Annotated in this window: 44 protein-coding genes (1 of these 44 only partly in view); 25 read left to right on the top strand and 19 right to left on the bottom strand. The window is 67.9% G+C overall.

Annotation, left to right across the window (positions count from 1 at the left end; translation table 11 throughout):
- Nucleotides 1-87 precede the first annotated feature (87 nt).
- The 4 genes from araD1 to DIS04_RS05525 all read right to left on the bottom strand — a co-directional run bounded on the left by araD1 (nt 88) and on the right by DIS04_RS05525 (nt 4,096).
- Nucleotides 88-1,074: an AraD1 family protein gene (gene araD1 / locus DIS04_RS05540; protein ID WP_111412719.1), complete on the bottom strand. Its 987-nt coding sequence runs from the start codon at nt 1,072-1,074 to the stop codon at nt 88-90.
- Between the two features lie 29 nt (nt 1,075-1,103).
- Entirely contained in the window at nt 1,104-2,387 is a 1,284-nt protein-coding gene (locus DIS04_RS05535; protein WP_111412718.1) for a TRAP transporter large permease, read from the bottom strand.
- A gap of 3 nt (nt 2,388-2,390) precedes the next feature.
- A complete protein-coding gene (locus DIS04_RS05530; protein WP_111412717.1) occupies nt 2,391-2,966 on the bottom strand; it encodes a TRAP transporter small permease in 576 nt (191 codons plus the stop codon).
- Nucleotides 2,967-3,031: 65 nt separating this feature from the next.
- Entirely contained in the window at nt 3,032-4,096 is a 1,065-nt protein-coding gene (locus tag DIS04_RS05525) for a TRAP transporter substrate-binding protein (RefSeq protein ID WP_111412716.1), read from the bottom strand.
- Between the two features lie 239 nt (nt 4,097-4,335).
- Here DIS04_RS05525 and DIS04_RS05520 point away from each other — a divergent pair, with 239 nt between their 5' ends.
- A complete protein-coding gene (locus tag DIS04_RS05520) occupies nt 4,336-6,081 on the top strand; it encodes an IlvD/Edd family dehydratase (RefSeq protein ID WP_111412715.1) in 1,746 nt (581 codons plus the stop codon).
- An 89-nt stretch (nt 6,082-6,170) separates the two neighbouring features.
- On the opposite strand, the gene DIS04_RS05515 is transcribed toward DIS04_RS05520, so the two are convergent.
- On the bottom strand, nt 6,171-6,935 hold the full coding sequence (locus tag DIS04_RS05515) for a FadR/GntR family transcriptional regulator (RefSeq protein WP_111412714.1): 765 nt from the start codon (nt 6,933-6,935) through the stop codon (nt 6,171-6,173).
- A 340-nt stretch (nt 6,936-7,275) separates the two neighbouring features.
- Nucleotides 7,276-8,481: an ROK family protein gene (locus tag DIS04_RS05510; RefSeq protein WP_111412713.1), complete on the bottom strand. Its 1,206-nt coding sequence runs from the start codon at nt 8,479-8,481 to the stop codon at nt 7,276-7,278.
- 338 nt (nt 8,482-8,819) lie between these two features.
- Between DIS04_RS05510 and DIS04_RS05505 the strand changes: the two genes are divergently transcribed.
- The 9 genes from DIS04_RS05505 (at nt 8,820) to DIS04_RS05465 (ending at nt 19,192) form a co-directional block, all read left to right on the top strand.
- Nucleotides 8,820-9,590: an SDR family NAD(P)-dependent oxidoreductase gene (locus tag DIS04_RS05505; RefSeq protein WP_111412712.1), complete on the top strand. Its 771-nt coding sequence runs from the start codon at nt 8,820-8,822 to the stop codon at nt 9,588-9,590.
- Complete coding sequence (locus DIS04_RS05500) at nt 9,590-11,119, top strand: sugar ABC transporter ATP-binding protein (RefSeq protein WP_111412711.1); 1,530 nt, start codon at nt 9,590-9,592, stop codon at nt 11,117-11,119. The genes DIS04_RS05505 and DIS04_RS05500 overlap by 1 nt, the downstream gene beginning before the upstream one ends.
- Nucleotides 11,112-12,113: an ABC transporter permease gene (locus tag DIS04_RS05495; protein ID WP_245904488.1), complete on the top strand. Its 1,002-nt coding sequence runs from the start codon at nt 11,112-11,114 to the stop codon at nt 12,111-12,113. Before DIS04_RS05500 ends, DIS04_RS05495 begins: the two co-directional genes overlap by 8 nt.
- A gap of 89 nt (nt 12,114-12,202) precedes the next feature.
- Nucleotides 12,203-13,186 (top strand): ABC transporter substrate-binding protein, encoded by a 984-nt coding sequence (locus tag DIS04_RS05490; RefSeq protein ID WP_245904487.1) that lies wholly within the window; start codon nt 12,203-12,205, stop codon nt 13,184-13,186.
- A 63-nt stretch (nt 13,187-13,249) separates the two neighbouring features.
- Nucleotides 13,250-14,305 carry a sugar phosphate isomerase/epimerase family protein gene (locus tag DIS04_RS05485; RefSeq protein ID WP_111412709.1) on the top strand — a complete coding sequence of 352 codons (1,056 nt, stop codon included), beginning with the start codon at nt 13,250-13,252 and terminating at the stop codon, nt 14,303-14,305.
- 13 nt (nt 14,306-14,318) lie between these two features.
- On the top strand, nt 14,319-15,482 hold the full coding sequence (locus DIS04_RS05480) for a Gfo/Idh/MocA family protein (protein ID WP_111412708.1): 1,164 nt from the start codon (nt 14,319-14,321) through the stop codon (nt 15,480-15,482).
- Nucleotides 15,483-15,492: 10 nt separating this feature from the next.
- The gene (locus DIS04_RS05475; RefSeq protein ID WP_111412707.1) at nt 15,493-16,386 is read left to right on the top strand and encodes an aldose 1-epimerase; all 894 of its coding nucleotides are present in this window, start codon (nt 15,493-15,495) and stop codon (nt 16,384-16,386) included.
- 84 nt (nt 16,387-16,470) lie between these two features.
- Nucleotides 16,471-18,270, top strand: coding sequence for an IlvD/Edd family dehydratase (locus tag DIS04_RS05470; protein ID WP_111412706.1), 1,800 nt, complete (start codon nt 16,471-16,473; stop codon nt 18,268-18,270).
- Between the two features lie 34 nt (nt 18,271-18,304).
- Nucleotides 18,305-19,192 carry an SMP-30/gluconolactonase/LRE family protein gene (locus DIS04_RS05465; RefSeq protein ID WP_111412705.1) on the top strand — a complete coding sequence of 296 codons (888 nt, stop codon included), beginning with the start codon at nt 18,305-18,307 and terminating at the stop codon, nt 19,190-19,192.
- Here the strand turns inward: DIS04_RS05465 and argE are convergent.
- Entirely contained in the window at nt 19,189-20,343 is a 1,155-nt protein-coding gene (gene argE / locus DIS04_RS05460; protein WP_111412704.1) for an acetylornithine deacetylase, read from the bottom strand. The two genes, DIS04_RS05465 and argE, sit on opposite strands and share 4 nt — an antisense overlap.
- Before the next feature lie 233 nt (nt 20,344-20,576).
- Here argE and katG point away from each other — a divergent pair, with 233 nt between their 5' ends.
- The 6 genes from katG to DIS04_RS05430 all read left to right on the top strand — a co-directional run bounded on the left by katG (nt 20,577) and on the right by DIS04_RS05430 (nt 28,087).
- Complete coding sequence (katG, locus tag DIS04_RS05455; protein WP_111412703.1) at nt 20,577-22,802, top strand: catalase/peroxidase HPI; 2,226 nt, start codon at nt 20,577-20,579, stop codon at nt 22,800-22,802.
- 162 nt (nt 22,803-22,964) lie between these two features.
- Entirely contained in the window at nt 22,965-23,714 is a 750-nt protein-coding gene (locus DIS04_RS05450; protein ID WP_111412702.1) for a FadR/GntR family transcriptional regulator, read from the top strand.
- 153 nt (nt 23,715-23,867) lie between these two features.
- Nucleotides 23,868-24,824 carry a Bug family tripartite tricarboxylate transporter substrate binding protein gene (locus DIS04_RS05445; RefSeq protein ID WP_111412701.1) on the top strand — a complete coding sequence of 319 codons (957 nt, stop codon included), beginning with the start codon at nt 23,868-23,870 and terminating at the stop codon, nt 24,822-24,824.
- 93 nt (nt 24,825-24,917) lie between these two features.
- The gene (locus DIS04_RS05440) at nt 24,918-26,450 is read left to right on the top strand and encodes a tripartite tricarboxylate transporter permease (RefSeq protein WP_111412700.1); all 1,533 of its coding nucleotides are present in this window, start codon (nt 24,918-24,920) and stop codon (nt 26,448-26,450) included.
- A complete protein-coding gene (locus DIS04_RS05435; RefSeq protein WP_111412699.1) occupies nt 26,447-26,902 on the top strand; it encodes a tripartite tricarboxylate transporter TctB family protein in 456 nt (151 codons plus the stop codon). The genes DIS04_RS05440 and DIS04_RS05435 overlap by 4 nt, the downstream gene beginning before the upstream one ends.
- A 15-nt stretch (nt 26,903-26,917) precedes the next feature.
- The gene (locus DIS04_RS05430) at nt 26,918-28,087 is read left to right on the top strand and encodes a mandelate racemase/muconate lactonizing enzyme family protein (RefSeq protein WP_111412698.1); all 1,170 of its coding nucleotides are present in this window, start codon (nt 26,918-26,920) and stop codon (nt 28,085-28,087) included.
- A gap of 291 nt (nt 28,088-28,378) precedes the next feature.
- Here DIS04_RS05430 and DIS04_RS05425 read toward each other — a convergent pair whose 3' ends face one another.
- From DIS04_RS05425 to DIS04_RS05415, 3 genes are all read right to left on the bottom strand, one after another.
- A complete protein-coding gene (locus tag DIS04_RS05425) occupies nt 28,379-28,747 on the bottom strand; it encodes a YciI family protein (protein ID WP_111412697.1) in 369 nt (122 codons plus the stop codon).
- A gap of 88 nt (nt 28,748-28,835) precedes the next feature.
- Nucleotides 28,836-32,138: an AAA family ATPase gene (locus tag DIS04_RS05420; protein ID WP_111412696.1), complete on the bottom strand. Its 3,303-nt coding sequence runs from the start codon at nt 32,136-32,138 to the stop codon at nt 28,836-28,838.
- Nucleotides 32,135-33,412: an exonuclease SbcCD subunit D gene (locus tag DIS04_RS05415; RefSeq protein WP_111412695.1), complete on the bottom strand. Its 1,278-nt coding sequence runs from the start codon at nt 33,410-33,412 to the stop codon at nt 32,135-32,137. Before DIS04_RS05415 ends, DIS04_RS05420 begins: the two co-directional genes overlap by 4 nt.
- Before the next feature lie 80 nt (nt 33,413-33,492).
- Here DIS04_RS05415 and nfi point away from each other — a divergent pair, with 80 nt between their 5' ends.
- Complete coding sequence (gene nfi, locus DIS04_RS05410; protein ID WP_111412694.1) at nt 33,493-34,194, top strand: deoxyribonuclease V; 702 nt, start codon at nt 33,493-33,495, stop codon at nt 34,192-34,194.
- Nucleotides 34,195-34,251: 57 nt separating this feature from the next.
- Nucleotides 34,252-34,818 (top strand): DUF1415 domain-containing protein, encoded by a 567-nt coding sequence (locus DIS04_RS05405; protein ID WP_111412693.1) that lies wholly within the window; start codon nt 34,252-34,254, stop codon nt 34,816-34,818.
- Here the strand turns inward: DIS04_RS05405 and DIS04_RS05400 are convergent.
- The gene (locus tag DIS04_RS05400) at nt 34,815-35,702 is read right to left on the bottom strand and encodes an aldo/keto reductase (protein ID WP_111412692.1); all 888 of its coding nucleotides are present in this window, start codon (nt 35,700-35,702) and stop codon (nt 34,815-34,817) included. The genes DIS04_RS05405 and DIS04_RS05400 overlap by 4 nt on opposite strands.
- Nucleotides 35,703-35,854: 152 nt before the next feature.
- On the opposite strand from DIS04_RS05400, the gene DIS04_RS05395 reads away from it, so the two are divergent.
- On the top strand, nt 35,855-36,286 hold the full coding sequence (locus DIS04_RS05395) for an OsmC family protein (RefSeq protein ID WP_111412691.1): 432 nt from the start codon (nt 35,855-35,857) through the stop codon (nt 36,284-36,286).
- A gap of 88 nt (nt 36,287-36,374) precedes the next feature.
- Here DIS04_RS05395 and DIS04_RS05390 read toward each other — a convergent pair whose 3' ends face one another.
- Together DIS04_RS05390 and DIS04_RS05385 are read right to left on the bottom strand one after the other, a co-directional pair.
- Nucleotides 36,375-37,052 carry a gamma-glutamyl-gamma-aminobutyrate hydrolase family protein gene (locus DIS04_RS05390; protein WP_111412690.1) on the bottom strand — a complete coding sequence of 226 codons (678 nt, stop codon included), beginning with the start codon at nt 37,050-37,052 and terminating at the stop codon, nt 36,375-36,377.
- On the bottom strand, nt 37,049-38,068 hold the full coding sequence (locus DIS04_RS05385; protein WP_111412689.1) for an amidoligase family protein: 1,020 nt from the start codon (nt 38,066-38,068) through the stop codon (nt 37,049-37,051). The genes DIS04_RS05390 and DIS04_RS05385 overlap by 4 nt, the downstream gene beginning before the upstream one ends.
- A 128-nt stretch (nt 38,069-38,196) precedes the next feature.
- Between DIS04_RS05385 and DIS04_RS05380 the strand changes: the two genes are divergently transcribed.
- The 3 genes from DIS04_RS05380 to DIS04_RS05370 all read left to right on the top strand — a co-directional run bounded on the left by DIS04_RS05380 (nt 38,197) and on the right by DIS04_RS05370 (nt 43,040).
- Nucleotides 38,197-40,548 (top strand): mechanosensitive ion channel family protein, encoded by a 2,352-nt coding sequence (locus tag DIS04_RS05380; protein WP_111412688.1) that lies wholly within the window; start codon nt 38,197-38,199, stop codon nt 40,546-40,548.
- Between the two features lie 124 nt (nt 40,549-40,672).
- Nucleotides 40,673-42,181: a hypothetical protein gene (locus DIS04_RS05375; protein WP_111412687.1), complete on the top strand. Its 1,509-nt coding sequence runs from the start codon at nt 40,673-40,675 to the stop codon at nt 42,179-42,181.
- A gap of 163 nt (nt 42,182-42,344) precedes the next feature.
- Complete coding sequence (locus tag DIS04_RS05370; RefSeq protein ID WP_111412686.1) at nt 42,345-43,040, top strand: CBS domain-containing protein; 696 nt, start codon at nt 42,345-42,347, stop codon at nt 43,038-43,040.
- Between the two features lie 67 nt (nt 43,041-43,107).
- Here the strand turns inward: DIS04_RS05370 and DIS04_RS05365 are convergent, their stop codons facing one another.
- Nucleotides 43,108-44,232 carry an aminotransferase class V-fold PLP-dependent enzyme gene (locus DIS04_RS05365; protein WP_111412685.1) on the bottom strand — a complete coding sequence of 375 codons (1,125 nt, stop codon included), beginning with the start codon at nt 44,230-44,232 and terminating at the stop codon, nt 43,108-43,110.
- A 188-nt stretch (nt 44,233-44,420) separates the two neighbouring features.
- Nucleotides 44,421-45,023 carry a class I SAM-dependent methyltransferase gene (locus tag DIS04_RS05360; protein WP_111412684.1) on the bottom strand — a complete coding sequence of 201 codons (603 nt, stop codon included), beginning with the start codon at nt 45,021-45,023 and terminating at the stop codon, nt 44,421-44,423.
- A 265-nt stretch (nt 45,024-45,288) separates the two neighbouring features.
- Here DIS04_RS05360 and thiO point away from each other — a divergent pair, with 265 nt between their 5' ends.
- Complete coding sequence (thiO, locus tag DIS04_RS05355) at nt 45,289-46,473, top strand: glycine oxidase ThiO (protein ID WP_111412683.1); 1,185 nt, start codon at nt 45,289-45,291, stop codon at nt 46,471-46,473.
- Here the strand turns inward: thiO and pta are convergent.
- A complete protein-coding gene (pta, locus tag DIS04_RS05350) occupies nt 46,399-48,573 on the bottom strand; it encodes a phosphate acetyltransferase (RefSeq protein WP_111412682.1) in 2,175 nt (724 codons plus the stop codon). The two genes, thiO and pta, sit on opposite strands and share 75 nt — an antisense overlap.
- Nucleotides 48,570-49,748 (bottom strand): acetate/propionate family kinase, encoded by a 1,179-nt coding sequence (locus DIS04_RS05345; RefSeq protein ID WP_111412681.1) that lies wholly within the window; start codon nt 49,746-49,748, stop codon nt 48,570-48,572. Before DIS04_RS05345 ends, pta begins: the two co-directional genes overlap by 4 nt.
- A 163-nt stretch (nt 49,749-49,911) precedes the next feature.
- Between DIS04_RS05345 and DIS04_RS20930 the strand changes: the two genes are divergently transcribed.
- Together DIS04_RS20930 and DIS04_RS05335 are read left to right on the top strand one after the other, a co-directional pair.
- Nucleotides 49,912-50,658 (top strand): EamA family transporter, encoded by a 747-nt coding sequence (locus tag DIS04_RS20930; protein WP_422667554.1) that lies wholly within the window; start codon nt 49,912-49,914, stop codon nt 50,656-50,658.
- A gap of 30 nt (nt 50,659-50,688) precedes the next feature.
- Nucleotides 50,689-51,315, top strand: coding sequence for a porin family protein (locus DIS04_RS05335; RefSeq protein ID WP_245904486.1), 627 nt, complete (start codon nt 50,689-50,691; stop codon nt 51,313-51,315).
- 68 nt (nt 51,316-51,383) lie between these two features.
- Here DIS04_RS05335 and DIS04_RS05330 read toward each other — a convergent pair whose 3' ends face one another.
- A complete protein-coding gene (locus tag DIS04_RS05330) occupies nt 51,384-52,634 on the bottom strand; it encodes a Card1-like endonuclease domain-containing protein (RefSeq protein ID WP_111412679.1) in 1,251 nt (416 codons plus the stop codon).
- Between the two features lie 128 nt (nt 52,635-52,762).
- Nucleotides 52,763-54,382 carry the 3' portion of a phosphomethylpyrimidine synthase ThiC gene (gene thiC / locus DIS04_RS05325; RefSeq protein ID WP_111412677.1) on the bottom strand. It continues 276 nt past the right edge of the window, so the window shows 1,620 of its 1,896 coding nt (coding positions 277-1,896); the start codon falls outside the window, past its right edge — the gene reads right to left on this strand; the stop codon is at nt 52,763-52,765.

Raw genomic sequence — 54,382 nt, 5'->3', positions numbered from 1 at the left:
GGCGTGGATGGGCTTGGAACTGCCGCTTGCGGCCTCGCGGCCGATCAGCATCTTGCCTTGCAGTGGCATAGGAACTCCTTGCTGTTCTCAGAGCGATTTCACTTCGATGGCGGGCGTGTCTGCCTCGAAGCGTAGTGGATTGCGCAGGGGGCGGCCGAATTCGCTCAGCGCGATCTCGAAGCGGTCGCCGTCCTGGGTCCGGACGCCGTCGGCGAAGCTCAGGGTCGCGGTGCCGAAGAAGTGCACGTGCACGTCGCCGGGGCGGCGGAAGCCCGGGTACTTGAAGTGATGATGTTCCAGGTTGGCCAGGCTGTGGGCCATGTTGGCCTCGCCGGTGAGAAAGGGCTTCTGCCACACGGCCTCGCCACCGCGCACGATGCGGCTGGTGCCTTCCAGGTCCTTGGGCAACTCACCGAGCAAAAGTTCCGGACCGTAGCTGCAGGCGCGCAGCTTGGAGTGGGCCAGCCACAGGTAGTTGAAGCGCTCTGTCACGTGGTCGGAGAACTCGTTGCCCACGGCGTAGCCCACCCGCCAGGGCCGGCCGTCGTCGCCGATCACGTAGAGCCCGGCCAGCTCCGGCTCCTCGCCGGCGTCCGCGGCGAAGGGTGGCACGGGGATCTCCGCCTCGGGCGCGACGACACAGCTGCCGTCGCCCTTGTAGAACCACTCCGGCTGGGCGCCGACGCTGCCGGCTTGTGGCTTGCCGCCCTCGACCCCGAGCTTGAACATGCGCATGGAGTCGGTGAGCTCGGCTTCGGCGGCCTGCGCCTTGGCGTGCATGGCCGAGCGTGTGTCGGCGCTGCCCAGGTGAGTCAGGCCGGTGCCGGTGACCAGGCAGTGCGCCGGGTCGGGGTGGGTCAGCGGCGGCAGCAGGCGTTTCTCGTCGACCAGTCGCTGGTAGTCGAGGCGGGTCTCGGTCAACGCCGCCTCGACGGCGTCGGCCAGCGACTGGCCTGCCGCAATGGCGCGGCGGGCCAGTGTGTAGGTGTTGACGTCGAGCAGGCGAACCTCACGGTCGCTTTCGACCCGGGCCGCGCGGACCTGGCCTTGGTGTTCGCATTGAATCAAGCGCATGGCGCGGTTTCCTTATCGTTGGCTGGAAATCAGTTGCCGCGCACCGAGGTGAGGTCGGGCAGCCAGGTGACGAGACCGGGGAAGGCGATCAGGATCACCAGCACCACCAGCAGCGCCGCGTAGTAGGGCAGCATGGCGCGCACCAGCTGCTCCATCGATACGCGGCCTACGCCACAGCCCACATAAAGACAGGTGCCCACCGGCGGCGTCAACAGGCCGATGCCCAGCACGAAGGCCATCAGCACGCCGAAGTAGACGGGATCGATCTGCACCGCCTCGACGATCGGCGTCAGCATCGGCGCCATGATCACCATCGCCGGGGTCAGGTCCATCACGAAGCCCACCAGCAGCAGCAGCCCGGCGACGATCATCAGCAGCCAGAACGGATCCTGGGTGATCGCCTGGACCTGCATGACCAGGGTCTGCGGCACCATGTTGATGGTCAGGAACCAGGCGATGACGGTGGCGAAGGCCAGCAGCAGCAGCACCATGCCGGTCAGTCGCGCGGTGCGGATGATCATCGGCCACAGGTCGCGCGGCGTGAACTCGCGGTAGACCACCAGCGAGATGAACAGCGAATAGAGCAGCGCCACCACGGCCGCCTCGGTAGCGGTGAACAGGCCGCCGATGATGCCACCGATCACGATCACCGGCAGGAACAGCGCCAGGGCCGACGACTTGAAGGCCTTCCACAGCAGGTCGAGGCGGAATCGGCGCGTCTGCCCGGCGTGCTCGAAGCTGGCCATGACGAAGGTGGTCACCATCAGCGCTCCGCCGATCAGCAGGCCCGGCACGATCCCGGCAATGAACAGGCGGCTGATCGAGGTTTCGGTGACGATGCCGTAGAGGATGAGCGGAATCGACGGCGGGATGATGATGCCGATCACCGAGGAGACGGTGTTGATCGCCGTGGCGTGCGGGGCGGAATAGCCCTGCTGCTTCATCGACGGGATCATCATCGCCCCGGTGGCCGCGGTGTCGGCCACCGCCGAGCCGCTGATGCCGCCGAAGAACATCGAGCCGGTGATCGCCACCTGACCCAACCCCCCCTTGATGAAGCCGACCAGCGCCGCGGCCAGGTCCATCAGGCGGCGGGCGATGCCGCCAGCGCTCATCACCTCGCCGACCAGGATGAAGAACGGGATCGCCAGCAGCGGGAAGTTGTTGACCCCGCGAACTGACTGCTCGACCAGCACCGACAGGGAAATATCGGAAATCAGCGCCATGACCACGGCCGCCAAGCCGAGGCCGAAGGCGATCGGCAGGCCGATGGCGATGCTGGCGAAGAGGATTCCCAGGAAAATCCACAGCATGGCTCAGCCTCCCCTCTGCTCGGGGTGCCGGATCAGGCTCACGCAGCGCCACAGGCGCCAGAGCGCCACGGCGGTCACGAAGGCGGCACAGATTGCCAGCGAGGCATTGATCAGGTTCCAGGGCACGCCAAGGATGGCGGTGCTGCCGGTGGAGCGCGACATCACCAGGTAGGCCCCGAAGAGCACCACGCCCATCACGGCGGCGACGATCAGGTGCTGCAGCAGGTAGAGGCAGTAGGCGGCGCGGGGCGGCAGGCGGCGCACCACGAAATCCACAGCGATGTGCTCGTAGCGGGCGAAGGCGGCCGCGGCGCCGATGAAGATCAGCCAGATGAACAGCATGCGGGCGAGCTCGTCGGCCCAGGCCAAGGAGGTATTGAGCAGCGCGCGACCGATGACGTTGGCCGAGACCGAGACGATCAGCACCACCAGGATGGCGGCGATCAGCTGCTCCATGGCCACCGTCAGCCAGCGAAAGGCGGCGGGGCCCTGGCGCTGCTCGGTGTCCAGCTCGAGGGGGCGACGCCGCGGGTCGTCGGTGACGATCTCCTCGGCTACCCGTTGGGCACTTCCTTCCATTGAAGGCACTCCGTAACCAAAGCGAAGGCAAGGGAGCCGGCTCCCTTGCCTTCGCGTTCATGGGTTCATTCGTCGGCCGAGTCGTCGACGATCGCCTGGATTTCCTCGATCAGCTCAGCGCCGATCTCGTCTTCCCACTCGTCGTAGACCGGCTGCACGGCGTCCTGGAAGGCCGCGATCTGGTCCTCGTCGAGTCGAGTCACTTCCATGCCGTGCTCCTCGAGCTGTTCGCGCGACCAGTCATCGTATTCGCTGGCCAGCTGGATCTCGTATTCGGCGGCCTGCTCGGCGGCTTCCTGAACCAGCTCCTGGTAGCTCGGGTCGAGCGTGTCCCAGGTCCGTTCGGACATCATGATGATGAACGGCGTGTAGACGTGGCGGGTCTCGGAGGCGTGATCCTGCACCTCGTGGAAATTGGAGGTGAGGATGGTGCTGAACGGATTCTCCTGGCCGTCGATCACGCCCTGCTCCATGGCCGAAAACACCTCGCCGAAGGCCATCGCGGTGGGGCTGGCGCCGAGCGTCTCCCAGATCGAGAGCTGCACCGGATTCTCCATGGTGCGGATGGTCAGCCCCTCGATGTCGTCGGGGGAGGCGACGGCTTTCTCGCTGTTGGTCAGCTGGCGGAAGCCGTTCTCGTGGTAGGCCAGGGCCTTGATGCCGCTGCCCTCGAATTCGTCGAGCAGATCGAGGGCCACGTCGCTCTGCAGGACCGCCACGGCGGCGTCGCGATCCGGTATCAAAAACGGCAGGTCGAAGACCGCCAGCTCGGGCACGTAGGTGGTGGCCGGCGAGGTCGACGGAATGGTCATGTCCAGCGAGCCGGTCTGCAGCATCTCCATCATCTGGGCGTCGTCCCCCAACTGGCTGTTGGGGAACACTTCGACCTTGATGCGGCCATCGGTGCGCTCGGAGAGGATCTCGCCGAAGTGCTCGGTGGAGATGTACAGCGGAGAGGTCTCCGCCAGCCCCAGGCCCACGCGAATGGTATGGGAGCCGGCGTCTTCCAGTGTCTCGCCCTCGATCGGGGGCGGGTCGGAGAGGTCGGGGGTCTCGGCGGCCAGCGCGGCGCCCATGCCCAGGGCGGTGGCGCTGGCGGTAGCGAGTGCAGGTAACCAGTAACGTGTCATGAGTCTCTCCCTCCAGGGGGGTGTGGCAACCCCGGCGTGCTTGTTGGCTTGTGATACGCGCGGGCGGGTTGCGTTGAGGGTTGTTGTACGCGTGGGGTTCGTCTTCTCCATGTTGGACCTTTTACATATATGTTCAACATATACTTTTGTATGTGTCGACTACTCTGCGGCGTCACAGTACCGTCGGAGGAGTTCCGGGCCTCATGAGCTGGCCCCCCGCGTGAAGGAGACAAACCGTCATGTCCCAGAATCGACGCTCGCTGCGGTCGGCCCAGTGGTTCGGCACCGCCGACAAGAACGGCTTCATGTACCGCAGCTGGATGAAGAATCAGGGCATCCCCGACCATGAGTTCGAGGGCAAGCCGATCATCGGCATCTGCAACACCTGGTCGGAGCTCACGCCCTGCAACGCGCACTTCCGCAAGCTGGCCGAGCACGTCAAGAAGGGCGTGCTGGAGGCGGGCGGCTACCCGGTGGAGTTCCCGGTGTTCTCCAACGGCGAGTCGTTGCTGCGGCCCACGGCGATGTTCACCCGCAACCTGGCCAGCATGGACGTGGAGGAGTCGATCCGCGGCAACCCGCTCGATGCGGTGGTGCTGCTGGTGGGTTGCGACAAGACCACGCCGGCGCTGTTGATGGGCGCGGCGAGCTGCGACCTCCCCACCCTCGTGGTCAGTGGCGGGCCGATGCTCAACGGCAAGCACGAGGGCCGCGACATCGGCTCGGGCACCGTGGTCTGGCAGCTCTCCGAGCAGGTCAAGGCGGGCACGATCTCGCTTCACGAGTTCATGGCCGCCGAGGCCGGCATGTCGCGCTCGGCGGGCACCTGCAACACCATGGGCACGGCCTCGACCATGGCCTGCATGGCGGAATCGCTGGGCACCTCGCTGCCACACAACGCGGCAATCCCCGCGGTCGATTCGCGCCGCTACGTGCTGGCGCACCTCTCCGGCAACCGCATCGTCAAGATGGTCGAGGAGGATCTGCGGTTGTCGAAGATCCTGACCAGGCAGGCCTTCGAGAACGCCATCCGCACCAACGCCGCCATCGGCGGCTCGACCAATGCGGTGATCCACCTCAAGGCCATCGCCGGGCGCATCGGCGTCGAACTCGACCTCGACGACTGGAGCCGAGTCGGCCGCGGCACGCCGACCATTGTCGACCTGCAGCCCTCGGGGCGCTTCCTGATGGAGGAGTTCTACTATGCCGGCGGTTTGCCCGCGGTGCTGCGCCGGCTGGGCGAGGCCGACCGCCTGCCGCACAAGGAGGCACTGACGGTCAACGGCAGCACGCTGTGGGACAACGTCAAGGACGCGCCGCTCTACAACGACGCAGTCATCCGCCCGCTGGACACTCCCCTGCGCGAGGACGGCGGCATGTGCGTGCTGCACGGCAACCTGGCGCCGCGTGGGGCGGTGCTCAAGCCCTCGGCGGCGAGCCCCGAGCTGATGAGCCATCGCGGCCGCGCGGTGGTGTTCGAGGATTTCGATGACTACAAGGCGCGCATCAACGACCCCGAGCTGGAGGTCGACGCCGGCAGCGTACTGGTGATGAAAAACTGCGGGCCGCGCGGCTATCACGGCATGGCCGAGGTGGGCAACATGGGGCTGCCGGCGAAGCTGCTCGAGCAGGGCGTGACCGACATGGTGCGCATCTCCGACGCGCGCATGAGCGGCACCGCCTACGGTACCGTGGTGCTGCACGTGGCCCCCGAATCCGCTGCCGGTGGGCCGCTGGCCGCGGTGCGCAACGGCGACTGGATCGAACTCGACTGCGATGCCGGCAAGTTGCACCTGGACATCGACGACGCCGAGCTCGAGGCGCGCCTGGCCGAGCACGACCCGACCGCCGCGTCGCGACGGATCGCCAGCGACGGCGGTTATCGCCAGCTCTACATCGAGCGGGTGCTACAGGCTGACGAGGGCTGCGACTTCGATTTCCTGGTCGGGTGCCGCGGCGCCGACGTGCCGAGGCACTCGCATTAAGCCCCGCGCTTGTGTCGCCCACTGACGCAAGCGCGGCCCCTGAGGCGAGGCGTGAAGCGCTGGGCATCGATTCACGGCAGTCGACTGCGTCAGGCGGGCTCCAGCCAGTCGCCCAGGGTGGCTTCGCCGGGCTCGATGCCCAGCGCATCCGCCGTTCCCTCCAGCACGGCACGAGCCGCATGGAAGGCGGCGAGCGGCTGGCGGGCGCGGATCGCTTCCATGACCTTTCGATGCCGCTCGAAGCTGGTTACCGGGTCGGACGTGCTGTCATTGGAGGTTTCCACGAGCAGGTGAATCGAGGGGCGCAGGATGTGCGAAAGCTGCGACCAGACGATGTTGTGGCTGGCCTTGAAGATGGCGACGTGAAACGCGACGTCATAGTCGCTGTATTGGGCGACGTCCATGGTCGGCTTCGATGCAAGGCAGCGCTCCATGCCTTCCAGCGCTTCCTCGATGGCCACCAGGTCTCGCGCCTTGGCACGCTTCGCCGCGGTCATGGCCACATAGGGCTCGACGTCCAGGCGGAAGGCCAGGATCTCGCGCTGAATCCGGGGGTTGGGGGAGGCGTAGCGGGTCAGCCATGCGGTGACCGAGGGGTCGAGGATGTTCCATGCCTCGTAGTCTCGAACCTTGGAACCATGTCCCGAGATGCGCTCGATGATACCCACGTCGACCAGCTGACGAAGGTCGCTCCTTACCGCCGAACGATTCAGGTTGAACTGCTCGCAGAGTTCAAGCTCCTTCGGCACGAAATCTCCCGGCTGGTAGCGGCCGGAAAAAATGCCCTTGGCGAGATGTTCCGCCACACTGGGGCGGGGTGGCTTGGCGGAGCGCTTGGGAGGCGTGGCGGTCATGGCAGCTCATGTCGATGATTCGCCACATAAAGTGACATATGTTCAACATACGGGCAATACTGCCTAGGTCGCAACGCCAGGGCGGGAACGCCGCCCTGGCGTTGCGCAGCCTTATCTCGGCGGAGGGCTGGCGGCGCTGGGCATGCCATGGGCGCATGCCCAGGGTCCGGGGGTAGCTTGTCGGAGCGGTCGACGCAATTGACCAGCGCGCCCGGCGTCGGTGTGGCGGGGTTGACGGCGTGGACGGGCGTTGAACTGCCGCTGGAGTCGGCTATCAAGTTCAGTCTCCTGACTGACCCCATGGCGCCGGCCTGGGTCGAGCAGCGAGCCGGGGATGCGTTCAGAGCAGGTCGCTCGGCCCATGGATGATGCTGGCCAGGACCTGGGCCGCGGCGCCGCGGGCGGCGACGAAGGTGGAGTCCTCGATCACCCGCAGCGGGACCTGCTGGGTCGTGCCGAGCAGGCGATTCTGATTGGCCTTGAAGTAGTCGAGAGCGGGAGACAGCAGCGCTTCGCCCAGCCGGGTCAGCGAGCCGCCGAGCACGATCTCGGAGGGGTTCTGGGTGTGGTGCAGGTTGAGCAGCAGGATTCCCAGCGCCTCGCCGGCCCGGCGCAGCGTGACCTGCACGTCGGGGTCGTTCAGGCGAGGCAGCAGGGCTTCGATGAGATCCTCTTCCTCGGCAATGCCCAGCGCGGCCCGGATCGACCAGCCGCTGACCAGGGTCTCGGCACAGCCGCGATTGCCGCAGTGGCAGTAGAGCCCGCCGGGCTGCAGGACGGTATGGCCGATTTCACCGGCCAGCCCCTGGACGCCGCGGGTCACCAGCGGCAGGTGGCTACCCTCTGCCATGCCGCTGCCTATCCCGGTGCCGGCGCTGACGTACATCAGTGATTGGGGAATGTTGCCGGTGCGGAAGTAGAGTTCACCGAAGGCAGCCGACTTGGCTTCGTTGTCCATCAGCCAGGTGCCTTCGAGCCGTGAGAGGTGGGGGCGCAGCAGGTCGAGAAAACGAATGTCGCGCCAGCCCAGGTTGGGCGCCAGGCGCAGCACGGGCTTGTCGGGCGCGATGGGGCCGGGCAGGGCAACCCCCAGCCCCAGGCAGCGGCGACCTTCCTCCAGGTAGGGGTTCATCAGCCCCTGCAGGAGTTCCGCCAGCAGCTCGACGGTGGCCTCCGGCGTGGTCGGCACGAGATGCTCGTGGTGCGATTCGAGCACCTGACCCGAGAGGGTGCAGGCCACCAGGCGCAACCCGTGTACCCCCACCTCGGCGCCGAACAGCACATGACGCTCGTTGTTGAGATGCAGGGCGCGGCCTGGGCGGCCACCGCTGCTCTTCTGCAGTTCGCCCTCGCGCAGCCAGCCTTGCTGCAGCAGCGATTGCACGCCGGAGCCCACGGTGGCCTTGGTCAATTGGGCCTGGGTGGCGATGTCGGCCCGGGTGAGCCCGGGAGTACGACGTACCAGTTCGAGGATGGCACTGCGATTGAGCCGCTTGAGGAAGTGGAGGTCGCCCGCCTTGTGCTGCTGCTGGTAACTGGTTGACATGATTGAACGAGGCCTTGCAGTCCGCACGCCGGGGGCGCAGCGGAGGAAACGGATGACGCCGGACGCTTGGTAGCGCGTTCCGATGATGCCATTCGACGTAAAGGCCCGCGAGGGTTTCGCCGCGGCATTCCTGGCGCATATGTCCTAAGTTGGTTCCAAGCCTAAACGAATTGTCTTGCGTCGACCATGCTCGATAAGAACCCATGGTTCTCGAAAAAGAGAGGGATAGAGATGATTTTGAAGGATAAATCAGATTCATCGACTAACGTCTCATTGTCGCTTCCGAGAGGCTTGATCAATCTTTTGTTAGTAAAGAGAAAAAACTAAGTGGAGAGAGCATGAACAGCGACGCGGCGCGTTACCCCAGCCTCGATGAGCGGGTGGTCTTCATTACCGGTGGCGGCAGCGGCATCGGGGCCGCGCTGACCCGGGCTTTTCATCTGCAAGGGGCTCGAGTCGCCTTCGTCGACATCGACGATGCCGCCAGCCACGCGCTGGTGGAAGCGCTGCAGGCGGAGACGGGGCGGGCGCCGTGCTATCGCCGCTGCGACATTCGCGATGTCGAGGCCCTGCAGGGCGTGATCGCCGAGGTGGGGCGTGAGCTGGGACCGATCCACACCCTGGTCAACAACGCCGCCAATGACGATCGTCATACCTGGCAGGAGGTCGACGTCGCCTACTGGGACGAGCGCATGTCGCTCAACCTGCGGCCGATGTTCTTCGCTGCCCAGGCGGCGGCCCACCAGATGATCGAGGCGGGTGGCGGTTCGATCGTCAATTTCGGCTCGATCAGCGTGCAGATGGCCATTCCCGAACTGTCGACTTACGTGACGGCCAAGGCCGCCGTGCATGGCCTTACCCGCAGCCTGGCACGCGATCTCGGGCGCTACAACATTCGCGTCAACACGCTGGTGCCCGGTTCGATCCTGACCGAGCGCCAACTGCAGAAGTGGATAGGCCCGGAGGAGGAGGCCTCGATCCAGGCCCATCAATGCCTCAAGCAACGTCTTAAGCCTGAGCATGTGGCACCCACGGTACTTTTTTTGGCCGCCGACGACAGTACCCAACTGACCGGTGCTGCCATACCTGTCGACGGAGGGTGGGGCTGATGAGCCAGGACGGCATTCCCGTACTCGAGGCACGCGGCATCGATCGCGCCTTTGGCGGCAACCAGGTCCTGTTCGGTATCGGCCTGAGGCTTTATCCCGGTGAGGTACATGCCCTGCTGGGCGAGAACGGCGCGGGTAAGTCCACCCTGGTGAAGATACTTGCTGGCTACCTGTCGCCCAGTGCGGGCGAGGTGCGAGTCGACGGCCAGTCTCAGCGCTTCAGTGGAAGCGGTGAGGCTGAGGCGAAGGGGATCGTGATGATCCACCAGGAACTGGCGCTGGCCGAGCAGTTGAGCGCGGAAGAGAATATCTTCCTGGGGCGTGAGCTGCTTCGTGGCCCCTTCCTCGACCGCCAGGCCATGCGCGAGCGCAGCCGCGAGGCATTGGCCGAACTCGAGACTCGCGTCGATCCGTGCGCCAGGGTCAAGGATCTCAGCACCTCCGATCAGCAGATGGTCGAGATCGCCAAGGCGATCACCCGCGACGTGCGGGTACTGATCATGGATGAGCCCACGGCGACTCTCACCGAGCATGAAGTCGAGGTGCTGTTTGCGCTGATCGCTCGGCTGCGCCAGCGTGGGGTGGCGATATTGTACATTTCCCACAAGCTGCGCGAGATCGAGCGGATCGCCGATCAAGTCACGGTGCTGCGCGACGGTCGGCTGATCGACAACGGAGCCATGGCCGGGCGCAGCAAGGAAGAGCTGGCACGGCTGATGGTAGGACGCGAAATCAAGGACATGTATCCACAGCGCACGGCGCTGCCCAGCGACGCCCCAGTGGTATTGGAGGCGCGCGGCATCGTGGTGCCCGGCGCTGTCCGACACGCCAGCTTTACCCTGCGCCGTGGCGAGGTGCTGGGCTTCGGTGGGGTGGTCGGCGCCGGCCGCACGGCGTTGATCGAGGCACTGCTTGGCCTGCGTGCCCGCAGCGCAGGCGAGGTGCTGCGCAATGGCCAGCCGGTGGTGCTGCGCCACTTGCGTGATGCGGTGCGCCAGCGCATCGCCTATCTCACGGAAGACCGCAAGGGCAAGGGCCTGGTGCTCAACATGGGGCTGCGCCCCAATCTCACGCTGCTCAATTTGCGCGCCTACTGCCGGCCACTGATCGATCGGCGCCGCGAAGAGCAGGCCTTTCAGGAGGCCACGGAACGCTTCGACATTCGCCTGCGGACCCATGCAACCACCGCAGCCGAGCTATCCGGCGGCAATCAGCAGAAACTGCTGCTGGCCAAGGTCATGTCCATCGACCCCGAGATCGTCATCATCAATGAGCCGACCCGCGGCATCGACGTCGGCACCAAGCACCAGATATACCACTTCGTGCGCGAACTCACCGATGCCGGCTGTTCGGTCATCCTGATCTCCTCGGAGATGGCCGAACTCATCGGCCTCTCGCACCGGGTGGCGGTGATGTGCGCTGGGGTACTGACCGGGGTGCTCGAGGGAGAGCAGATCAATGAAGACGAAATCATCCAGTACGCATCCGGGATCAAGGGGGTAGGAGTTGATGAACAGCGTCGTGCCTGACAACAAGCCAGTCGCTCGGAGTCATGCCTCCATCGACCTCAAGGCGTGGGGACCCTTCTTCGCCCTGTTGGCTCTGGCGGTACTGGGAGTGTTGATCAATCCCGCCTTTCTGGGGCTGGACAACCTCTCCAACATGCTCACCCGCAGCGCCTTTATCGGCATCATTGCCATCGGCGCCACCTTCGTTATCACCGCGGGCGGGCTCGACCTGTCGGTGGGCTCGATGGCGGCCTTCATCGCCGGGGTGATGATCATCCTCATGAACAGCCTGGTCGAGCAGTTCGGCCCGGGGTTGACCACGATACTGCTGGGCATCGGTGCCTCCCTGCTGCTGGGTCTGTGTGCCGGCTTCATCAATGGCATGGTGACCACCAAGGGCAGGATCGAGGCCTTTATCGTCACCCTCGGCACCATGGGCATCTATCGCTCGCTGGTGACCTATCTCGCCGACGGCGGGACCCTGTCGCTGGACTGGGGCGTGCGTGACATCTATCGGCCCGTCTATTACGGCAGCCTGATGGGCATCCCGATACCGGTAATCGTGTTCCTGCTGGTGGCGGTGGCAGGTTATATCCTGCTCAACTATACCCGCTTCGGCCGGTACTGCTTCGCCATCGGCTCCAACGAGAAGGTGGCCGAGTACAGCGCCATTCATGTCGACCGCATCAAGACCATGACCTATATGCTGCAGGGCGTGTGCGTGGCCCTGGCGACCATCATTTACGTGCCGCGGCTGGGTTCGGCTTCAGGCGCCACCGGTGTGCTCTGGGAGCTCGAGGCGATCGCTGCAGTGATCATCGGAGGCACCGTGCTCAAGGGAGGGCACGGGCGCATCTGGGGCACGGTTATAGGGGCGATCATGCTGACCATGATCGGCAACATCCTCAACCTGACCGATGCCATTTCCAACTATCTCAACGGTACGGTGCAGGGGATCATCATCATCGTCGCGGTGTACCTGCAACGTGCGTCGTGGAGGAAATCGGCGCCGTGAGGCGCTCGCGCAGGCAGCAGCAAATCAGGCACGACCAAGACAAGCACAGGCACGACCAAAACAAGCACAAGCAGCACAGGAGCATCACCATGCCCAGCAAGAAGACGACAAGAACCAGCATGACCCACGCGAGAAAGACCATCGCGGCATTCGCCACGGTAACGGCATTGGGTCTACCCACGCTTGCCATGGCCCAGGAGATCACCATCGGCGTGTCGATCCCCGCGGCCACCCATGGTTGGACAGGCGGCGTCAACTTCCACGCCGAACAGGCCAAGGAGCGCCTCGAGTCCTTGCATCCCGATGTGTCGATCACCATCAGCACGGCCAGTGACCCCGGTGAGCAGGCCAATGACCTCGAGGATCTGGTCTCGCAGCGCAATATCGATGCCCTGGTGGTGTTGCCCTTCGAGTCCGGGCCACTGACCGACCCGGTACGTCGGGTCAAGGAGTCGGGGGTGTTCGTCACCGTGGTGGACCGTGGCCTCGAGCAGAAGGGAATCGAAGATCTCTACGTGGCCGGCAACAACCATGAGCTGGGCCGCGTGTCGGGTGAATACATTCGCGAACGGCTCGACGGGCAGGGAGATATCGTGGTGCTGCGCGGCATTCCCACGGTGATCGACGACGAACGCGTGCAGGGTTTCGAGGAAGCCATAGAAGGCTCCGAGATCAATATCCTCGACATGCAGCATGCCAACTGGAATCGCGATGATGGCTTCGAGGTGATGCAGGACTTCCTGGCGCGCTTCGAAAACATCGATGCGGTGTGGGCCCAGGATGACGACATCGCGCTCGGGGTGATCGAGGCGGTACGCCAGGCCGAGCGCGAGGATGAACTGTTCATCGTCGGCGGCGCCGGCATGAAGGACATCATCGCCCGGGTCATGGAGGGGGATGAGCTGGTGCCGGTCGATGTGCTGTACCCGCCGGCGATGATCGCCACCGCCATGGATCTCACCGTGCAGAACTTTGTCTCCAACGGCCCGGTGGTCGGCGAATACATTCTCGGCTCCCCGCTGATCACGCCGGAGAACGCCGAGCAGTACTACTTCCCCGATTCACCGTTCTGATCGCTTCGAGTGGGCGCTCGACGCCCGCTCGATCTTCTTCCGACAAACATCGGAGAGCCGCTTATGCAAACCATCAAAGGGCCGGCGATCTTCCTCGCCCAGTTCGCCGGAGACGACGCCCCCTTCAACAGCCTCGACAGCATCGCAGCCTGGGCGGCGAAACTGGGCTATGAAGGCGTGCAGATACCCAGCTGGGATGCGCGCCTGATCGACCTGAAGCGTGCCGCCGAGAGCCAGACCTACTGCGACGAGATCCAGGGTACCCTGGCAGAGCACGGCCTGGCACTGACCGAACTCTCTACCCACCTGCAGGGCCAACTGGTGGCCGTGCACCCCGCCTATGACGAGATGTTCGACGGCTTCGCGGCCCCCGAGGTGCGTGGCGATCCCAAGGCCCGCCAGGCATGGGCCGTGGAGCAGCTCATGCTGGCCGCCAAAGCCTCGAAGAACCTGGGGCTTACCGACCACGGCACCTTTTCCGGCGCCCTGGCCTGGCCTTATGTCTATCCGTGGCCACAGCGACCCTCAGGCCTGATCGAAACCGCCTTCGATGAGCTGGCCAAGCGCTGGCGGCCGATTCTCGACGCCTTCGACGAGGCCGGGGTCAACCTCTGCTACGAGATCCATCCCGGCGAGGACCTGCACGACGGCATCACCTTCGAGATGTTTCTCGAGCGGGTCGGTCATCACCCGCGCTGCCACATCCTCTACGACCCCAGTCATCTGCTCCTGCAGCAGCTCGACTACCTGGGCTTCCTGGATGTCTACCGCGACCACATCCAGATGTTTCACGTCAAGGATGCCGAGTTCAATCCAAGCCCCAAGCAGGGCGTCTATTCCGGCTACCAGTCATGGACCGAACGGGCAGGGCGCTTTCGCTCGCTGGGCGACGGCCAGATCGACTTCAAGTCGATGTTCTCGTGGATGGCCGCCAACGACTATCACGGCTGGGCGGTGCTGGAGTGGGAGTGCTGTCTCAAGCATCCGGAGGTCGGCGCACGCGAAGGCGCCGCTTTCATTCGCGACCACATCATCCAGGTGACCGAACGGGCCTTCGACGATTTCGCCGACGCGGGCGTCGACGAGGCGACCAACCGCCGCCTGCTGGGCCTCGACTGAAGGAAGACATGCCATGAGCCAACTTGACGAGACAACCCGCCGGCTGCGCCTGGGCATGGTCGGTGGCGGCCCGGGAGCCTTCATTGGTGGCGTGCATCGCATCGCCGCCCGAATCGACGACCACTACGAACTGGTGGCCGGCGCCTTCGCCTCCGATCCCGAGCGCAGCCGGGGGGCGGCCGCCGAGCTGCATGTCGCCGAAGCGCGCGCCTACCCCGACTACCGCGCCATGGCCGAGGCGGAAAGCCAGCGCCCCGACGGCATCGACGTGGTCGCCATCGTCACGCCCAATCACCTGCACTTCGACGTGGCGCGTACCTTTCTCGAGGCCGGCATCCATGTGATCTGCGACAAGCCGATGACCACTACCCTTGAGGATGCCCAGGCGCTGGCCGCGCTGGTCGAACGCAGCGGTCTGTTCTTCGGGCTCACCCATAACTACTCCGGCTACCCGCTGGTGCGTCAGGCCCGTGACATGGTCGCCGCCGGCGAGCTGGGCGAGCTTCGGGTCGTGCAGGTCGAATATCCTCAGGACTGGCTGTCGACGCGCCTCGAGGAGAGTGGGGTCAAGCAGGCCGAGTGGCGCACCGATCCCAAGCGCAGCGGCCCGGCAGGCTGCCTGGGCGATATTGGCACCCACGCCTATCACCTGGCGCGCTTCGTCACCGGGCTCGAGCTGGAGTCGCTGGCGGCGGACCTGCACACCTTCGTCGAGGGCCGCGCCCTGGATGACAACGTGCACATGATGCTGCGCTTCAGGGGCGGGGCGCGGGGCATGCTGTGGTCGAGTCAGGTGGTGCCGGGAAACGAGAACGGCCTGAAGTTGCGGGTCTACGGCAGCCGAGGCGGACTTGAATGGCATCAGGAGACGCCCAACCGGCTGTTCCACTCGCCGCTGGGTGAGCCGTCACGGATCCTGACCCGCAACGGTCCTGGGCTCGGTGACGCGGCGCTTGTCGCATCGCGAATCCCGCCGGGGCACCCCGAGGGCTACCTGGAAGCCTTCGCCCAGCTCTACACTGACTTCGCCGAGCAGATCCGAGCGCGTCAGGCGGGGCGGGAGGCCGCGGTACTGTCCGCCAGCACGCCGGGAGTGGACGATGGGGTCGATGGCCTGCAGTTCATCACCCGGGCGCTGGAGTCATCGCAGTCGGGTGGTGCCTGGGTGACTTTCTGAGGGGCTGGCGATGAGCGTGCGGTTGAGCAGTGACCGGCTCTACCTGGAGGTCCTGCCTGAGCTGGGCGGCTGCGTGGTGCGCTTCGATGCCCTGATGCCGCACGGCCCCGAGCCGCTTTTCCGCCCCGGCCGGGCGTCGTCCCGCGATCCTAACGGCATGGGGCTGTACCCGCTGGTACCCTGGTCGAACCGTATCGCCAAAGGTGGTTTTCGCTGGCGAGGCCGCCATTATGCATTGGCTGCCAATCTTCCGGGTGAGCCGTTGCCGATCCACGGTGACGGCTGGCAGCAGGCCTGGGAGGTCATGCACGCTGCGAAGAGCGAGCTTGTGCTCATGCTGCGTTCAGCATGGCAGCCACCCTTCGACTACCGTGCTGAGCTGCGCTATCGCCTCGAGGGGAATTGCCTGGCGATCGAACTGGAGGTGACTCACTTGGGAGAGCGCCCGGTGCCTTACGGGGTCGGGCTGCATCCGTGGTTTCCGCGTACCTCCGATGTCATCATCGAAGCTCCCGCCCGGGGCGTCTGGGAAGTCGACGATGCCCAGCTCCCGGTCCGCTGGCGACCGCTTGCCGCCTGCGATGATTGGTCATTCGCGACGGCCAGCCGTCTGCCAGCCGGCCCTATCGACAACCTGTTCTCTGGCTGGCGGGGGGTGGCAAGCATCGCCTGGCCGTCGCGCGGGTTGGCCCTCAAGGTGGCGTGCCTTCCAAGCGTCGGACGTTATCTGATTTACTCACCCGGCGAGGGGGCGGATTTCTTCTGCTTCGAGCCGGTTTCCCACGACGTGAACGCTCATCACTTCGCCGATCCTCTGGCTCACGGGCTTGTCGAACTTGCCCGCGGGCAGACGCTGACTCAGGCGTGGCGTTTTTCTTGTCGCACAACATCGGCAAGGGGCTGACGACCCTGCCTGGGAGCATGGCAGGTTTCCCATAGCCGGTTCGGATGCGGAAACTATGAGAGAACCTTTACTCAGGGGAAGACCATGACCGACCGCAAGATCACGCCCGACCAGCTGCGTTCGCGCTGGTGGTTCGACAACCCCGATCATCCGGGCACCACGGCGCTGTGCATCGAACGCTACATGAACTACGGCATCACCCTGGAGGAGCTCGCCAGCGGCAAGCCGATCATCGGTATCTGCCAGTCGGGCTCCGACCTGACACCATGCAACCGCCATCACATCGAACTGGTGAAACGGGTCAAGGACGGCATTCGCGCCACCGGCGGGGTACCGTTCGAATTCCCGCTGCACCCGATCCACGAGAACGCGCGGCGGCCCACCGCCGCGCTTGATCGCAACCTGGCCTACCTGGGCCTGGTCGAGGTGCTGCACGGTTACCCGCTCGACGGCGTGGTGCTCACCACCGGCTGCGACAAGACCACCCCGGCGAGCCTGATGGCCGCGGCCACGGTCAACATTCCCGCCATCGTGCTCTCCGGCGGGCCGATGCTCAACGGCTGGCGTGGGCCGGACCGGGTCGGCTCCGGTACCATCATCTGGGAGCTGCGCAAGCGGCTCGCGGCCGGCGACATCGACTACGCCGAGTTCCTCGCCCGGGCGACCGATTCGGCCCCCTCGGTGGGGCATTGCAACACCATGGGCACCGCCTCGACCATGAACTCGATGGCCGAGGCGCTGGGCATGAGCCTGCCCGGCTCGGCGATGATCCCGGCGCCCTACAAGGAGCGCTCGATCGTGGCCTACGACACCGGCACGCGCATCGTCGACATGGTGTGGCAGGACCTGCGGCCCAGCGATATTCTGGTCCGCGAGGCGTTCGAGAACGCCATCGTGGTGTGCTCGGCGCTGGGCGGCTCCTCCAACGCGCCGATCCATGTCAACGCCATCGCCCGTCACGCCGGCGTCGAGATCAGCAACGACGACTGGCAGACGCTGGGGCATGCCATTCCGCTGCTGGCCAACGTGATGCCCGCCGGGGCCTATCTCTCCGAGGAGTTCCACCGTGCCGGCGGCGTGCCGGCAGTGGTCCACGAGCTGATCGGTGCCGGCAAGCTCCACGGCGAGGCGCTCACCGTCAATGGGAGAACGCTTGCCGACAATTGCAGCGGCTGCGAGACCCAGGACCCCGAGGTGATCCGCCGCTATGCCAACCCGCTGGTCGAGAAGGCCGGCTTCCTCAACCTCAAGGGCAACCTGTTCGATTCGGCGCTGATGAAGACCAGCGTGATCTCCGCCGACTTTCGCGCGCGCTTCCTCTCCAACCCCGACGACCCCGAGGCCTTCGAGGGCAAGGTGGTGGTGTTCGACGGCTCGGAGGATTACCACGCGCGCATCGACGACCCGGCGCTCGGCATCGACGAGACCACCATCCTGGTGATGCGCGGGGCCGGCCCGGTGGGCCACCCCGGCGGTGCCGAGGTGGTCAACATGCAGCCGCCCGAGGCGCTGATCAAGCGCGGCATCGAGTCGCTGCCGTGCCTGGGGGACGGGCGCCAGTCGGGTACCTCGGGCTCGCCGTCGATCCTCAACGCCGCCCCCGAGGCGGCCACCGGCGGCGGGTTGGCGCTGCTCGTGGATGGCGATCGGCTGCGCGTCGACCTGAGTCGCGGCGAAGTGAACCTGTTGGTGGACGACGCCGAGATACAGGCGCGACACGAGCGGCTGGAGAAGCAGGGCGGCTACCGCTACCCCGACCACCAGACGCCGTGGCAGGAGATCCAGCGCACCCTGGTCGAGCCGCTCGATCGCGGCATGACGCTGCAGGGAGCCACCCGGTACCGCGACGTGGCACGCCAGAGCCCGCCGCGCGACAATCATTGAGGCGATGGATGACGTGACAGGCAAGGGAGGTCATATGCCAGAGGGCAGTATCGAAGTGGCGGTAAAGCTAGACATGAGCCTGGGCGAGAGCCCGGTTTGGTCGGTGGAGCGCCAGACGCTCTACTGGGCCGATATCAATAACGGCCATGTCTACGCCTGGCAACCGCAGGTGGGCGGAACACCGACGCGCACCGAGCTGGGCGAGAAGGTGGGCTGCTTGGCGCTCGCCGATTCCGGGCTGGTGGCCGCCGCCGCGTCGGGCATCCTGCGCCTGCCCGAGAACGGCGAGCCCGAGCGGCTGGCCGACAACCCCGAGTGGCAACAGGCGGGGCAGGGCAACCGCTTCAACGACGGCCGCTGCGACGCCGCCGGCCGGCTGTGGGTGGGCACCATCGCCAGCGACGAGGCGAGCCCCACGGCGGCGCTCTACTGTCTCGACCGCGGCGAACTCACCCGGCGCTTGCCGAATGTCCGCATCTCCAACGGCCTGGCCTTCAGCCCCGACCGGCGCTGGCTCTACCACACCGACTCGCTGAGCCGGCGCATCCTGCGCTACCCCTTCGACGTCGACAGCGGCACCCTGGGGGAGGGCGAAACCTGGGTCGACCTGGAAAGGCTGGAGCTTCCCGGCGTGCCCGACGGCGCGGCGGTGGACCGCGAGGGTTGCTACTGGAGCGCGCTCTACGACGGCGGTCGCATCGTGCGCTTCTCGCCGGCGGGCGAACTGGTGGCGGAGCACCCGGTGCCGTGCCCGCACCCGACCATGGTGGCCTTCGGCGGGCCCGACCTGCGCACGCTCTACATCACCACCGCGACCCAGCACCTGGCCGCCGAAGGCAAGGCGCGCTGGCCGCTGGCCGGCAGCCTGCTGCAGATGAGAACCGGCGTGACGGGGCTTGCCGAGCCCGGCTTCGGTGGCTAGCCCCCCGCCAGCCGCCGCCCCAGGGCCTGCATGAAGCGGCTGCCCGCCGCGAGCTGCTCGAGCTCGATGTATTCGTCGGGCTGGTGGGCCTGGCGAATGCTGCCGGGGCCGCAGATCACGGTGGGCAGCCCCACGCGCTGGAACTGGCCGGCCTCGGTGGCGTAGGCCACCGCGCCGCTGGGCTGCTCGCCGAGCAGCTCGCGGCACAGGTCGAGCACCGCGGCGTTGTTGTCGTCGGCCAGCGCCGGCACCGTGACGTTCAGCGCCTCGGTGACGATGCTCGTCTCGGGCGCACGCTGCTGCATCTCGGCCTCGAGCTCGGTGGCGTAGTCGTTGACACGCCCGATCAGCTCCTCGAAGCGGTCGCTGGGCAGGTGGCGGATCTCCCACTCGAAGGTGCACTCCCGCGCCATGATGTTGATCGCGGTGCCGCCGGCGATCTTGCCCACGTGCAGGCTGGAGTGGGCGACGTTGAAGGCCTCGTCGACGCGCCCCTCGGCGCGCAGCTCGCTCATCACGTCCTCGATCTTCGTCACCAGCCGTGCCGCGACGTGGATCGCCGACACGCCCTGGTCGACCTGGCTGGAGTGGGAGGCGCGGCCGGTCACCGTGGTACGCAGGTTGGTGGCGCCCTTGTGCGCCACCACCGGCTGCATCAGGGTCGGCTCGCCGACGATCACCGCCGCCGGGCGCGGATGGTCGGCCATCAGTCGCTCGATCATGCGTGGTGCGCCGATGCAGCCCACCTCCTCGTCGTAGGAGAGCGCCAGGTAGATCGGCTTGTCCAAGCCGCGCGCCACCCATTCGGGCAGCTCGGCCAGGGCGCAGGCGATGAAGCCTTTCATGTCGCAGGTGCCGCGTCCGTAGAGCTTGCCGTCGCCCTTGTCGACCAGCGTGAACGGGTCGGTGGACCAGGGCTGGCCGTCGACCGGCACCACGTCGGTGTGGCCCGACAGCACCACACCGCCTACCACCTCCGGCCCGATGCGCGCCAGCAGGTTGGCCTTCTTGCCGTCGTCGCTTTCCACCCGCCAGTGCTTCACGCCGTGCTCGTCGAGGTAGCCTTCGACGAAGGCGATCAGGTCGAGGTTGGAATCGCGCGACACGGTGGCAAAGCCTACCAGGCGTTCGAGCATCTCGGCGGCAGTCATGAGTCTCTCCTTCGGGGCATTGCCTGAAGCCTAACACGCCTGCAGCTCGCAACGGATGATCGTCTCCGGCCTGGCATGACGAAAGGCTGGCTCAATCGAATGTGATGGTGTTATTGAAATTGGCTATTGCTGCGGTGTGGAAAATCAAGTCTCTCTCTTTCGATTGCGCTGATATACCTGTTCTCACGCTACAGCCACATTTTCACGACAACACGTCACAAAGGGAAAGCGTCATGGATCAGAAAGTCGACAGCAGCGCAGGCAAGTGCCCCGTCATGCACGGGTCACGCACAAGACATGGGGACAAGGGCAACGCCACACACGACTGGTGGCCCAACCAGCTCAACCTGAACATTCTTCACCAGCATGCCCCCAAGTCCAACCCGCTGGGGGCGGATTTCGATTACGCCGAGGCGTTCAAGTCGCTCGACCTTCCCGCTGTAAAGCAAGACCTCGAGGCGCTGATGACCGACTCCCAGGAGTGGTGGCCGGCCGACTACGGCCATTACGGTCCGCTGTTCATTCGCATGGCCTGGCACAGCGCCGGCAGCTACCGCGTTGGCGATGGCCGCGGCGGGGCGGGTACCGGCACCCAGCGCTTCGCGCCGCTCAACAGCTGGCCCGACAACGGCAACCTCGACAAGGCGCGCCGCCTGCTGTGGCCGATCAAGCAGAAGTACGGCAACAAGCTCTCCTGGGCCGACTTGTACATCCTGGCGGGCAACGTCGCGCTGGAGTCCATGGGCTTCAAGACCTTCGGTTTCGCCGGTGGCCGCGAGGACGTCTACCAGCCGGAAGAGGACATCTACTGGGGCGCCGAGGACGAGTGGCTGGCCGACAGCGGCCACGCCAAGAGCCGCTATTCCGGCGAACGCGAGCTGGAGAACCCGCTGGCCGCGGTGCAGATGGGCCTCATCTACGTCAACCCGGAAGGGCCGGACGGCAACCCGGATCCGCTGGCCTCGGCCAGGGACATCCGCGAAACCTTCGCTCGCATGGCGATGAACGACTACGAGACGGTGGCCCTGACCGCTGGCGGCCACACCTTCGGCAAGACACACGGCGCCGGCGATCCGGTCAACGTGGGGCCTGAGCCGGAGGCGGCGCCCATGGAGGAGATGGGCTTCGGCTGGCAGAGCCGTTACAAGAGCGGCAAGGGCCGCGACACCATCACCAGCGGCCTCGAGGGCGCCTGGACCCCGACGCCGACGACGTGGGACATGAGCTACTTCGACGTGCTGTTCGGCTACGAGTGGGAGCTCACCACCAGCCCGGCGGGCGCCAAGCAGTGGGTGCCCAAGAACCTGGCCGAGAAGGACATGGCGCCGGATGCCGAGGATGCCTCGAAGCGTGTGGGCATCATGATGTCCACCGCCGACATGGCCATGCGCGAGGACCCGGCGTATCGCAGGATCGCCGAGCACTTCCACAAGCATCCGGGCGAGTTTGCCGACGCCTTCGCCCGCGCCTGGTTCAAGCTGACCCACCGCGACATGGGCCCGAAGGCACGCTACCTCGGCCCGGAAGTGCCGGCCGAAGAGCTGATCTGGCAGGACCCGGTGCCCGCCGTGGACCATGAGCTGATCGATGCCCGGGACATCGCCAGCCTCAAGAGCAAGATCCTCGGCTCGGGCCTGAGCGTTGCCGAGCTTGTCTACACCGCCTGGTCGTCGGCATCCACCTTCCGTGGCTCCGACATGCGCGGCGGGGCCAACGGCGCACGCATTCGCCTGGCGCCGCAGAAGGATTGGGAAGCCAACCAGCCCGAGCAGCTGGCCAAGGTACTCAGGACGCTGGAGAGCATCCAGGGCGACTTCAATGCGCTCCAGTCCGGCGGCAAGCGGGTGTCGCTGGCCGACCTGATCGTGCTCGGCGGTGCCGCTGCCATCGAGAAGGCGGCCAGCGACGCCGGCCACGCCATCGAAGTACCGTTCACGCCGGGCCGCACCGACGCCAGCGCCGAGCAGACCGACGTCGAGTCGTTCGAGTGGCTGCGCCCCGAGGCCGACGGCTTCCGCAACTACCGCCGCGCCCGCTTCACCGTCTCCGACGAGGAGATGCTGATCGACAAGGCCCAGCTGCTGGGGCTCAGCGCACCGGAGATGAGCGTGCTGGTGGGCGGCCTGCGCGTGCTCGAGGCCAACTACGGCGACTCGCGGCACGGTGTGTTTACCGACCGCCCCGGGACGCTGACCAACGACTTCTTCGTCAACCTGGTCGACATGGGCACCCGGTGGCAGCCGGCCTCGGCGGAGGCCGACGTGTTCGAGGGCCGCGACCGCAGGAGTGGCGAAGTGAAGTGGACCGGCACCCGCGTCGACCTGGTGTTCGGCTCCAACTCGCAGCTGCGCGCCATCGCCGAGGTCTACGCCCAGGACGACGCCCAGGAGAAGTTCGTCAACGACTTCGTCGCCGCCTGGAACAAGGTGATGAACGCGGACCGCTTCGACCTGGCGTGAGGCCGACCTGAAACTGAAGGAGGAGTGGCAGAAGCGCCCCGCCAGCGGGGCGCTTCTGCTGTTCAGGGCAGGCCGGCGCGGCGAGTCGTGGCTCGAAACCATGCCAGCGCCCCGCAAGAACGGTAAGGTATAGGCAAGAGGGAAAGGCCAAGGAAGCGTGACATGACATCCTCCACCCCCCATCGCCGCGACGACCGCGGAGCCGAGGGCGGCTCTCCCGAGGCGGACAGGCAGCGCGCCTTCAAGCTCAGCGACCGCGTCTACGGCGACATCATCGATCGCATCATCCGGCGGGAGTTCGACGAGGGCGAGCGCCTGCCCTCCGAAGACGCCCTGGCGAAGCGTTATGGCGTCTCGCGTCCGATCGTGCGCGAGGCCCTGGCCAAGCTGCGCGAGGATGGCCTGGTGCGCTCGCACCGCGGCGCGGGCAGCTTCGTGTGCCTGCGCCCCGACCGCGCCATGCTAGAGTTCGCGCCGCTGGAGACCCTGGCGGACATCCAGCGCTGCTTCGAGTTTCGTATCGCGGTCGAGGCCGAGTCGGCGCGCTTGGCGGCGGTCAATGCCGGTAACGAGGACCGCCGGGCGATCACCGCCGCGCTGAGGCTGCTCGAGCAGCGCATCCGCGACAACGCGCTCGGCGTGGATGCCGACTTCGGCTTCCACCTGGCCATCGCCGAGGCCACCCACAACCGCTTCTTCTCCCAGACGCTGCTGTCGCTCAAGGAGCCGATCACCTATGGCCAGAACCTGGCGCGCGGTCTGGGCCTGCGTCGCCCCGCCCACCACCTGCCCGAGGTGCAGGAGGAGCATCGCCGCATCCACGACAGCGTGATCGCCGGAGATGGCGAGGCGGCCAGCCGCTGCATGCGCGAGCACCTCGGCAATTCCCGCCGGCGGGTCTTCGAAGGCTGACGGCAATTTGACAAGTTTTACAACTTGGCTAGCTTCAAGTGTGACCCTGCAGCGCTTGCACGGGCCGGTTCGGCAGCCAGGGGCAAGGACAACCGACAACGGCGCTGGCTGGCCGGACGTTGACGAGATCACAACAACGTCAGGAGCATTGCCATGTTCGTTTCACGCCACACGCTGGCCGTCGCCGTTTCGGCGCTGACGGCACTCACCTTCGCCGCCTCGGCGCAGGCCGAATATCCCGAAGAGGACATCACCTACGTCATTCCCTTCGATCCGGGCGGGGAATCCGATGTCACGGCCAGGTTCCAGGAGCCGATCCTGGAGGAGGAACTGGGCGTCAACGTCAACGTGACCCACCGGCCGGGCGGCGGCGGGGCCGTGGCCTGGAGCGAGTTCCAGAACAGCGCCGAAGCGGACGGCTACGAGATCATCGGCGTCAACCTGCCGCACATCATCGGCCAGCCGATCGAGCGCAGCGACGCCGGCTACGAGACCGACGACTGGAAGATCGTGACCTTCTTCCACTCCACGCCCAACGCCCTGATCGTGTCCAAGGACAGCCCCTACGAGACCCTCGAGGACCTAGTCGAGGATGCCAAGGAGAATCCCGAGGCGATCACCCTGGGCGGCAGCGGGACCTACAGTGCCAACCACCTGGACATGCTGCGCTTCGAGAAGGAAGCCGACATCGACCTGACCTACATTCCGTTCTCCGGCACCGGCCCGCTCAAGGGGGCGCTGGAGGGCAATCACGTCAGCGGCCTGTTCAACTACACCATGCTGGGCACCGAGATGGATAACGTGCGGGTGCTGGCGGTGGCCTCCGAGGAGCGGGTCAAGGCGCTGCCCGATGCGCCGACCTTCAAGGAGCAGGGCTACGACATCGTCGGCGGCGCCTACCGCGGCGTGGCGGTGCCCGCCGATACGTCCGACGAGGTGGTCGAGCGGCTGCGCGAGGCGTTCGCCACGGCCAACGAGCAGATCGCCGAGAAGCAGGAACCGCTCGGCTTCGTGATGGAGGACATCCACGGCGAGGAACTCGACGAGCTCATCGCCACGCTGCGCGAAGCCTACGAGCCGATCCTCGAGGAGGCCAAGGAGGACGACTGACGCCCCTCCCGCGATGGTTCCGGCCGGCACCGCAGCCGCGGGGCCGGCCGCCACCGGGTTGCGCCGTCAACGATTCGTGCGGGGAGGGATAACATGGACATGCTGCTCCAGGCGCTGGCCACGCTGCTGACCTTCGAGAGCCTGATCACGGTGCTGCTCGGCGTCACGGCCGGGCTGTTCATCGGCGCGCTGCCGGGGCTCACGGCATCGATGGCGCTGGCCGTCCTGCTGCCCTTCACCTTCTCGATGGAGGCGTTGCAGGGCCTGATAGCGCTGGGTGCGGTCTACATGGGGTCGATCTACGGCGGGGCCTTCACCGCCATCCTGATCAACACTCCTGGCACGCCCTCGTCGATCGCCACCACCTTCGACGGCTACCCCATGGCGCGCCAGGGGCGTGCCTACGAGGCCCTGGCCGCGGCCACCATGGCCTCGGTGGTGGGCGGCCTGGTCGGGGTCGCGTTCCTGCTGGTGCTGGCGCCGCCGCTGGCGCGCTGGGCGGTCGCCTTCGGGCCCGCCGAGATGTTCTGGGTCGCCATGCTGGGTCTCACGCTGGTGGCGAGCCTGTCGAGCGGTTCATTGCTCAAGGGCCTGCTGGGGGGCTGCATCGGCATGCTGCTGAGCACCATCGGCGTCTCGCCGGTGGGCGGCGAGACGCGCTTCACCTTCGGCTTTCCGCCGTTGCAGGGGGGCATCGAACTCGTGGTGGCCCTGATCGGGCTGTTCGTGATACCCGAGCTGCTGAACATGGCGGCGGAAGGGCGTGGCGCCCTGCCCGGCGTGGGCGAGCTGCGCAGGCGCGACACCTCGATCCGGCAGGTGGCGCGCCAGGTGTTCGGCAAGCCCGTCAACCTGATCCGCTCGTGCCTGATCGGCCAGATCATCGCCATCATTCCCGGCGCCGGGGGCAACGTCACCAGCCTGGTCGCCTACAACGAGGCGCGACGCTTCTCCAAGGATCCCAAGAGCTTCGGCAAGGGCAACGTCGAGGGCGTGGTCGCCTCGGAATCGAGCAACAACGTGATGGTGGCGGGCAGCATGGTGCCGCTGCTCACCCTGGGCATCCCGGGGGCGCCGCCGGATGCCATCATTCTCGGGGTGCTGCTGCTGCACGGCCTGCGTCCGGGGCTCGACCTGTTCACCCAGTCCGGTGTGCTCACCAACGGCTTCATCCTGTCGATGGGGCTTGCCGCGCTGATGCTGCTGCCGGTGGGGCTGCTCGGCGGGCGGCTCATCCACCGCGTGGTGATCCGCACCCCGTACTATTTCCTGCTGCCCGGCATCGCCATGGTCACCATTCTCGGCACCTTCGCGCTGCGCAACAGCTACCTCGACGTGGGCATCATGCTGATGCTGGGGACCGCCGGCTATTTCCTGCGCCTGATCGGCATCCAGGCGGCGCCGATCGTGCTCGGGCTGATTCTCGGCGGTATCGCCGAGCAGGGCTACGTGCAGACGCTCATGGCTGCGGTGGCCGATCCCGTGCCCTGGCTGCGCCTGCTCAACAACACGCTGTCCAAGGTGCTGGCCCTGCTCGTGCTGGTGGGGGCGGCGACGGCGCTGGTGCCGATCTGGCTCGAGCGCAGCGGCCGGCTGGACAAGGTCTCGCAGGAGGACACGCCATGATGGTGCGCCTCAACACCGACATCGCCGCCGGCCTGTTCGGCCTGGCCTTCGCCGCGGTGCTGTGGCTGCCGCGAGGCGACATGGGCCGCCTGACCATCATGTTCCCCCGCGCCATCCTGGTGATCCTGGCACTGCTCTCCGTGGCGCTGGTGGTGAAGGGCTTCGTGCGGCCCGGCGAGCGCCGCGTCGAGATCCCCGGCAGTCCCACGCGGCTGCTGGTGGTCATGATCGGTTTCTTCGCCTGGTGGGCGGCGATCGCGCAGCTCGGCTTCCTGGTCGCCACGCTGGTTGCCTTCTACGCGCTGACGTGGTACCTCGCGCGGGTCGACGGCCCGGTGGAGGGCACTCGCCTGCTCAAGTGGACGCCTTCGCTCCTCGCCCTCGTACTCGTCTTCTATTTCACGTTCAAGGAGGTGCTGAACGTGCGTCTGCCCACCGGGCTGTTGTTCTAGCCGCCAGGAGCCAGCATGAGAATCACCGACATACGCGAGGCCAGGGTTTCGATTGCCTCCGACATTGCCAATGCCTACATCTCCTTCGCCAGGATGGATGTTTCCGTCCTGGCGCTGTATACCGACGCCAGGATCGACGGCCGCCAGGTGGTCGGCTACGGCTTCAACTCCAACGGCCGCTACGCCCAGAGCGGGCTGCTGCGCGAGCGCTTCCTGCCGCGGCTGCGCGAGGCCGCCCCGGCCTCGCTGCTCGATGACAGCGGTGACAATCTCGACCCCTTTCGCCTGTGGGACGTGCTGATGGCCAACGAGAAGCCGGGCGGCCACGGCGAGCGCTCCGTGGCGGTGGGCATCATCGACATGGCGGTGTGGGACATCGTGGCCAAGGTCGAGAACCGCCCGCTGGCCGAGCTGCTGGCCGAACGCTACGGCGACGGTGTCGCGGATCCGCGGGTCGCGGTCTACGCCGCGGGGGGCTACTACTACCCGGACAAGCAGACGAGCGCGCTGCAGGAGGAGATGCGCGACTATCTGGGCATGGGCTACACCTGCACCAAGATGAAGATCGGCGGCGTGCCGCTGGCCGAGGACCTGGCCCGGGTCGAGGCGGCCATCGAGGTGGTGGGGGAGGCCGGGCGCCTGGCGGTCGACGCCAACGGCCGCTTCGACCTGCGAACCGCGCTGGCCTTCGGCGAAGGGCTGGCCCCCTATGGCGTGCGCTGGTACGAGGAGGCGGGCGATCCACTCGACTACGCGCTGCAGCAGCAGCTCGGGGAACACTACTCGGCCCCCATGGCCACCGGCGAGAACCTGTTCTCGCATCATGACGTGCGCAATCTGCTGCGCTATGGCGGCATGCGGCCCGACCGCGACATCCTGCAGATGGACCCGGTGCTCGGCTATGGCCTGGTCGAGTACCTGCGCATGCTCGATGAGCTTCGTCGGCATGGCTGGTCGCCGAGGCGATGCATTCCCCACGGCGGCCACCAGTTCGCCCTGCAGATCGCCGCCGGGCTCAAGCTGGGCGGCAACGAATCCTACCCGCGCGTATTCGCCCCCTTCGGCGGCTTCGCCGATTCCACCCCGGTCGAGAACGGGCAGGTGGCGCTGCCCGCCATGCCGGGAATCGGCTTCGAGGACAAGCGCGAGCTGATGGCCGTGTTCGACAGGCACCTGTCGCTCTGAGGCGGGGAAAGAGGCGCTGTATACCGGCCGCTTCGACCTGGCGTAAGCCTGGGAAGAGCTGTGATGTGACAGAGACGCCCCAGCAACGGGCGTCTCTTTTGAGGCCATGCAGCCGTGACGGCATTTCTTCATGGCGCTGACAGCCTCCTCAGGCGGCAGAGGCCGAAACCCATCGAGGTGCGAGCCTGGGAAACCGTCCCACAAAGCCCACTGACCGCCAGGTTGGCTGAACGGTGCGAAGCGTGGAGCCGATGCCGGTTGTCGTCGAGTTAGGGGAGGAGGATAACCCGCTCAGTAGCGGCTTTCAGGTCTCAATGCCTCCTCGACGGGCCTCACCTCGATGGTGCCAAGTCGCGCTGACGGCCAGCCGGCAGCAATCTCCAAGGCTTCCTCTTCTGATGCGACCTCGATCAGGAAGAAGCCGCCTAGCTGTTCCTTGGTCTCGGCAAAGGGCCCATCGGTCATGGTGAGTTTGTCATCACGAACGCTCAGGGTGTGAGCCTTGGTGGCGCTCTGCAGGGCGTTGGTCTGGACCAGCTTGCCTCGTCTCTGCAGGTCGGCCACATAATCCAGGGTTTCCTGTAGTAGCTCATGCCACTGGGCCTCCGTCATTTCGCTGAATATTCGCTCTTCCTCATAGGCGAGGCAAAGGTACTTCATGGGAGACCCTCACGTTTGGAATGCTGTCTTGTAGACGATGACGCAAGGGATAGGCCGGGCGCAATGGGCCGTGAAGGGCGACGAGACGTCAAAGGCTGACCAGCCTCGCGCGGCTGGTGCCGTTGCCCAGCGGTTCCACCTGGATCTGCACCGGAATGCGCTCGTGCATCTCCTGCACGTGGGAGATCACGCCGACGCGTCGGCCCAGCGCCTGCAGGCCGTCGAGCGCTTCCATGGCCAGCGCCAGCGACTGCGGGTCGAGGCTGCCGAAGCCTTCGTCGATGAACAGCGATTCGATGGCGAGCTCGCCCGAGGCCATGGAGGCGAGCCCCAGGGCCAGCGCCAGCGAGACGAGGAAGGTCTCGCCGCCGGAGAGCGAGTGTACCGAGCGGCGCTCGTCGCCCATGTCGCGGTCCACCACCAGCAGGCCGAGTCCGCTGCCGCCCCGGGCCAGCCGATAGCGTCGGCTGAGCCCGCCCAGGTGGACGTTGGCGTGCTCCAGCAGCTGATCCAGGTTGTAGGCCTGGGCGATGCGGCGGAAGGCCTTGCCGTCGGCGGAGCCGATCAGCTCGCTGATGCGTCCCCAGCGCACCTGTTCGCGGCGGGCCGCTTCCAGTTCGGCCTGGCCCGCCTGCTGGCGCGCGCGGCGACGGTCGTCGTCGCGCAGGGCGTGGATCGCCTCGTCGCGCCGTTGCTGGGCTGCCGCCAACCTGGGCTCGAGGGCCTGCCGCTCGGCGACGAGCGCTTCCCCACGACCGACGATCTCCGTTTCGACGTCTTCACTCAGTAACGCATCGTCGCTGTCGTCATTGGCCAGCGCCTGTCCGCGGCGATGCTCGAGCAGGGCATGGCGACGCTCGGCCAGGCTTGCCTCGGTGCGCTGGCGCGCTTCGTCGGCCTCATTCAGTTCGCGCTCCTGGCGTTCGGCTTCAGCCTCGGGCTGCGCCAGCAGCCGGGCCAGGGTGGCGTCGTCCAGCGGCGGGTGGGCCCGGCGCCACTCGGCCAGCTCCCGCTCCAGCGTGGCGCCCTCCTGAATGAGCAGCTCGATGCGCTCGGCCTCGTGGTTGGCCTGCTGGATGAGCCGCGCCTGTTCCCGTTCGGCCAGGTGGCAGCGTTCGATGGCCTGGTCGCGTTGCTGGCGGGCGGCGTCCTGACGGGCGTCGAGCGCCTGCTGCCAGGCGTCGGCCGAGGCGTGCTCGCCGAGCAGGGTCTTGAGCGTGTCGACCATGGCGTCACGCTGCCGGCGCAGCGGCGGCAGCCGTTCCGCCTGTCGGTTCAGCTCCTCGTCGAGCGCGACCCGCCTGGCCTCGAGCTGGGCGAGCCCGAGTTCGCCCTGGCGCAGCGCTTCCGCGAGCGGGGCCAGCTCGGTCTCGGCGCGGGCGAGGGCCTGCAGGGTCTGCTCCTGCTGCCTTCGTTCGGTGTCGCTGCGCTCGCGCTGGTGGGCGAGCCAGGCGTCGCGTTCGGCGGCAGCGATGGCGGCCAGCTCGCCGCCAAGCGGGTGCTCGGCGAATGCCAGGCGGGCCTGGGCCAGGCGCGCTTCAACCTCCAGCAGTTCCTGGCGACAGCGGGTCATCGTCGCCGTGACGGCACGGTACTCGCCCTCGAGCGCGTCGCGCTCCCGCTGGGCCTGTTCCCACCCCTGACGGGCCTCGCTCAGCTGCTGCTGCTCCTGAGCCTGCTGGGCGGCGAGCTGTGCCGCCTCGGGCGTGGCGGGCGGCCGGTGGCGGTAGGGGTGCTCCAGCCCGCCGCAGACCGGGCAGGGGGCACTCGCGCGCAGCCCTTCGCGCAGGCGCACCACGCTCTCGCTGCGGGCGGCTCGGCTGCGCTCGATGAAGTCGTGCAGGGTGCGGTAGTGACCTTCGCGCTCGTCGAGCCGGTCACGGGCGGCCTTGCCCAGGGCGGCCAGCTCGGTTCGGCGCTTGTCGTCGGCGGCCAGGCGCTCGCTCAGCTGGCGCTGGGCCAGCTCGGCACGCAGGGATTCGTGCCAGCGGCTTTCCAGCTCGGTCAGGGAGAGGTGGCGGCGAGCGGCCTGGTCGTGGGCCAACTGGGCGGCCTGGCGCGCGGCGTCGAGCCGCTCGTGGTGGCCCATCAGCTGGCGCAGGGTAGCCTGCCACTGCTCATGCTGGCGCCGATTCTCGCGCTGCCTGGTGTCGGCTTCGTGGCGCTGCTCGGCCAGCCGTCGCGCCTGCTGGGCCAGGTCGCGCTGCTGCGTCTCGCATTCGGCCAGCTGTCGTTCGAGGGTGGCCAGTGCCTGGGCCTGCTCGCGCGCCTGGCGTAGCAGGGGCTCGGCCTGCTGGCGGGCCTCGCTGGCCTCGGTCAGCCCGCGCACGGCCCGGTCGCGTTCGCGCTGGGCAGCCTGCTGGGTGGTCCGAGCCTGGTCCAGGGCCTGCAGGGTCCGGCGATGCGCCCCTTCCAGCGTGGCGATCTCGCCCGGCAAGGCGGCCTGGCGCAGCAGGCGGTGGCGCTGGGGGGCGAGCAGGCGGCGGCACTCGCGGTCGGCGCGGGACTCGGCCAGCGCGTGCCAGTGCGCCTCGGCAGCGCGGCGCTGGCCAAGCCCCTCGGTGTAGGCCTGGTGCAGCCGCTCATCGGCGATGTGCCACTGCCGGGAAGCCTCCAGGCGCTTGGCCTGCTGTTGCAGAGCGGCCAGTGCGCCCTCGGCCACTTCGGCTTGACGCTCCAGCTCGGTGCGGGCCTCTGGCTCGGCGGGCAGGTCGTCGGCGAGCCGGGTTTCGAGCGCATCGACGCGCTTCCGGGCCTCGCTGGCGCGGCGGTAGGCGGCGATCGAGATCCGCGAGTACTCGGCGGTGCCGGTCAGGCGTTCCAGCAGGTCGCTGCGCTCGTTGTCGTCGGCCTTGAGGAAGGCGGCGAACTCGCTCTGGGCCAGCAGCACGGCGCGGGTGAACTGGTCGAAGGTGAGCCCCAGGCGCTCCGGCAGCAGGCGGTCGAACTCGCGCTTCTGGGCGGTGAGCAGGCGCTCGTCGTCGAGGTCGATGAGTGACTGCTCGACGGCCTGCAGGCGGCCGCCGGCTTTCTCGCGGGCGCGGCGCACGGCCCAGCGGGCGCGGTAGCGGCGGCCGTCGCGGCCGAGGAAGTCGACCTCGGCATGGCCGCTGGCGGTACCCCGGCGCAGCAGGGTACGCGGGTCGGCGGTGCTCACCGTTTCGCCCTCCACGTCGGGCAGCGGGGCGTCGCGACCGGGGGCCTGGCGCAGCCGCGGGGTGCTGCCGTAGAGCGCCAGGCACAGGGCGTCGAGCAGGGTACTCTTGCCGGCGCCGGTGGGGCCGGTGATGGCGAACAGGCCGGCATCGCCGAGCGGCGGCGCGGTGAAGTCGAGCTCCAGCGGGCCGGGCAGGGAGGCCAGGTTGGCCAGGCGCAGGGCGAGGATCTTCATGGACGTCCCTCCCCGGCGGCGTCCTCGTCGTCGCCGTCGAGCAGGTCCTGCAGCAGCCGGTCGAAGTCGGCCAGCACGTCGGCGGCCGGCGGCTCGCCCCAGCGGCCTTCCCAGGTGCGCTCGAACAGCCGACGCGGCCCCAGCTGTTCCAGGTCGACCCGCTCCACCGAGCCTTCACCCTCGCGCTGGGGCAGGCGCCGCTCCAGGCGCAGCAGGCGCACGGCCTTGCCCCCCAGCGCCGCTTCCACCCGGGCGCGCAGGTCGGGCACCGGGGCAGTGAGTTCGACGCGCACCTCCAGCCAGGGCCACTGCTCCCTAGGCTGGCTCGGGTCGTCGGGCAGCGCCATGAGCTCGGCCAAGACCTTCTCGAGCTCCCCGGGGCCGATGCGATGCATGGCCACCGGTCGCGGCACGGCTATCGCCTCCGTCGCGGCGAGGGTCTCGCCCTCCAGTACCGCTTCGACGACCTGGTGGGGGTAGTTCACTTCGCTGAAGTCGAGCGGCAGGGGGCTGCCGCTGTAGCGAATGCGTGCCTCGCCCACTTGCTGGGCGCGGTGCAGGTGACCCAGCGCCACGTAGGCGATGTCGGAGGGAAAGAGCCCGGCGGAGATCGCCTCCTCGCCGCCGATCACGATGGGCCGCTCGCTGGCCTCGGAAACGGCGGCGCCGTGCAGGTGGGCGTGGCTCATGGCGACCAGCGCCTGGCCGGGTTGGCGGCGCGCGCGGGCGGCGGCGATCAGCTGCTCGTGGACGCGGGAAATGCCGGCCACGTAGTCGTTGCGGTTGTCGGCTCCTTCGCCGTCGGGCCGGGCACGGTCGATACCGGTGACCTCGGCGGGGCGCAGGAAGGGCAGCGCCAGGCACCAGGCGCGGGTCTCGCCGCTGGCGTCGGCAAGCGGCAGCAGCAGGCGCTCGACGTCGAGCGTGCCGTCGTCCAGCCAGCGCACCCGGCCCAGGGCGTGGGCGCGCAGGCGGCGCATCAGCGGCGCCGGCAGCTCGATGCGGTTGCCGCTGTCGTGGTTGCCGGCGATCAGCACGATGTCGAGCGCCGGCAGGCGCTCGTGGGCGCTGACGATGAAGTCGTAGAGCAGGGCCTGCGCCTGCAGCGACGGGTTGACCACGTCGAAGACATCGCCGGCCACCAGCAGGGCGTCGGCCTCGCGGGCGACGAGGGTATCGAGCAGCCAGGCGAGGAAGGCACGATGTTCGGCGTGGCGCTCCTGGCCGTGGAAGGTCTGGCCCAGGTGCCAGTCGGCGGTGTGGAGGAGTTTCATCGAGTCCCCTGCGGCGGTGGCTTGCGGCTAAGCTGGGCGATAGTCTACGCCAGACTCAGGGACGAAACAGGAGGCCAGGGATGTCCGACGCCAACTTGCACGACTGGAACCTGACGCCGGAGCAGGCCATTGCGCTGCAGAAGCGCTTGGCCGGTCGTATCGAGCGCGAGGACCGCCTGGCGCCGGTGCGTCATGTCGCCGGGGTCGACATCGGCTTCGAACAGGGGGGCGAGATCACCCGGGCGGCCGTGGTGGTGCTGGCCTGGCCCGGCGACCCGCTCGCCGGGCTGGAGATCGTGGAGCAGATCGTGCATCGCGAACCGACGCGGATGCCCTATATCCCGGGACTGCTCTCCTTCCGCGAGATTCCGGCGGCGCTGGCGGCCTTCGGCAAGCTTGCGACGCGCCCCGAGCTGGTGATGGTCGACGGCCAGGGCATCGCCCACCCGCGGCGCCTCGGCGTGGCTTCGCACCTGGGGCTATGGCTCGACCTGCCGACCGTCGGGGTGGCCAAGTCGCGGCTGTGCGGGGTGCACGACGCGGTGCCCGAGACGCGCGGCGAATGGACCCCGCTGCGCCACCGCGGCGAGACGATCGGTGCGGTGCTGCGCACGCGAGCGGGCGTCAAGCCGCTGTTCGTCTCGCTGGGGCACCGCATCAGCCTCGCGACCTCGCTCGACTGGGTGGTGCGGTGCCTGGGCCGCACCAAGCTGCCGGAGCCGACCCGGCTGGCCGACCGGCTGGCCTCGCGCCGCGGGCCGATGCCGCGACCGGCGGATTGACGCCGGTCCGCGGCTGGCTCGGGTATACTGGCGTCTCACCCTCTTCCGAGCCTGCCAATGCCTGACTCCCTGACGCCCGCCTGCGCCGCCACCCGTGCCTGGGTCGAGCGCTTCGTCGTCGCCCGCGACGTCTGCCCCTTTGCCGGCCGCGAACTGGCGCGCGACGCCATCCGCTTCGTCGAGGTGGCGGCAACGTCATGGGAGCCCGCCCTCGAGGCGCTCATCGACGAATGTCGCCGGCTCGACGCCACGCCCGCCATCGAGACCACGCTGCTGGTATGGCGCCCGGGCCTGGAGGACTTCGACGACTATCTCGATTTCCTCGCCGTGGCCGAGGCGCTGTTGGTCGAGCAGGGCTACGAGGGAACCTACCAGCTGGCCAGCTTCCATCCCGACTACTGCTTCGACGGCAGCGAAGCGGACGACCCGGGCAACTTCACCAACCGCTCGCCCTGGCCGATGCTGCATCTGCTGCGCGAGGCGGGTCTGGAGCGGGCCCTGGCGCACTATCCCGACCCCGAGGCGATTCCCGAGCGCAATATCGAGGCGATGCGTCGGCTCGGCGCCGAGCCGCTGGCCGCCGAGCTGGCGGCGCTGCGCGCGCAGGCGGCGGACAGCGACTAGACGATATCCAGCGGCACCTTGCGGCCGGGAGACGGAAAGGCCTCGTCGAGCCGGGCCAGGGCGTCGTCGTCGAGTTCCACCGCCAGCGCCGCGGCGTTCTGTTCGACGTGCTCCGGACGGACCGCCTTGGGAATGGCGATGACCTCGCGCCGGCCCTCGACGGGGCGAATCGCCCAGGCCAGCAGCAGCTGCCCCGGGGAGATGCCGAGCCCGTCGGCCACGTCGCGCACCACCGGATGCGCGAACAGGTCCTGGCGCAGCCGGCCGGCCTGGGCCAGCGGCGAGTAGGCCATCAGCGGCATGTCGAGGCGGCGCATCAGCGGGCGCAGGGCATGCTCGATGCCGCGCGAGCCCAGGTGGTAGAGCACCTGGTTCACCGCGCAGGCGTCGCCGCCCGGCAGCGCCGCCAGCGACTCGAGCTCCTCCACGTCGAAGTTGGAGACGCCGAAGCGGCGGATCTTGCCCTGCTCGCGCAGCCGCTGGAAGGCCTCCAGCGTCTCCTCGAGCGGAATGCTGCCGGGCCAGTGCAGCAGGTAGAGGTCGAGATGGTCGGTGCCGAGCCGCTTCAGGCTGCGCTCGCAGGCGGCGACGGCACTGTCGCGCCCGGCGTTCCAGGGGTAGACCTTGGAGACCAGGAAGGCCTGGTCGCGGCGGCCTGCCAGCGCCTCGCCGACCACCTCCTCGGCGCCGCCGTCGGCGTACATCTCGGCGGTGTCGATCAGTCGCAAGCCCAGCTCCAGGCCCTGCTGCAGGGCACGCACCTCGTCGCGGCGGGGGGCGTTTCCCTCGCCCATGTACCAGGTGCCCTGGCCGATGGCCGGCAGGTCGGTGGCGGGTAAGCTGTCGGTCGGGCCCAGGGTGACATGGGGGGCGAGTCGAGACATGATGTCGGCCTCTTTTTGGAAAATTTTTCCATATTGTTGCGAGAAGGGGATGGCGAAGACAAGCCCATGCGCTATGGTGAGGGAGGGCAGCGCGCGTCGGCGTTGTCCTGCAATCCTATGGCCAGTTCTCTTATCGCAAGGAGTCGACCCACATGAGCATCAAGAAAACCGGTAGCGCTGTCTGGGAGGGTAGCCTGAAAGAGGGCAAGGGTCAGGTCTCGACCCAGAGCGGCGCCCTCAAGGACCAGCCCTACAGCTTCGGCAAGCGCTTCGAGGGCGAGCCTGGCTCCAACCCGGAGGAACTGATCGGGGCGGCCCACGCCAGCTGCTACTCCATGGCGCTGTCGATGATCATGGGCGAGGCCGGGCTGACCCCCGAGCGCATCGCCACCGAGGCCAGCGTGACCCTCGAACAGGATGCCGACGGCTTCAGCATCACCAGGGTGCATCTCACCACCCGGGTACGCAGCCCCGGCGCCGATCCTGCCGCCTTCCAGGGAGCGGCCGACAAGGCCAAGGAAGGGTGCCCGGTCTCCAAGCTGTTCAACGCCGAGATCACCCTGGACGCCGCGCTCGAGAACTGAGCGAGCGCGGCGGCTCGCCGGCGGTCGCCCTCCGGGTGGCCGCGCCGGCGCCGTTCTCGCAGCGCCCGCCTGAGCCATTCGTGCGCGCCTAGGTGACGGCCATTCTGCGGCGCGCCGCCTCGACCAGGGCGCGGACCAGCCGCTGCTGGGGGCGATTGAAGACCAGCCACTCCGGGTGCCACTGCACGCCGATCAGGAAGTCGTGGTCGCGCGACTCGATACCCTGCACCAGGCCGTCGCGGTCGCGGGCGACGATGTCGATGCCGTGCCCCGCCTCCTGCACGGCCTGGTGATGCAGGCTGTTGATGCGGCACCAGCTCACCTTGAGGATGCGGTGCAACTGGGTGTCCGCCACGATGTCCACCGTCTTGCGCGGCAGCACCGTGCGTCGCCGCTTGAGCCCCTCGTGGGTGGTGTAGATGTCGGCATCCAGCGTGCCACCGAGATGCACGTTGAGCATCTGTGCGCCGCGGCAGATCCCCAGCACCGGCTTGCCCTGCGGAATGAACCGCTCCATCAGCTCGAGTTCCAGCTCGTCGCGCTGGGGGTCGAGGCGCACGTCGAGCTGCACCTCGCCGCCGTAGAGGTGGGCCTGGATGTCGTCGCCGCCGCCGATGATCAGCCCGTCGAGCGCCTCGGGCAGAGGCCGGGAAGGGGAGAGGCGCAGCGGCCGTCCGCCGTGCCGCCACACGGCGAACCAGTCGAACCACCAGGCGATACGGCTCTTGTAGTCCGACGTGGTGATACCGATGAGGGGGCGCGTCATGAGGGGGAGCGGACCTCCCTGATCCAGGTCCTCAGCCTGCCGGCCATGCGGGTCAGGAGCGATTGCGTGTGCAGGGTGACGTAGCGGCTGGCGCGGCCGTTGAGCTCCTTGCGGTCGGCGGCGAGGCGTTCCACCGCCACCCAGCGATTCCACTCCACCACGGCGCCCCAGCCGCGCTGGGAGAGCTGGGCGTTGGGCAAGCGGTAGTGGAAGGTCGGGCGAGGCTTGACCAGGTGGTTGCGGAACAGCTCGTCGGGGTAGTCCGGGCGCAGGTGGGCGAACAGCGGGTAGAGGTCCAGCTCACGATTGCGCGTCGGGTTGAAGCTGATGTAGTCGGCGATCAGCGTGTCGAGGTCGGGGGCATAGTCCGCGTCGAGCACCTTGAGGGCATAGTGCTTGGGAAACGGATTGGCGTGCGGCAGCACCTCTCGCGTGATGTCGATGTCGATCTCCTTGCGCAGCCAGCCCGCCAGCAGCAGGAAGGCGCGGAAGTGCCGGAGGATGGAGTCGGGTTCGAGGTTGGCCACCTCGGGGTTGAGGTGCAGGCCGAAGCCGTACAGCAGGCTGGCATCGGTGCCCTTGGCGCCGTGATCGTGAAGGGCCGCGAACAGCGCGTCGAGCTCGGCGAGCTCGTTCCAGGGCACCGGCGGACAGACGATCTCGGTCGGTACCAGGCCCGTGACCACATCGCCGATCAGCTCACGGGTCTTGTTGTGGAAGTCCAGGCGCATCTGGTGGCGCTGGCGCTCCCACTCGGTGTCGTGCCGCGGCAACGCCTCCAGCAGCCTGGCATCGGGGTGGGCGTACTGGGTATCGAGTTCGATGACGAAGTCTCCCCAGCGGGTGGCCTCGACTCGCAGCCGATGGGGGCTGACCAGCTTCAGTTCGCCGCCGAACAGGTTGCGGACCAGTTCGCCGGTCTGTTGGGGAGGAAGGCCGGCAAACTCGATCTCGGCGCCTACCCGCCGGGTCCTGCCATGGACATTCAGAGGCTCGGGTGGTGATTGCGGCAGCATGAAGGCATCCTGTGCGACTCGAGAGTCTGAACGCCAGCCTAGCACAGTGCGGTGGCAAGCCGTCAGGGAGCGTCCCTGTTCTACTGTTGTCCCTAGGCCATGCAGAATGGACAAGGGAGTGCAATGCCATGCCAGGAGGACTGAGCCGCGTCGGAGACGGTGCCTGGATCGGGGCCGCGATCCGCTTCGCGCTGCTGTCGTTGATGCTGCTGCTGGCCGGCGCCGGGAGCTCGCTGCAGGCGCAGTCGCTGTCGCTTGGCGGGCTGGGTCAGGACGAGACGGCCGAGGCAGAAGCGCACGACGCCGAGTCGTTCCAGGAGTCGCTGGACGACGTGATCGCCACCCTGGAGGACGACGAGCGTCGTGATGCCCTGCTCGACGAGCTGCGCGGGATTCGCCAGGCCCAGGGGGAGAGCGGCGCCGATGACGCCATCCAGCGCCAGGGGCTGCTCGGCGCCCTGGCCGAGACGTTCAGCGAGCTGGGCGACCAGGCCGAGGCCGGCGAGTCGCCGATCGACGACTGGCAGCGTCAGCTCGAGCAGGGCTGGTCGGAGCTCAGCGCCCTGGTGGTGGAGTCCGGGACCGGCGAGATGGCGCGCCTGGCCGTCAACAGCGCCGTGCTGCTCGGCATCTGGGCCGGGGCGCTGGTGATCCTGATCGCCCTGGGCAGGCTGCTGTTCGTGCGCCAGGGGCTGCCACTCGACCTGCCACGGGAGCCGCGCGGCTGGTTGCTGGCGCTGCACTTCCTGCGCCGCATGCTGCCGTGGGCGCTCGCTTTCGTCCTGAGCATGGGGCTGGCTCAGGTACTGCCGCCCAGTCCGGGGCGCACGCTGGCGCTGATCATCGCCTACCTGGCGCTGTGTGGCCGCACCCTGTCGGTGGTGGTCGAGTGCGTGGTCTCGGTGTTCACCCGCGGGCATCGTTTTCCCGCCGTCCTGATCCTGCAGCAGCGCGGGCTGCGCCTGCTGTTCGTGATCGGTGCGCTGATTGCGCTGGGCGATGCGCTCAACGCCGCGCGGCTCTCCCTGATCGTGGGGGAGGAACTGGCGGCGCTGGGCTCGGTGCTCGCCAACATGCTGGCGGCCCTGCTCAGCATTCGCTTCATTCTCAGGTTCAAGCGCCCGATCAAGCATCTGATCCGCAACCGCGCCTGGCGCGTGCGCCGCGAGGGCGGCACCGGCATCGAGCTGGCGCGCATCGTCGGCGAGCTCTGGCACGTGCCGGCGCTGCTGATCGTGGTGGTCTCGCTGCTGGCGATCTTCGTCACCGTGGGCGATGTGGGGGGCGCGCTGGCGCGCTCGATCATCTCCGCGGCGCTGCTGGTGCTGACGCTGGTGATCACCGGCCTGATCCAGCGCCACAGCGAGCGCCGCAGCCGGCGCCGCCGCATCAGCGAGTACCGCCGGCGCCTCGAGCGCTTCGGCTATGCGCTCTCGCACATGGTGGCCTGGATCGTCTTTGCCGAACTCACGCTGCAGGTGTGGGGCGGCTCGCTGTTCGGCCTGGGCCGCGAGGGGGTGGCCGGCGTGCGTATCGGCCAGGCCCTGCTGGCACTGGGCTTCACGGTGCTGCTGGCCTGGCTGGCCTGGATCTTCGCCGACACCGCCATCCAGCGCGCGCTGGTCTCGTCCGCCCGCTCGCGGGGGAGGCGGGTCAACCAGGCGCGGGCCCAGACCATCACGCCGATGATCCGCAACGTGATGTTCGCCACCATCGTGCTGATCGCCGCCATCGTCGGGCTGGCCAACCTGGGGGTCAACGTCACGCCGCTGCTGGCCGGTGCCGGCGTCATCGGCCTGGCCGTGGGCTTCGGGGCCCAGACCCTGGTGCAGGACCTGATCACCGGCATCTTCATCATCGTCGAGGACTCGCTGGCGGTGGACGACTTCGTCCAGATCAACGGCCACATGGGCACCGTCGAGGGGCTGACCCTGCGCACGGTGCGCCTGCGCGACCTCGACGGCATCCTGCACATCATCACCTTCAGCGCCATCCAGTCGATCCACAACATGTCGCGGCACTTCGGCATCGCGCTGATGCGCATCCGCATACCGCACACCATGAAGATCGACGATGCCATCTCCCTGATGCACGAGACCGCGCAGGAGCTGCGCCAGGACCCGATGATGCGCCACTACATCTGGTCGCCGCTGGAGATGCAGGGCATCGACCGCTTCGACGAGGGCGCCGCCGTGCTGCGCATGCGCTTTCGCACCGCGCCGGTCATGCAGTGGGACGTGGCGCGTGCCTTCAACCTGCTGCTCAAGCAGCGCATGGAGGCCGAGGGGCTCGACCTCGGCATGCCGCGCCTGAGCGTGAGCATGGAGGGCAACCCCGGCGATGCCCTGCCGAGCGAGGAGCCGCGGGCCGGTGACACGGCGCCCCCGCGCGATGCCAAGGGGCGGGCCCCGGGCGAGGCCGGCATCGCCGACCCCGAAGGCGCGAGCAACCCCCATCGCGCCTCGCCGGACGCCTCCTGACGCGCTCGCGGACGAGGGCGCTCCAGCCTCGCGCCGGCCCGGGATGGAAAGCGGGCCGGCATTCCCCGTACTATGAAAAACATTCGGCCTGTCAATGGCCTCCGGTACAAGGAGCTGCGCCGACGTGATCACCGTCGAACGCAAGGATAGCTTCCACCTCAAGATCTCCCGTGTCCTGCAGGAGGAGACCTCGCATCGCCTGGATCTCTTCCTGTTCGTGCCCGGCGAGCTCGGTCTCAACGAGCACGTCATCTCCGAGGACGCCTTCTACTACAGCGCGATCCACGTCAAGCGCACCTACTACAGCGACAAGCACCACCTGCCGCTGGTGCTCAGCCGCCTGGCCAGCCGCGGCCGACTCAGCACCGACCAGTACCGCCTGAGCTTGAGCCTCTACGCCTACCAGTACGTGGTGGCGCTCGAACGAGCGACCCAGTCGCTGCTGGATACCGCGCGGCGCGTGCAGCTGGCCGAGCGTCACGCCGAGACGAGCGAGCGCGGCGAAGCGGCGGGAGGCGAGACGAGCGGGGCTGGCGCCGGCGAGGCACAGGAGCGCATCGTGGCCGCCGGCCTGGAGGAGCGCCTCGAGGAGCTGTGCGAACTGGCCCAGGGGATCCTGCGTCGCCTGCGTCGCAACCAGCCCAACGACGACGGGCTGCTCAAGTACTATTCCAACATCGACAACTACCTCTCCTGGTTCACCGAGCAGCGGCTGCTGGCGCTGGTGGCCCACCTGCCGCGTGGCCGGGACTACCGCACCATCCGCGAGCGGCTGCTGGAGATCAGCCTGGCCGAGAGCGAGCACCGCGAGAAGGCGGAGTACAACGCCAGCCGCGTCGTTCGCGACCCCACGCGGATGTCCAACAAGATGCGCCTGTTGCGCCGGCTCATCGAGTACCCGGTGACCCTCAAGCAGAAGACCCAGGAGCTGGGCAGCGCGGAGCAGAAGGCGGTCAAGGGGCTGGCCACCGGCGTGGTGATGATCTTCGTTTCGCTGGGGCTGCTGCAGGCTCGCGATACCGTGGGCAACATCACCGCCCTGTTCGTGCTGGCCATGGCGGTACTGTACGCGATGCGCGAGGTGTTCAAGGACGACCTGCGCAACACCCTGTGGCGCTGGCTGCGCAAGGGGCGCCCCAAGTGGCGGCGCCAATACTTCGATGCCACCAGCAACGAGCTGGTGGGTCGCCAGCTCGAGTGGTTCGACTACAAGCGCTTCGGCAAGCTCGACGAGCAGATCCAGCGGGTGCGCATGCGCAACGTGGCTCAGCGCGAGGAGATGGTGCTGCACTACCGTTCCAGCTCGCGCATGTCGCCGACGCGCTTTCTCAGCGGCTACGAGAAGACCCGCGAGACCGTCTCGCTCGATCTGTCGCAGCTGACCCGGCTGATGGACAAGGGCAGCCACCGGGTCTACCGCCTCAAGGATGGCCAGGTGACGCGGGAATCGGTGGAGAAGCGGCACCTGCTCAACCTGGTGATTCGCGAGGAGGTCGCCAATGGCGAACCGCTGCTGCAGCGCTGGAAGATCGTCATGAGCCGCTCGCGGGTCGTCGACGTGGTCAAGGTGCACCAGGAGGGAGGCAGACCCGAGGAGCGTGAGCAGGCTCGCGAGGAGCCCCCCGGGGCGTAACGCGAGGTGGCCGCGATGTTGTTCCAGGTCAAGCCGATGGCGGTGGCGGTTTGCTAGTGTCAAGCCAGGCGACGAATTGTGACCCTCGCCGAGTCGAACTAGATTTCAAGTTAGACCGGCCCACAACCCGAACGTCCCGCTTCCCCTTCATGGAGATGCTGCCATGCAAGCCGTCGATGTCATGACTCCCAGAGTGATCACCGTCGAGCCCGATGCCGACGTACGAGAAATCGCCCGCCTGCTGCTCGAGAACAACATCAGCGCCGTGCCCGTGGTGGATGCCGCGGGGCAGGTCCTGGGCATCGTCAGCGAGGGCGACCTGATGCGCCGGGTCGACCGGGCCAGCGAGCCGCGCAAGTCCTGGTGGCTGAAGTCGTTCTTCTCCGGGGGCAACAGTGCCAGCGAATACGTCAAGAGCCACGCCCGCAAGGCGCACGAGATCATGACCCGTGACCCCATCACCGTGAGCGAGAGCGAGCCGCTGCATCGCGTGGCCAAGCTGCTGGAGAAGCATCACATCAAGCGGGTGCCGGTCGTGCGTGACGGCAAGCTGGTGGGGCTCGTCAGCCGCGCCAACCTGCTGCGGGGCTTCTCGGCCACGGCGCCCGATGCACAGACCTCGGTGACCACCGATGACCGTCAGATCCGTGACGCGATTCTCAAGGAGGTGGACGAGAACACCGGGGTCTGGGTCGATCGCATCAACGTGATCGTCACCGAGGGCGTGGTGCAAGTCTGGGGGCTGGTGGAGAGCCAGGAGGAGAAGATGGCCGTCCAGGTCGCCGCCGAGAACACCCCGGGGGTGAAGTCGGTGGAGAACAACCTCGGCATGGTGCCGCGCGGCATCGGCCACTTCTGACACGGGGGCATGGGAGCAGCGGGGCGGCCACGGGCCGCCCCGCTTGCGTGCGGGTCGCCGCGCCGGCTCAGCCGATCCGCTCGAGCGCCGCTTCCAGGTTGGCCAGGCTGCGCTCGGGGGCGTGCAGCTTGTCGAGCCCGAACAGGCCGATGCGGAAGGCCCGGTAGTCGTCGCCCTCGTCGCACATCAGCGGCACGCCGCCGGCCACCTGGAGGCCGGCGGCGGCGAACCTGGCCACGATGTCGGCGTCCTCGGTATAGCAGACCACCACCCCGGGGGCCTCGAAGCCGGGCGCCGCCACGCTGCGGTAGCCGAAGCGCGCGAGCAGCTCGCGCGCGCCGCGGCCCAGCGCCCACTGCTCCTCGCGCACCCGATCGAAGCCGTATTCGGCGGTCTCGTGCATGATGTCGCGCAGCCGGGCCAGGCCGTCGGTGGGCATGGTGGCGTGGTAGGCGTGTCCGCCGTTCTCGTAGGTCTCCATGATCGAGAGCCACTTGCGCAGGTCGCAGGCGAAACTGGTGCTGACGGTCTGCTCGATGCGTTCGCGGGCTCGCCCGGAGAGCATCACCATGCCGCAGCAGGGCAGGCCGCTCCAGCCCTTCTGCGGCGCACTGACCAGCACGTCGACACCGATCTCCTCCATGTCCAGCCACAGCGTGCCCGAGGCGATGCAGTCGAGCACGAACAGCCCGTCGACCTCATGCACCGCCGCCGCGACCCGGCGCAGGTAATCCTCGGGCAGCAGCAGGCCGGCCGAGGTCTCGACGTGGGGCGCGAAGACCACGCCGGGCCGCTCCTCGCGAATGCTGCGCTCGACCTCCTCGATGGGCGCCGGGGCGAAGGGTGACTGGCGGTCCTGCGGTGCCAGGCGACGCGCCTTGAGCACGGTGGTCGAGGCGGCAATGGCGCCCATTTCGAGGATCTGCGACCAGCGGTAGCTGAACTGGCCGTTGCGAATGATCAGGCAGTGCCGGTTGGTGGCGAACTGACGGGCCACGGCCTCCATGCCGAAGGTGCCGCTGCCGGGCACGATCACGGCGCTGCGGGCCCGATAGACCCGCTTCAGCGTCGCCGACACGTCGCGCATCACACCCTGGAAGCGCTGGGACATGTGGTTGAGCGAGCGGTCGGTGTAGACCACCGAGTACTCGAGCAGGCCATCGGGGTCGACGTCGGGCAACAGGCCGGGCATGGGTTTCTCCCTTGCAGTGCTTGGCGGATGGATTCGGACACAAGAGGATAGGCGGTTTGCGGGCGTGGAACCAGCGCCGGGGCCGGTTCGACGGCTGCGGAATGCCGCGGCGCTCGTCGTCGGGGGGCTACTGTCGGGGAGGGGGAAGGTACCGCAGGCCAGGCGGCCTGCGGGCCCGCCTGGCGGGCTTACTTGTGGCAGAAGTAGACCCTGGCTGGCGGGATGTTGATGGGTTCGAAGGCGCTCTCCACGCGAGAGAAGGTCTGGTGCAGGTCGGAGGAGACCTTGGGCGAGAACTGGTAGATCAGCATGGAACCCTGGGGCGCCAGGGCGGCCCGGCTGCCCGCCAGGATACGCTCCCGGCAGTCGGCCGGCATGGTGCTGAAGGGCAGGCCCGCCACGACGTAATCGGCGGCGGGCAGTCCGAGTCGCTCCAGCTCGGCTTCGATCGCCTCGGCCGAGCCGGCGATCACCTTCAGCCGTGGATCGACCAGGGTGCGGTTGAGGTAGTCGACGAAGTCCCCGTTGGTCTCGATGACCACCAGGGTGGCGTCGGGATGAAGGCGGTTGAGGATCTCCTGGGTGATGGTGCCCACGCCGGGCCCGTATTCGACAATGACTCGCGCTCGCTCCCAGTCGACTGGCTCCAGCAGGCGGCGTATGAGAAAGGAGGAACTGGGAATGATCGAGCCCAACATGCGGGGATGCTTGAAGAAGTTGCGGGCGAACAGCGACAGTTGAGCCCGTCGCTCGGGGCCTGCCACGACCGAGGGTCGCTCTTGAACCGCCATGGGCATTCCTCCTTCAGTTTTAGCTGAACATGCCTCCACTCTAGGCCAGCCTGGCTCGGCGTGAAAGGGGAGCCCTGCCGATCCTGCCTCTCGAGGCAGCTTTTGGTTACCATGGAGCGCCTGCTTCGGCGCGGCGACGAGAGGAGGTGCCGCCCCCGATGCGCCTCACTCAGCCGCACTGCCAGGCCTGCGCCTCGGCGGGGCACAGACGTATCATGGGCCTGAACGTCCGCCCCAGCGGCGGCCACGAGTCATGGAGCACTGCGTGAACGACTTCCTGATCATCGGTGGCGGTGTCATCGGCATGTTGAGCGCCTGTCAGCTGGCCGAAGCCGGCCATGGCGTGACCCTGGTGGAACGCGGCCGCTGTGGCCGGGAGGCCTCCTGGGCCGGTGGCGGCATCGTCTCGCCGCTCTATCCCTGGCGCTACAGCGAACCCGTGTCGCAGCTCGCCCACGCTGCCGCGCGCCACTATGCCGAGCTGGCCGAGAGCCTGCTCGAGTCCACCGGCATCGATATCGAGTACCGTCAGAAGGGGTTGCTCTACCTGCGAGTGGACGACGCAGAGCGGGCTTCCGCCTGGGCGCAGCGCCAGGGGTGGCCGCTGGAGCGGGTCGACGCGAGCTTCCTCTACGCCCGCGAACCCTGGCTGTGCGAGGGTCTCGATGGCGGCCTGTGGATGCCCAGCCTGGGCAGCGTGCGCAACCCGCGCCTGTGTCGGGCGCTGCGGGCGCGGCTGGAAGCACTGGCCAACGTCGAGGTGGTGGAGGAGACCGCAGTGCAGCGGCTCGTCATCGAGGGCGGCCGGGCGTGCGGCGTGGAGACCGCCAGGGGGCGCATCGATGCCGGCCGGGTGGTGCTGTGCGGCGGGGCCTGGAGCGGGGCGCTGCTCGCCGAACATGACGTGGCGCTGCCGGTGCGGCCGGTCAAGGGGCAGATGATGCTCTTCACCACGCCGCCGATGCCGGGCGGTCGCCAACTGCTCGAGCGGGTGGTGCTGGCCGACGGGCGCTACCTGATTCCCCGCGGCGACGGCCGGGTGCTGGTCGGCTCGACGCTGGAGCAGGTCGACTTCGACAAGCGCACCACCGAGGAGGCGCGCGAGTCGCTGCGGCAGAGCGCCGTGGCCATGCTGCCGGCCCTGGCTGATTGCGAGATCGAGCATCACTGGGCCGGGCTGCGCCCGGGGGCGCCGGACGGCATTCCCTTCATCGGCGCCGTGCCCGGCCTCGAGGGCCTCTACGTCAACGCCGGGCACTACCGCAACGGCCTGGTGCTGGCGCCGGCGGCGACCCGGCTGCTGGTCGACCTGCTGCTCGAGCGCGAGCCGGCCATCGACCCCGCGCCCTACCGGCCGGGCCGGCGCCGGGCGCGCTCAGCTGCGCTGGGCGGCCTGGATGGCGGTCAGCGCGATGGTGTAGACGATGTCGTCGACCAGGGCTCCGCGTGAGAGGTCGTTGACCGGCTTGTTGAGGCCCTGCAGCATCGGCCCCACGCTGACCACCCGGGCGCTGCGCTGCACCGCCTTGTAGGTGGTGTTGCCGGTGTTGAGGTCGGGAAAGACGAACACCGTGGCGCGTCCCGCCACCGCTGAGTCGGGTGCCTTCTGCCGGCCGACGCTCTCGATGGCGGCGGCGTCGTACTGCAGCGGGCCGTCGATCAGCAGGTCCGGCGCCAGCTCGCGGGCCAGGCGCGTGGCCTGGCGCACCTTGTCGACGTCGGCGCCGCTGCCCGACTCGCCGGTGGAGTAGCTGATCATCGCCACCCGCGGCTCGATGCCGAAGGCCTGGGCGGAGCGCGCACTCTGGATGGCGATTTCGGCCAGCGCCTCGGCGTCGGGGTCGGGGTTGACCGCGCAGTCGCCGTAGACCACCACCTGTTCCGGCAGCAGCATGAAGAAGATCGACGACACCTGGCGGTAGCCGGGGGCGGTCTTGATCAACTGGAAGGCGGGCCGCACGGTGTTGGCGGTGGTATGGATGGCCCCGGACACCAGCCCGTCAACCTCGTCGAGCTGCAGCATCATGGTGCCGAGCACCACGTTGTCCTGCAGCTGGTCCTCCGCGGTCAGCTCGTTCACCTTGCCGCGGCGGCGCTCGACCATGGGCGCCACGTAGCGGTGGCGGATCCGCTCGGGGTCGAGGATCTCGAGTCCTTCCGGCAACTCGATGCCGCGGTTGCGGGCCACCTCCTCGACCTCCTCGCGACGCGCCAGCAGCACGCAGTCGGCGATGCCGCGGCGCTGGCAGATGGCGGCGGCCTCCACGGTTCGCGGCTCGCTGCCCTCGGGCAGGATGATGCGCCGGTTGGCGCGCTGGGCCAGCTTGACCAGCTGATGGCGAAACGCCGAGGGCGACAGGCGGCGGGTGAAGCCGCGGCTCAGGTGATCCTTGAGCCACTGCAGATCCAGGTGGCCGGCGACGAAGCGCGTCACCTGTTCGGCGCGCTCCAGGTCGTCCATGGGGATGTCGTTGCCCATGCGGCCCAGGTTCTTGGCCGTGGTGAAGCTGTCGGTATCCACCGCCAGCACCGGCATGCCGGTCTTCAGCGCCGGCCGGCACATCTCGATCATGTTGTCGTTGGGCATGAAGCCGTTGGTCAGCAGCACGCCGGCCATGGGCACCCCGTTCATGGTGGCCAGCGCCGAGGCCAGCACGATGTCGTCGCGGTCGCCGGAGGTCACGATCAGGCTGCCGGGGCGGAACACGTGCAGGGCGTTGGCGGCACTGCGGGCGCACAGGCTGGTGGAGAGCACCCGCCGGTTGGCGGCGTCGCCCTCGCTGAGGAAGCGCGCGTCGAGCGCCCGCGCCACGTCGACCACCCGCGGCGCGATCAGCGCCGGGTTGTAGGGCACCACGCCGATCAGGTGGAAGCGGTCGGTGGCCAGCGCCGGCGAGTGGCGGCGTAGCTCGGCGAGAAAGGCATCGTCGAGGGCGACGCCGCTGGTGCCCGCGGCCAGCGCCGGCTCCTCGGCGCCGGGCAGGTTGTGCATGCGCATCAGGATGCAGCCCAAGGTGCGCGCCGAGCCCACGCCGCCGAAGGCACGGGCGTGCATATCGAGCTGTTCCGCCAGCGCCTCGGGAGCGGCGGCGTCACCGCTGCCGACCAGGATGATGCGCGCGTTGAGCGCATGGGCCAGCTGGGCATTGAGCTGGGTGGCGTAGGTGCCGTGGGCGGTGGGCACCACGCCTTCGACCACGATCAGGTCCGGCGTGATGCCGTCATGGCTGCCGGCCACTTCGTCGAACCGCTCGATGACCTCTTCCATCAGCACGTCGAGGCGATCCTGGCGCAGCAGGCGCTCCATGTCGGCCTGGGCGATGGGCGCCGGCGGGCGCAGCCCGAGGGTGCTGCTGACCAGCGCCGTGGAGCGGTCGGGACCGGGACCGTTGAGCTCGTCCTGGCGGAACGGCTTGAAGAAGCCGGTCTTCAGGCCGATGGTGTCGAGGGCCTGCATCAGGCCCAGGCTGGCCGAGGTCAGGCCGACCCCGACGCCGGTGGGGACCATCAGCAGGACCTGGGTCTGCGGGCGGGTGTCGTGCGGTGTCATGCGTTGGCCTCATCCAGTCGCTGGCGGGTTTCGGTGGCGATCTGTCCCTCCTCGTCGGTGGGGATGACCCACAGATGGCGTCCCCCGGCATCGATGCGGCCCTCGCGTCCGCGGATCGTCTCGCCGTTCACGGTGCGGTTGAGCTGCAGGCCGAAATGCGGCAGCAGCAGCACAACCTTCTCGCGCACCCGGGCGGAGTTCTCGCCGATGCCGCCGGTGAAGACCAGCCCGTCGAGGCGGGGCAGGGCGCAGGAGAGGGCGGCCAGCGACTTGGCGATGCGGTAGCAGAACACCTCGATGGCAAGCGTGGCGCCGGCATGGCCGGTCGCCTCGGCGGCTTCCAGCTCGCGCATGTCGTTGGTCAGCCCCGAGAGGCCCAGCAGGCCGCTGTCGCGGTTGAGCACCTCGTCGATGCGTTCGAGCGACCAGCCCAGTTGGCGTGCCAGGTGCGCGTGCAAGCCGGGGTCGACGTCGCCGCTGCGCGTGCCCATCGCGACCCCTTCCAGCGGGGTGAGCCCCATGCTGGTATCGAGGCTGCGGCCCCGCCAGACGGCACAGGTCGAGCAGCCGTTGCCCAGGTGGGCGGTGAGCCAGGCCCCACCTTCCAATCCGCTGAGCGCCTCGGCGCGGCGGCTGACGTAGGCGTGGCTGGTGCCGTGGAAGCCGTAGCGACGGATGCCATGGTCGCGGTAGAGCGGCTCCGGCAGGGCGTAGCGGTAGGCCCGCTCCGGCAGGCTCTGGTGGAAGGCGGTGTCGAACACGGCGACCTGGGGCAGGTCGGGAAACAGGCGGCGCGTGGCGGCCAGCCCCGCCAGGTTGGCCGGGTTGTGCAGCGGGGCCAGTGCCGAAGTGCGCTCGATCGCCGCGACCACGTCGTCGTCGATCAGGGCGGCGCGGGTGAAGCGTTCTCCGCCGTGCACGATGCGGTGGCCCACCGCGCTGGGCCGGTTCCCCTCCAGGCGATCGAGAATGGCGGCCAGCGCATGCGTGTGATCGGCCTCGCCGAGGGCCTGCGTGAAGGCGTCGCCACGGCTGTCGATGCCCTTGAGTCGGGCGTCACCGCTGCCCAGCCGTTCCGCCAGCCCGGCCAGGCGCGGCTGATCCGGCTCGGACGGTACCAGGGCGTATTTGATCGACGACGAACCGCAGTTGATGACCAGTACCGAGGCGTTCATCGGGGCTCCGCATGAGGAAAATGTAGTGGCAGGATAGACGTAAGACTTTAGTCTATCATTCCGTCCGCGCGCTCGGTCCTGCTCCAGGTCAAGCGTGCACTTTATTAGCCGTCTATTGAAAATGCTGGCATGCTGACGCTACCCCAGGCCGCTGGAAACCGCCATGTCGACTGACACCGCGGCGCTTGGCAGCGTATCGCTGCTGCCGCGCCATCTCGCCGTCCTGCTGCTGGCCTGCGTCGCCACCCTCTTCGCCGGCAACCATGTCGCGGCCCGGCTGGCGTTCGACGAGGGCACCGGCCTGCTGCTCGCCGTGCTGGTGCGCTCGGCCGTGGCGCTCGTCGTGCTGTCGGCGCTCTTCCTGTGGCAGGGCAAGCGCGTGTCGCTACCGGCCGGCAGCGGTTACTGGCAACTGCTGGCGGGGCTGATGGTCGCGATTCAGAGCCTGTGCCTCTATTCGGCGGTGGCGCGGATTCCGGTGGTGGTGGCGCTGTTGCTGATGAACACCTTTCCCATCCAGCTGGCGCTGATCACCTGGGCGCTGGGTGGGCCGCGCCCGACGCTGCGCGCGGCGCTGATCATGGCCGCGATCCTGGTGGGCCTGGTGATCGTGCTCGACGTCCCGGCCTGGCTGGCGAGCCCCGAGACGCTCGGCCCGGAGTGGCTGCCCGGCGTGGCGTTCGGGCTGGGGCGTGCCGCGCCTGGAAATGGCGCGCAACGCGCCGGTGATGAACGTGGAGCCGGTCGCTTCGCTGCTGCTGGGCTATCTGGTACTGGGGCAGATGCTCTCGGCCGCGCAGCTGGTCGGCGGGGCCATCGTGCTGGGAGGAATCGTGGTGCTCAGCCTCTCATCTCGCTGAGCTGCGCTTGCATCGTCGGCACCGCTGTACCAGACTGGTTCGTGGTGTAAGGAAACACTGTTTCTTAAAGGAGGTGCGACATGAAACCGCTAGCCATTACCGCAGCCATTGCCGTCGCCAGTGGCATGGCCGTTTCTGCCCAGGCCCAGCAGACCCAGCCGACGCAGACTCAGCCGACGCAGGGCCAGCCGACCCAGACCCAGCCGACCCAGACCCAGCCACGAAGCCAACAGACCCAGGGCCAACCGCCGCGTCAGGCTCGCGGCCAGGCGCAGGGCCAGGGCCCCATGTATCCGCGCCCCTACGTCGGGGCCGATGCCATGTTCTGGGAGGTCGACCCTGACCAGGGCTCCTCGGCCGATTCCGTGGGCCTGCGTCTCAACGGCGGCGCGCAGTTCAATGACTACTTCGGCGCCGAGGCCCATCTGGGTACCGGCGGGTCCGAAGGCCCGACAGAGCTGGATTACCTGGTGGGCGCCTATGCCAAGGGCACCCTGCCGGTCTCCCAGCAGTTTCGCCTCTACGGCCTGGCGGGCTTCACCGAAGTGGACTTCGACACCGACCGCGAGAGCGGTTTCTCCTATGGCGGCGGCGCCGAGTTCGACGTGGCGCCCAACCTGGCCGTGGGCGCCGACTACATGCGCTACCTGGACAAGTCCGACCAAACCTTCGATGCCGCCAGCGTCGGGATTCGCTACCGCTTCTAAGGCGACCTTCCTGCGCGACCCAGGCCCCCGTGACGAGCGTCACGGGGGCCTTTTCGTCGGCTACCGAATCACCGTGCCGGCCACGCGCCGTGCTCCTTCCAGCCCGCCAGCAAGCCGGGGAGGTGCTTGAGATCGGCGTTCTCCACGACCGCGACCTGCAGGCCCTGCAGGCGCTGCAGCTCGGTGAGCCGCTGTCGGGACTTGTCGAACTCGCCGCAGGCCAGCAGCACTCGGGTGGCGGCGAGCCCTGCGGAATGGTTGAGCATGCCGTGCAGTCGCTTCAGGCCCTGCTCGATGCAGGTGCTGGCGCCGGGACGGGCAATGAGGGATTCGATGAACAGCAGCTGGTTGCGTTCCACCGCCAGGCAGTCCGATACCACCGGTTCGCCGTTGTGCTCGCCACTGAGATCGAGGATGTGGGCCTCGCTACAGACACGCGCCAGCCCGGCCTCCTGGCCGCTGAGCCAGGCGTACTCGGTCAGCCAGCCGCCGCCCAGGTAGCGCGCGGCTTCCTCCGACTCGATATCGACTGCCCGAGGGGCCTCGCCCGACCAGCGCAGCAGGCCGGCCTCATGCAGGGCCTTCAGCGCATCGGTGGCGGGAAAGCCCGGCGCCTCGTGCAGCCACTGTCGCTCTGCCCCGGGGCGAAGCCGTGCTCCCGGGTAGGGGCCGGCGCGCTCCAGCGTCCCGTCCTCGCCGTGCACCATGTCGTGCAGCTCACCGAGCAGGACGGCAAGGTGGTCGGCGTGATGAGCGAGGTAGCGGGTCAGGGGCTTGCGCTGGCGACACGCCTGGCGCCACTCGTCGCTGTCGGAGAGTGCCCGCACGCGCTTGCGTCCGTTGGCCTGCAGGTAGCGGTCGACGTCCAGTACCGGCTCGATGGCCATGACCTCGGGGGCGGAGTCGGGGCCGGCGTAGGCAAAGCGGTAGAGCGCCCCGGCCTGGATGTCGACATGCAGCCAGTCGGCGGCGCAGCGCCGCATGGCCTGCTGGAACAGCAGGGCGACCAGGGTGCTGCAGCCGCCTGCGTCCACGGTCACCGAGAGGGAGGGCGTATCGAACTGGCGGCGATACAGGGTCTCGGCCAGCTCATCGGCATACCTGGCGCAGCGCTCGGGTTCGTTGGCGGGAAGGCGGGTGTAGGTCTCGATCTCGGTTCCGGGGGCCAGCTCGTGGCGCAGCAGGATCGCCAGTCGCTCGGCCGCCTGGGGCGATGAATGGCAGGGTATCAGCACGATCCGCTGTGGGCGAAGCTGCAGAATCGGAATCAGGCTTACCTCGGGGCGCTCGGTCACCAGCGCGACGTGCAGGTGTGGCATGGGCTTGCTCCCTCCGCACTTGGTCCTTGCAGGTTCCTACAGGCTACATCCGAGCGTTCCATGCTGTCGCCTGTGGGAGGAAAAAACACGCCGGCCACCTGGGCCGGCGTGTGTCAGACGAAGAACAATCACACCTCCTTGTAGAGCTCCGCTCCCGTCTGGCGGAACTTCTCCGCCTGCTCCTCCATGCCCTTCATGACGGCTTCCTGGTCACCGTCGAGGCCGTGTTCGGCGGCGTAGTCGCGCACCTCCTGGCTGATCTTCATGGAGCAGAACTTGGGCCCGCACATGGAGCAGAAGTGGGCCACCTTGGCCGAGTCCTTGGGCAGCGTCTCGTCGTGGTATTCGCGGGCGGTGTCCGGGTCGAGGCCGAGATTGAACTGGTCCTCCCAGCGGAACTCGAAGCGCGCCTTGGAGAGCGCGTTGTCACGCCTTTGCGCCGCAGGATGCCCCTTGGCCAGGTCGGCGGCGTGGGCAGCGATCTTGTAGGTGATGATGCCGGTCTTGACGTCGTCCTTGTTGGGCAGGCCCAGGTGCTCCTTGGGCGTCACGTAGCAGAGCATGGCGCAGCCGTACCAGCCGATCATCGCCGCGCCGATGCCGCTGGTGATGTGGTCATACCCCGGGGCGATGTCGGTGACCAGCGGGCCCAGGGTATAGAACGGCGCCTCGTCGCAGTACTCCAGCTGCTTGTCCATGTTCTCCTTGACCAGGTGCATGGGCACGTGGCCGGGACCTTCGATCATCACCTGGACGTCGTGCTTCCAGGCGATGCGGGTCAGCTCGCCGAGGGTCTTGAGCTCGGCCATCTGCGCCTCGTCGTTGGCGTCGGCCACCGAGCCGGGACGCAGGCCGTCACCCAGCGAGAAGGCCACGTCGTACTGCTTGCAGATCTCGCAGATCTCCTCGAAGTGGGTGTAGAGGAAGCTCTCCTGGTGGTGATAGAGGCACCACTTGGCCATGATCGAGCCGCCGCGGGAGACGATGCCGGTGACGCGCTTGGCGGTGAGCGGCACGTAGCGCAGCAGCACGCCGGCGTGGATGGTGAAGTAGTCCACGCCCTGCTCGGCCTGCTCGATCAGGGTGTCGCGGAACACCTCCCAGGTGAGGTTCTCGGCCACGCCGTTGACCTTCTCCAGGGCCTGGTAGATCGGCACCGTGCCGATCGGCACCGGCGAGTTGCGCAGGATCCACTCGCGGGTCTCGTGGATGTTCTGGCCGGTGGAGAGGTCCATGATGGTGTCCGCACCCCAGCGGATGCCCCAGGTCATCTTGTCGACCTCCTCCTCGATGGAGGAAGTCACCGCCGAGTTGCCCAGGTTGCCGTTGATCTTCACCAGGAAATTGCGGCCGATGATCATCGGCTCGGACTCGGGGTGGTTGATGTTGCAGGGAATGATCGCCCGCCCCGCGGCGACCTCGGCACGCACGAACTCGGGGGTGATCTCCTCGGGCAGGCGGGCGCCGAAGCCCTGGCCGGCATGCTGATGGCCGAGGATGCGCTCCACCTCGGCGGTGCCCAAGGCCTGGCGGCGCTGGTTCTCGCGGATGGCGATGAATTCCATCTCCGGCGTGACGATGCCCTGACGGGCGTAGTGCAGCTGGGTGACGTTCCTGCCGGGCTTGGCGCGGCGCGGCGTGCGGGTCAGGTCGAAGCGCAGCTGGGCCAGGGTCGGATCGTTGGCGCGGCGCTTGCCGTACTCGCTGGTGGGGCCGTCGAGGCACTCGGTGTCGCCGCGCTCCTCGAT

The organism is Billgrantia lactosivorans (assembly GCF_003254665.1).
Classification (GTDB): Bacteria; Pseudomonadota; Gammaproteobacteria; order Pseudomonadales; family Halomonadaceae; genus Halomonas; species Halomonas lactosivorans.
This window is presented reverse-complemented; position numbering and strand designations above follow the sequence as displayed.

Coding starts and splice junctions, on each gene's coding strand:
- DIS04_RS05530 (WP_111412717.1), bottom strand. CDS start 2,966: ATGGAAGGAAGTGCCCAACGGGTAGCCGAGGAGATCGTCACCGACGAC.
- DIS04_RS05535 (WP_111412718.1), bottom strand. CDS start 2,387: ATGCTGTGGATTTTCCTGGGAATCCTCTTCGCCAGCATCGCCATCGGC.
- DIS04_RS05440 (WP_111412700.1), top strand. CDS start 24,918: ATGGACATGCTGCTCCAGGCGCTGGCCACGCTGCTGACCTTCGAGAGC.
- DIS04_RS05365 (WP_111412685.1), bottom strand. CDS start 44,232: ATGCCCGGCCTGTTGCCCGACGTCGACCCCGATGGCCTGCTCGAGTAC.
- DIS04_RS05345 (WP_111412681.1), bottom strand. CDS start 49,748: ATGAACGCCTCGGTACTGGTCATCAACTGCGGTTCGTCGTCGATCAAA.
- DIS04_RS05380 (WP_111412688.1), top strand. CDS start 38,197: ATGCCAGGAGGACTGAGCCGCGTCGGAGACGGTGCCTGGATCGGGGCC.
- araD1 (WP_111412719.1), bottom strand. CDS start 1,074: ATGCGCTTGATTCAATGCGAACACCAAGGCCAGGTCCGCGCGGCCCGG.
- DIS04_RS05360 (WP_111412684.1), bottom strand. CDS start 45,023: ATGGCGGTTCAAGAGCGACCCTCGGTCGTGGCAGGCCCCGAGCGACGG.
- nfi (WP_111412694.1), top strand. CDS start 33,493: ATGTCCGACGCCAACTTGCACGACTGGAACCTGACGCCGGAGCAGGCC.
- DIS04_RS05425 (WP_111412697.1), bottom strand. CDS start 28,747: ATGAAGTACCTTTGCCTCGCCTATGAGGAAGAGCGAATATTCAGCGAA.
- DIS04_RS05330 (WP_111412679.1), bottom strand. CDS start 52,634: ATGCCACACCTGCACGTCGCGCTGGTGACCGAGCGCCCCGAGGTAAGC.
- DIS04_RS05450 (WP_111412702.1), top strand. CDS start 22,965: ATGACATCCTCCACCCCCCATCGCCGCGACGACCGCGGAGCCGAGGGC.
- argE (WP_111412704.1), bottom strand. CDS start 20,343: ATGACTGCCGCCGAGATGCTCGAACGCCTGGTAGGCTTTGCCACCGTG.
- DIS04_RS05515 (WP_111412714.1), bottom strand. CDS start 6,935: ATGACCGCCACGCCTCCCAAGCGCTCCGCCAAGCCACCCCGCCCCAGT.
- DIS04_RS05505 (WP_111412712.1), top strand. CDS start 8,820: ATGAACAGCGACGCGGCGCGTTACCCCAGCCTCGATGAGCGGGTGGTC.
- DIS04_RS05510 (WP_111412713.1), bottom strand. CDS start 8,481: ATGTCAACCAGTTACCAGCAGCAGCACAAGGCGGGCGACCTCCACTTC.
- katG (WP_111412703.1), top strand. CDS start 20,577: ATGGATCAGAAAGTCGACAGCAGCGCAGGCAAGTGCCCCGTCATGCAC.
- DIS04_RS05500 (WP_111412711.1), top strand. CDS start 9,590: ATGAGCCAGGACGGCATTCCCGTACTCGAGGCACGCGGCATCGATCGC.
- DIS04_RS05385 (WP_111412689.1), bottom strand. CDS start 38,068: ATGCTGCCGCAATCACCACCCGAGCCTCTGAATGTCCATGGCAGGACC.
- DIS04_RS05525 (WP_111412716.1), bottom strand. CDS start 4,096: ATGACACGTTACTGGTTACCTGCACTCGCTACCGCCAGCGCCACCGCC.
- pta (WP_111412682.1), bottom strand. CDS start 48,573: ATGACACCGCACGACACCCGCCCGCAGACCCAGGTCCTGCTGATGGTC.
- DIS04_RS05335 (WP_245904486.1), top strand. CDS start 50,689: ATGAAACCGCTAGCCATTACCGCAGCCATTGCCGTCGCCAGTGGCATG.
- DIS04_RS20930 (WP_422667554.1), top strand. CDS start 49,912: ATGTCGACTGACACCGCGGCGCTTGGCAGCGTATCGCTGCTGCCGCGC.
- DIS04_RS05445 (WP_111412701.1), top strand. CDS start 23,868: ATGTTCGTTTCACGCCACACGCTGGCCGTCGCCGTTTCGGCGCTGACG.
- DIS04_RS05415 (WP_111412695.1), bottom strand. CDS start 33,412: ATGAAACTCCTCCACACCGCCGACTGGCACCTGGGCCAGACCTTCCAC.
- DIS04_RS05435 (WP_111412699.1), top strand. CDS start 26,447: ATGATGGTGCGCCTCAACACCGACATCGCCGCCGGCCTGTTCGGCCTG.
- DIS04_RS05470 (WP_111412706.1), top strand. CDS start 16,471: ATGACCGACCGCAAGATCACGCCCGACCAGCTGCGTTCGCGCTGGTGG.
- DIS04_RS05490 (WP_245904487.1), top strand. CDS start 12,203: ATGCCCAGCAAGAAGACGACAAGAACCAGCATGACCCACGCGAGAAAG.
- DIS04_RS05480 (WP_111412708.1), top strand. CDS start 14,319: ATGAGCCAACTTGACGAGACAACCCGCCGGCTGCGCCTGGGCATGGTC.
- DIS04_RS05395 (WP_111412691.1), top strand. CDS start 35,855: ATGAGCATCAAGAAAACCGGTAGCGCTGTCTGGGAGGGTAGCCTGAAA.
- DIS04_RS05405 (WP_111412693.1), top strand. CDS start 34,252: ATGCCTGACTCCCTGACGCCCGCCTGCGCCGCCACCCGTGCCTGGGTC.
- DIS04_RS05485 (WP_111412709.1), top strand. CDS start 13,250: ATGCAAACCATCAAAGGGCCGGCGATCTTCCTCGCCCAGTTCGCCGGA.
- DIS04_RS05370 (WP_111412686.1), top strand. CDS start 42,345: ATGCAAGCCGTCGATGTCATGACTCCCAGAGTGATCACCGTCGAGCCC.
- DIS04_RS05390 (WP_111412690.1), bottom strand. CDS start 37,052: ATGACGCGCCCCCTCATCGGTATCACCACGTCGGACTACAAGAGCCGT.
- DIS04_RS05465 (WP_111412705.1), top strand. CDS start 18,305: ATGCCAGAGGGCAGTATCGAAGTGGCGGTAAAGCTAGACATGAGCCTG.
- DIS04_RS05430 (WP_111412698.1), top strand. CDS start 26,918: ATGAGAATCACCGACATACGCGAGGCCAGGGTTTCGATTGCCTCCGAC.
- DIS04_RS05520 (WP_111412715.1), top strand. CDS start 4,336: ATGTCCCAGAATCGACGCTCGCTGCGGTCGGCCCAGTGGTTCGGCACC.
- DIS04_RS05420 (WP_111412696.1), bottom strand. CDS start 32,138: ATGAAGATCCTCGCCCTGCGCCTGGCCAACCTGGCCTCCCTGCCCGGC.
- DIS04_RS05475 (WP_111412707.1), top strand. CDS start 15,493: ATGAGCGTGCGGTTGAGCAGTGACCGGCTCTACCTGGAGGTCCTGCCT.
- DIS04_RS05400 (WP_111412692.1), bottom strand. CDS start 35,702: ATGTCTCGACTCGCCCCCCATGTCACCCTGGGCCCGACCGACAGCTTA.